This is a genomic window from Fodinibius sp. GM108, assembly GCF_058386985.1.
This window is the reverse complement of record NZ_JBYEIR010000002.1, coordinates 576,713-634,383: the sequence shown is the minus strand read 5'-3', so window position 1 is coordinate 634,383 and position 57,671 is coordinate 576,713. Positions and strand designations below refer to the sequence as shown.

General features: G+C 42.1%; 47 protein-coding genes (2 of these 47 running past the window's edge). 22 read left to right on the top strand and 25 right to left on the bottom strand.

The window, feature by feature from the left end; translation table 11 throughout:
• The 4 genes in view from ACT3ID_RS05995 to ACT3ID_RS05980 are tightly spaced (at most 46 nt apart) and all read right to left on the bottom strand, a layout consistent with a single transcriptional unit that may run on beyond the window.
• A protein-coding gene (locus tag ACT3ID_RS05995; protein WP_491541089.1) for an NAD-dependent epimerase/dehydratase family protein crosses the window boundary here: on the bottom strand, window positions 1–750 show its 5' portion. Its footprint begins 276 nt before the window's first position; 750 of the gene's 1,026 nt are visible here — the first part of the coding sequence; it begins with the start codon at window positions 748–750; its stop codon lies off the left edge, out of view.
• Between the two features lie 28 nt (window positions 751–778).
• The gene (locus ACT3ID_RS05990) at window positions 779–2,179 is read right to left on the bottom strand and encodes a nucleotide sugar dehydrogenase (RefSeq protein WP_491541088.1); all 1,401 of its coding nucleotides are present in this window, start codon (window positions 2,177–2,179) and stop codon (window positions 779–781) included.
• Entirely contained in the window at window positions 2,142–3,245 is a 1,104-nt protein-coding gene (gmd, locus tag ACT3ID_RS05985; protein WP_491541087.1) for a GDP-mannose 4,6-dehydratase, read from the bottom strand. The genes ACT3ID_RS05990 and gmd overlap by 38 nt, the downstream gene beginning before the upstream one ends.
• A gap of 46 nt (window positions 3,246–3,291) precedes the next feature.
• Window positions 3,292–4,230 (bottom strand): GDP-L-fucose synthase family protein, encoded by a 939-nt coding sequence (locus ACT3ID_RS05980; RefSeq protein ID WP_491541086.1) that lies wholly within the window; start codon window positions 4,228–4,230, stop codon window positions 3,292–3,294.
• A gap of 249 nt (window positions 4,231–4,479) precedes the next feature.
• Between ACT3ID_RS05980 and ACT3ID_RS05975 the strand changes: the two genes are divergently transcribed.
• The 6 genes from ACT3ID_RS05975 (at window position 4,480) to dnaB (ending at window position 12,529) form a co-directional block, all read left to right on the top strand.
• Window positions 4,480–6,114, top strand: a complete 1,635-nt coding sequence (locus ACT3ID_RS05975; RefSeq protein WP_491541085.1) for a helix-turn-helix transcriptional regulator — start codon at window positions 4,480–4,482, stop codon at window positions 6,112–6,114.
• A 130-nt stretch (window positions 6,115–6,244) separates the two neighbouring features.
• Entirely contained in the window at window positions 6,245–7,159 is a 915-nt protein-coding gene (locus tag ACT3ID_RS05970) for an alpha/beta fold hydrolase (RefSeq protein WP_491541084.1), read from the top strand.
• Entirely contained in the window at window positions 7,149–8,000 is an 852-nt protein-coding gene (locus ACT3ID_RS05965; RefSeq protein WP_491541083.1) for a class I SAM-dependent methyltransferase, read from the top strand. The genes ACT3ID_RS05970 and ACT3ID_RS05965 overlap by 11 nt, the downstream gene beginning before the upstream one ends.
• A gap of 644 nt (window positions 8,001–8,644) precedes the next feature.
• Window positions 8,645–9,979, top strand: coding sequence for a tRNA (N(6)-L-threonylcarbamoyladenosine(37)-C(2))-methylthiotransferase MtaB (mtaB, locus tag ACT3ID_RS05960; RefSeq protein ID WP_491541082.1), 1,335 nt, complete (start codon window positions 8,645–8,647; stop codon window positions 9,977–9,979).
• A 12-nt stretch (window positions 9,980–9,991) separates the two neighbouring features.
• The gene (locus tag ACT3ID_RS05955) at window positions 9,992–10,864 is read left to right on the top strand and encodes a uracil-DNA glycosylase (protein ID WP_491541081.1); all 873 of its coding nucleotides are present in this window, start codon (window positions 9,992–9,994) and stop codon (window positions 10,862–10,864) included.
• Window positions 10,865–11,008: 144 nt separating this feature from the next.
• Complete coding sequence (gene dnaB, locus ACT3ID_RS05950) at window positions 11,009–12,529, top strand: replicative DNA helicase (protein WP_491541080.1); 1,521 nt, start codon at window positions 11,009–11,011, stop codon at window positions 12,527–12,529.
• Between the two features lie 54 nt (window positions 12,530–12,583).
• On the opposite strand, the gene ACT3ID_RS05945 is transcribed toward dnaB, so the two are convergent.
• Together ACT3ID_RS05945 and ACT3ID_RS05940 are read right to left on the bottom strand one after the other, a co-directional pair.
• The gene (locus tag ACT3ID_RS05945; protein ID WP_491541079.1) at window positions 12,584–13,726 is read right to left on the bottom strand and encodes a glycosyltransferase family 2 protein; all 1,143 of its coding nucleotides are present in this window, start codon (window positions 13,724–13,726) and stop codon (window positions 12,584–12,586) included.
• Window positions 13,727–14,073: 347 nt separating this feature from the next.
• Window positions 14,074–15,288 (bottom strand): GNAT family N-acetyltransferase, encoded by a 1,215-nt coding sequence (locus ACT3ID_RS05940; RefSeq protein WP_491541078.1) that lies wholly within the window; start codon window positions 15,286–15,288, stop codon window positions 14,074–14,076.
• A gap of 695 nt (window positions 15,289–15,983) precedes the next feature.
• On the opposite strand from ACT3ID_RS05940, the gene ACT3ID_RS05935 reads away from it, so the two are divergent.
• The gene (locus ACT3ID_RS05935; RefSeq protein ID WP_491541077.1) at window positions 15,984–16,832 is read left to right on the top strand and encodes a sigma-54-dependent transcriptional regulator; all 849 of its coding nucleotides are present in this window, start codon (window positions 15,984–15,986) and stop codon (window positions 16,830–16,832) included.
• 146 nt (window positions 16,833–16,978) lie between these two features.
• On the opposite strand, the gene ACT3ID_RS05930 is transcribed toward ACT3ID_RS05935, so the two are convergent.
• The 16 genes from ACT3ID_RS05930 to ACT3ID_RS05855 form a co-directional block, all read right to left on the bottom strand.
• A complete protein-coding gene (locus ACT3ID_RS05930) occupies window positions 16,979–18,013 on the bottom strand; it encodes a sigma-54 interaction domain-containing protein (protein ID WP_491541076.1) in 1,035 nt (344 codons plus the stop codon).
• A 276-nt stretch (window positions 18,014–18,289) separates the two neighbouring features.
• On the bottom strand, window positions 18,290–18,928 hold the full coding sequence (locus tag ACT3ID_RS05925; protein ID WP_491541075.1) for a response regulator: 639 nt from the start codon (window positions 18,926–18,928) through the stop codon (window positions 18,290–18,292).
• Window positions 18,929–18,946: 18 nt separating this feature from the next.
• Window positions 18,947–20,788 carry a PAS domain-containing protein gene (locus ACT3ID_RS05920; protein ID WP_491541074.1) on the bottom strand — a complete coding sequence of 614 codons (1,842 nt, stop codon included), beginning with the start codon at window positions 20,786–20,788 and terminating at the stop codon, window positions 18,947–18,949.
• A 31-nt stretch (window positions 20,789–20,819) separates the two neighbouring features.
• Window positions 20,820–21,263: an anti-sigma regulatory factor gene (locus ACT3ID_RS05915; protein ID WP_491541073.1), complete on the bottom strand. Its 444-nt coding sequence runs from the start codon at window positions 21,261–21,263 to the stop codon at window positions 20,820–20,822.
• Between the two features lie 242 nt (window positions 21,264–21,505).
• Window positions 21,506–21,874 (bottom strand): STAS domain-containing protein, encoded by a 369-nt coding sequence (locus tag ACT3ID_RS05910; RefSeq protein WP_491541072.1) that lies wholly within the window; start codon window positions 21,872–21,874, stop codon window positions 21,506–21,508.
• A gap of 142 nt (window positions 21,875–22,016) precedes the next feature.
• Complete coding sequence (gene rnc, locus ACT3ID_RS05905; protein WP_491541071.1) at window positions 22,017–22,763, bottom strand: ribonuclease III; 747 nt, start codon at window positions 22,761–22,763, stop codon at window positions 22,017–22,019.
• Window positions 22,764–22,766: 3 nt separating this feature from the next.
• On the bottom strand, window positions 22,767–24,011 hold the full coding sequence (gene fabF, locus ACT3ID_RS05900) for a beta-ketoacyl-ACP synthase II (protein WP_491541070.1): 1,245 nt from the start codon (window positions 24,009–24,011) through the stop codon (window positions 22,767–22,769).
• A 27-nt stretch (window positions 24,012–24,038) separates the two neighbouring features.
• A complete protein-coding gene (locus ACT3ID_RS05895; RefSeq protein WP_491541069.1) occupies window positions 24,039–24,278 on the bottom strand; it encodes an acyl carrier protein in 240 nt (79 codons plus the stop codon).
• Window positions 24,279–24,417: 139 nt separating this feature from the next.
• Entirely contained in the window at window positions 24,418–25,167 is a 750-nt protein-coding gene (gene fabG / locus ACT3ID_RS05890) for a 3-oxoacyl-[acyl-carrier-protein] reductase (RefSeq protein ID WP_491541068.1), read from the bottom strand.
• Between the two features lie 184 nt (window positions 25,168–25,351).
• Window positions 25,352–26,239: an ACP S-malonyltransferase gene (fabD, locus tag ACT3ID_RS05885; protein WP_491541067.1), complete on the bottom strand. Its 888-nt coding sequence runs from the start codon at window positions 26,237–26,239 to the stop codon at window positions 25,352–25,354.
• Entirely contained in the window at window positions 26,239–27,234 is a 996-nt protein-coding gene (locus ACT3ID_RS05880; protein ID WP_491541066.1) for a beta-ketoacyl-ACP synthase III, read from the bottom strand. The genes fabD and ACT3ID_RS05880 overlap by 1 nt, the downstream gene beginning before the upstream one ends.
• Window positions 27,235–27,249: 15 nt before the next feature.
• The gene (gene plsX, locus ACT3ID_RS05875) at window positions 27,250–28,233 is read right to left on the bottom strand and encodes a phosphate acyltransferase PlsX (RefSeq protein ID WP_491541065.1); all 984 of its coding nucleotides are present in this window, start codon (window positions 28,231–28,233) and stop codon (window positions 27,250–27,252) included.
• Window positions 28,234–28,254: 21 nt separating this feature from the next.
• Complete coding sequence (gene rpmF, locus ACT3ID_RS05870) at window positions 28,255–28,434, bottom strand: 50S ribosomal protein L32 (protein ID WP_491541064.1); 180 nt, start codon at window positions 28,432–28,434, stop codon at window positions 28,255–28,257.
• Window positions 28,435–28,449: 15 nt separating this feature from the next.
• Window positions 28,450–28,965, bottom strand: a complete 516-nt coding sequence (locus ACT3ID_RS05865; RefSeq protein ID WP_491541063.1) for a YceD family protein — start codon at window positions 28,963–28,965, stop codon at window positions 28,450–28,452.
• A 45-nt stretch (window positions 28,966–29,010) separates the two neighbouring features.
• Window positions 29,011–29,679: a deoxynucleoside kinase gene (locus ACT3ID_RS05860; protein WP_491541062.1), complete on the bottom strand. Its 669-nt coding sequence runs from the start codon at window positions 29,677–29,679 to the stop codon at window positions 29,011–29,013.
• Window positions 29,676–30,974: a glucose-6-phosphate isomerase gene (locus ACT3ID_RS05855; RefSeq protein WP_491541061.1), complete on the bottom strand. Its 1,299-nt coding sequence runs from the start codon at window positions 30,972–30,974 to the stop codon at window positions 29,676–29,678. Before ACT3ID_RS05855 ends, ACT3ID_RS05860 begins: the two co-directional genes overlap by 4 nt.
• A gap of 504 nt (window positions 30,975–31,478) precedes the next feature.
• On the opposite strand from ACT3ID_RS05855, the gene ACT3ID_RS05850 reads away from it, so the two are divergent.
• Genes ACT3ID_RS05850 through ACT3ID_RS05840 form a run of 3 tightly spaced genes read left to right on the top strand, consistent with a single transcriptional unit; the run spans window position 31,479 to window position 35,616 of the window.
• Window positions 31,479–32,498, top strand: coding sequence for a polyprenyl synthetase family protein (locus ACT3ID_RS05850; RefSeq protein WP_491541060.1), 1,020 nt, complete (start codon window positions 31,479–31,481; stop codon window positions 32,496–32,498).
• 12 nt (window positions 32,499–32,510) lie between these two features.
• Window positions 32,511–33,302 (top strand): UDP-2,3-diacylglucosamine diphosphatase, encoded by a 792-nt coding sequence (locus ACT3ID_RS05845; protein ID WP_491541059.1) that lies wholly within the window; start codon window positions 32,511–32,513, stop codon window positions 33,300–33,302.
• Window positions 33,295–35,616, top strand: a complete 2,322-nt coding sequence (locus ACT3ID_RS05840) for a penicillin-binding protein 1A (RefSeq protein ID WP_491541058.1) — start codon at window positions 33,295–33,297, stop codon at window positions 35,614–35,616. Before ACT3ID_RS05845 ends, ACT3ID_RS05840 begins: the two co-directional genes overlap by 8 nt.
• A 267-nt stretch (window positions 35,617–35,883) precedes the next feature.
• Here ACT3ID_RS05840 and atpC read toward each other — a convergent pair whose 3' ends face one another.
• Both atpC and atpD read right to left on the bottom strand, forming a co-directional pair.
• Window positions 35,884–36,309 (bottom strand): ATP synthase F1 subunit epsilon, encoded by a 426-nt coding sequence (gene atpC, locus ACT3ID_RS05835; RefSeq protein ID WP_491541057.1) that lies wholly within the window; start codon window positions 36,307–36,309, stop codon window positions 35,884–35,886.
• A gap of 9 nt (window positions 36,310–36,318) precedes the next feature.
• On the bottom strand, window positions 36,319–37,821 hold the full coding sequence (gene atpD / locus ACT3ID_RS05830) for a F0F1 ATP synthase subunit beta (protein ID WP_491541107.1): 1,503 nt from the start codon (window positions 37,819–37,821) through the stop codon (window positions 36,319–36,321).
• Window positions 37,822–38,164: 343 nt separating this feature from the next.
• On the opposite strand from atpD, the gene ACT3ID_RS05825 reads away from it, so the two are divergent.
• From ACT3ID_RS05825 to ACT3ID_RS05770, 12 genes are all read left to right on the top strand, one after another.
• Window positions 38,165–39,019 (top strand): class I SAM-dependent methyltransferase, encoded by an 855-nt coding sequence (locus ACT3ID_RS05825; protein ID WP_491541056.1) that lies wholly within the window; start codon window positions 38,165–38,167, stop codon window positions 39,017–39,019.
• A gap of 43 nt (window positions 39,020–39,062) precedes the next feature.
• Complete coding sequence (locus tag ACT3ID_RS05820; RefSeq protein ID WP_491541055.1) at window positions 39,063–40,397, top strand: APC family permease; 1,335 nt, start codon at window positions 39,063–39,065, stop codon at window positions 40,395–40,397.
• A 219-nt stretch (window positions 40,398–40,616) separates the two neighbouring features.
• On the top strand, window positions 40,617–41,936 hold the full coding sequence (gene rsmB, locus ACT3ID_RS05815; protein WP_491541054.1) for a 16S rRNA (cytosine(967)-C(5))-methyltransferase RsmB: 1,320 nt from the start codon (window positions 40,617–40,619) through the stop codon (window positions 41,934–41,936).
• 230 nt (window positions 41,937–42,166) lie between these two features.
• Window positions 42,167–44,866, top strand: a complete 2,700-nt coding sequence (locus ACT3ID_RS05810) for a valine--tRNA ligase (protein WP_491541053.1) — start codon at window positions 42,167–42,169, stop codon at window positions 44,864–44,866.
• A 101-nt stretch (window positions 44,867–44,967) separates the two neighbouring features.
• Entirely contained in the window at window positions 44,968–47,229 is a 2,262-nt protein-coding gene (locus tag ACT3ID_RS05805) for an ATP-dependent helicase (protein WP_491541052.1), read from the top strand.
• Window positions 47,230–47,253: 24 nt separating this feature from the next.
• Window positions 47,254–48,810, top strand: coding sequence for a DUF5723 family protein (locus tag ACT3ID_RS05800; protein ID WP_491541051.1), 1,557 nt, complete (start codon window positions 47,254–47,256; stop codon window positions 48,808–48,810).
• 168 nt (window positions 48,811–48,978) lie between these two features.
• Complete coding sequence (gene lon / locus ACT3ID_RS05795) at window positions 48,979–51,513, top strand: endopeptidase La (protein WP_491541050.1); 2,535 nt, start codon at window positions 48,979–48,981, stop codon at window positions 51,511–51,513.
• Window positions 51,514–51,869: 356 nt separating this feature from the next.
• Window positions 51,870–52,433, top strand: coding sequence for a type 1 glutamine amidotransferase domain-containing protein (locus ACT3ID_RS05790; RefSeq protein ID WP_491541049.1), 564 nt, complete (start codon window positions 51,870–51,872; stop codon window positions 52,431–52,433).
• A gap of 96 nt (window positions 52,434–52,529) precedes the next feature.
• Window positions 52,530–53,462, top strand: coding sequence for a ribosome small subunit-dependent GTPase A (gene rsgA / locus ACT3ID_RS05785; protein WP_491541048.1), 933 nt, complete (start codon window positions 52,530–52,532; stop codon window positions 53,460–53,462).
• A 78-nt stretch (window positions 53,463–53,540) separates the two neighbouring features.
• On the top strand, window positions 53,541–54,641 hold the full coding sequence (locus tag ACT3ID_RS05780) for a DUF6588 family protein (protein WP_491541047.1): 1,101 nt from the start codon (window positions 53,541–53,543) through the stop codon (window positions 54,639–54,641).
• Window positions 54,642–54,719: 78 nt separating this feature from the next.
• Window positions 54,720–55,364 carry a trimeric intracellular cation channel family protein gene (locus ACT3ID_RS05775; protein WP_491541046.1) on the top strand — a complete coding sequence of 215 codons (645 nt, stop codon included), beginning with the start codon at window positions 54,720–54,722 and terminating at the stop codon, window positions 55,362–55,364.
• Between the two features lie 60 nt (window positions 55,365–55,424).
• Window positions 55,425–55,811 carry a DUF2914 domain-containing protein gene (locus tag ACT3ID_RS05770; RefSeq protein WP_491541045.1) on the top strand — a complete coding sequence of 129 codons (387 nt, stop codon included), beginning with the start codon at window positions 55,425–55,427 and terminating at the stop codon, window positions 55,809–55,811.
• 30 nt (window positions 55,812–55,841) lie between these two features.
• Here the strand turns inward: ACT3ID_RS05770 and polA are convergent, their stop codons facing one another.
• Window positions 55,842–57,671 carry the 3' portion of a DNA polymerase I gene (gene polA, locus ACT3ID_RS05765; RefSeq protein WP_491541044.1) on the bottom strand. Its footprint extends 951 nt past the window's final position, so the window shows 1,830 of its 2,781 coding nt (coding positions 952–2,781); its start codon lies beyond the right edge, outside the window; it ends in the stop codon at window positions 55,842–55,844.

The following is a 57,671-nucleotide window of genomic DNA, read 5'->3' as shown; positions in this document are numbered from 1 at the left end:
CTCGGCAATCTCTTTCACACGGAAATTTTCTTTGGTATCCCCAACATTAAATATCTCGTTATGAACAACATCTTTCGGAGCTTCAAGTGAACGCCAAACAGCTTTGCTGATATCACGAATGTGTACCAGCGGTCGCCACGGCATTCCGTCGCTGATCATTTCTATAACGCCTGTTGTCCAAGCCAGGCCCGACAGATTATTAAGAACTATATCAAAACGCATTCTGGGAGAAGCACCGTAAGCCGTAGCATTTCGCAGGAATGTCGGTGAAAAACTCTCATCCGCCAGTTTTGAAACATCCCGTTCAACTCTTGTTTTGCACTCTGCGTAGGCTGTTTGAGGATTAACCTCCGACTCTTCAGTCTTATAGCTATCATCTCCCTTGCCATATACACTGCACGACGAAGTGTAGACAAACCGTTCAATACCGGCCTCCTTGCAGAGTTTTGCCAGCCGAACACTTCCCTCGTGATTTATCTTATACGTAATTTCCGGATTTAATTGGCCAAGCGGATCATTCGACAGCTCCGCCAGATGTATAACCGCATCAAAGCCCTCTAGATCCTCGAGGCCGATATTTCGCAAATCTTTATGCATATACTGTGGATATATCATCTCCCCGTTGTTAAAAAGCCAACCTGATCGGTAAAAGCCCGTATCCAATCCTGTTACATCGTACCCTTTCTCAATCAGATACGGACCAAGAACTGATCCTATATATCCATCTGAACCCGTGATTAGTACCTTCATAGTTATTCTCTCCTTTTTGATTTTTTATTTACGCTTTCCAAATATGATTTTCATTTTTTGGTTCTATATGCTTCATGGCATTTCTCGTATCAATAATAATGTCGTTCCAGTCAGCTAATTCCTGATAGTCAATATCGGAGTGATTCGTAGAAATAACGACTGCATCAAAGGATGAAATAGTTTCTTCATCCCATGCCACTGTCTCCTTCCCGGCCCACTGAGCATGATCCCTCGTTTCCCATATTTTGGGGATGTAGTGATCGTAGTAATCTATATGAGCTCCATATTCGCTTAGCAAATCCATCAGCTTGAAAGTAGGTGACTCCCGTAAATCATCAACATTCGGCTTATAAGCCAATCCAATGATCAGGATTTTGCTGCCGTTTAAGGCAATCTTGTGAGCATTCAGTGCTTTTATTGTCTGCTCTACAACATAGCGTGGCATGCTGGTATTAATTTCTCCGGCCAGCTCTATAAATCTGGTGTGTTGCTCAACCTCACGAGCTTTCCATGTTAAATAGAACGGATCAATGGGAATGCAATGTCCCCCGAGCCCTGGCCCCGGTGTGAATTTCATAAAACCGAACGGCTTGGTAGCAGCTGCATCCAATACCTCATGCACGTCGATATCCATCTCCTGGAAAATAACTTTGAGCTCATTGACCAAAGCAATATTCACCGATCGAAAGATATTCTCGGTTAACTTTACAGCCTCGGCTGTTTTGTTGTCCGAAACCGGAACGGTCTTCACCACAATAGTATCATACAGAGCCGTAGCCACTTCCAGGGCATCGTCTCCATGCGCCCCAACAACCTTCGGAATTTTCGAAGTATTAAAATCGGCATTCCCGGGATCCTCGCGCTCCGGACTATAAGCAACAAAAAAGTCTTCACCCGATGTTAATCCCGACACATCTTCCAAAATCGGAATAACCAGCTCGTCGGTAGTGCCCGGATAAGAAGTAGACTCCAAAACCACCAGCTGCCCTTCTGTTAAATGGTCAGCAATATCTCTGGTGGTTTGCTCCACATACTGCATATCAGGCTCACGATGCTGATCCAGCGGTGTAGGCACACACATAATGATAGCATCCATCTTTTTCAGCTCTGCAAAATCGAGTGTGGCCTCACATCTCTCCGATGATGAAAGCTTCTCCATCATATCATAGCCAAGATGTTTTATATAAGGCTCCCCTTTTTTTATATCCTCAATTTTATCGGGATCAATGTCGAAACCTGTTATCGGAAATCCCTGCTCATGGAATGTCCACAACAAAGGTAGCCCCACGTATCCTAATCCAATGATGCCAACCCGGGCCTTGCGATTTTGGATGCGCTCAATTATATCTTCTTTTAACCCGGTTGCTTTCTTGGTATCCGGAATACCGACGCTACTGTATGTATTTTGAGATTTTTGAGTAGTCTTCATTATTGCTCATTGCTAAAGTTACTTTTTCCTGATCTTCTCGGACCATTTCTTCTATTAATTCGTCAAACGTATATTGTGGCTCCCATCCTAGCTGCTCGCGTGCTTTTGTGGCGTCTCCTACAAGCAGATCCACTTCGGTAGGCCTGAAATAACGAGGATCAATTTCAACTACCGTATCACCGGTCTCTGCATTGATCCCTTGTTCGTCCACGCCTTCACCAATCCACTCGATCTGGATACCTGCATGGCGAAAAGCTTTTTCGCAAAACTCTCGAACAGTATGCATCTTACCAGTTGCCAGCACATAATCTTCTGGCTTATCCTGCTGCAACATCATATGCATACCTTTGATATAGTCCTTGGCATGTCCCCAGTCTCTTTTCGCTTCCAGATTACCCAGATAGGTTTTTTCTTGTACACCGGCCGCAATCCTAACCGCAGCCCGTGTAATCTTTCGGGTGACAAAAGTTTCTCCCCGCACCGGCGATTCGTGATTAAATAAAATCCCGTTTACGGCAAACATATCGTAGGCTTCACGATAGTTAACGCAAATCCAATATGCATAGAGTTTGGCAGCTGCATAGGGAGAACGCGGATAAAAAGGCGTATCCTCATTCTGCGGCACTTCCTGCACCTTTCCATACAGCTCACTGGTGGAGGCCTGATAAAATTTTGTCTTCTCCGTTAGTCCCAGCAGGCGAATCGCTTCGAGCATACGAAGAACACCAAAAGCATCTGTATCAGCCGTATATTCGGGAGCTTCAAATGAAACCTGCACATGGCTCTGGGCTCCCAGGTTATAAATTTCATCAGGCTGGATATCCTGAATTATTCGAATCAAATTCGTAGAGTCGGTCAGATCTCCGTAGTGAAGATGGAAAGGCAGTCCCTCATTATGTGGATCGCGATATATGTGATCGATACGACCAGTATTAAAAGAGCTGGAACGTCTTTTTATGCCGTGCACTTCGTATCCTTTTTGGAGTAGATATTCTGCCAGATACGACCCGTCCTGACCTGTTACTCCTGTTATTAATGCTTTTTTTCTCTCTTTACTCTCTCTCAAATTAACCTCCTTCAGATTTAATTATATCAAATGCTAAACAAATGAATTACAATTTTACTTCTTTAAGCTCGTCTTCATTTTCGGTAAACCATCGATAGGTCTGCTGTAAACCCTCTTCCAATTCAATAGAATGATGCCAACCCTCTGAATGAATTTTTGAGACATCCAGCAATTTTCGCGGTGTGCCGTCAGGCTTAGAATCATCCCATATTATTTCTCCCTGATGTCCTACAACGTTCTGTATTAAATGTGCAAGTTTCTTGATGGACAGATCTTCGCCAACGCCTACATTATACATGCTCTCTGAAAGATCGTTCTCGACAGCAAATAGTATCATCTCAGCCAGATCCCGTACATGCAAAAATTCTCTTTTCGGTTTACCCGTGCCCCAAAGAGTAACCGGCTGATCGCCATTAATTTTTGCTTCATGAAACTTTCGGATCATAGCCGGTACCACATGAGAAGTCTCGAGATCAAAATTATCTCTCGGTCCATATAAGTTGGTAGGCATCAGTGAAACGTAGTTACGATCATATTGACGCCGTAATGCTTCACACATCTTTAATCCCGCAATTTTTGCTATGGCATACCACTGATTTGTCGGCTCCAGTGATCCCGTTAACAGATGCTCCTCTTTCATTGGCTGCGGAGCATGTTTCGGATAAATGCAGGAGCTTCCCAGGAAAATGAGCCTGTCTACCCTGTTTTCATGAGCGGCATTAATCACGTTATTCTGAATGGCAAGATTATCATGCAAAAACTGATACGGATACTGATCATTAGCCAATATTCCGCCCACCCGTGCCGCTGCAAGAATAATCCCATCTGGCTGTTCTCTGTTGATAAAATCATAAGTATCAATCTGATTTCGCAGATCCAATTCACTGCTTGCTCGGGTAACAATATTTGAATAGCCGTTTTCTCTGAAAACATCCAACACGGCAGAGCCGACCATTCCAGTATGACCTGCAATATATACCTTCATCTCTTCCATCTTTGTAGTGATACGGTTTTCCTATTCATGCGAGATATTTGTATCACAACAACTGTGCCAATTGGTAAACGAAGTAGTACTGCTGTTTTAATGTGGTATACTGAAGTAATCTTGAGTAATTATTTTATATCAACGCTGAACTTGTGCAATAAGGTTACAGCAGTAACAAAAATTGAAGACTTTTCTCTTGTGCTATTTATGGTTTACTGTTATTCTATAATAAGATAAAAAGGAGATGTTATGGCTTCTGAGAACAAACTTGACCAAGGACGCAAAGCATTTCGCCGGCAAGAGTGGAAAGAGGCTTATACCTTGCTGTCCTCAACAGACAAAAACAGTACACTTGACCCTCCTGATCTCGAGAAACTTTCCATAGCTGCTTTTCTCATTGGTAAAGAACCTGAATATTCAGATCTCTGGGCACGTACCCATCAAGGCTATCTTAAACAGAAAAAGAAGAGGAAAGCCGCAAATTGCGCGTTTTGGCTGGGGATCACGCTGATTACCCAAGGCAAAAAAGCAGAAGGAAGCGGCTGGATTGCCAGGGCAACTCGTTTAGTCGAAAAGTTTCAGAAAGAATGTGCTGAAAAAGGATTTTTACTGGTGCCTGAAGCATTACAGAATCTGCGTGCAGGAAAACCAGAGAAAGCTCATGATCTCTTTGTGGAAGCTCTCGAAATTGGTAATCGATGCAACAATTCGGATTTGATTGTTCTTGGTTTACTTGGTCGGGGACAAGCTTTAATCAATCAAAAAAAGATCAATGAGGGGACAACTTTTTTTGATGAAGTCATGGTTGCCGTAATTGCAGGTGATATTTCTCCCATTGTAGCGGGAATTGTCTACTGCGCAGTAATAGAAACCTGTCAAAAAATATACGATTTGCAGCGGGCACAAGAGTGGACAGAAGCGTTAAACCGCTGGTGCCGTAACCAGCCAGATCTAATTCCTTACCGTGGACAATGTTTGGTACGACGTGCCGAAATTATGCAGCTGCATGGTAACTGGTCGGAGGCTATGGATGAGCTGGAACAAATTTTCAACCTCAAGCAAACTTCGAATCCGCCCGTGCTTGGTGAAAGCTTTTACAGGAAAGGAGAGCTCTATCGATTGCAGGGGAAGTTTACTAAAGCCGAAGAAGCATATCAAAGCGCCAATAAGAACGGTCGAAATCCACAGCCCGGGCTGGCCCTCCTTCGAATGAGACAAGGACAGATCGATAAAGCAAAAGCAGCTATCGAAAATATAGAAAAGGAAAAACAGGATCTGTTGGCGCGCTCCAGGATTTTACCGGCTTATATAGAAATAATGCTTTCTGCAGATCATTTAAAGACAGCTCAAAATAGTGCCCGTGAATTGTCGGATATTGCTGCAAAAGTTAATGCTCCCATACTGGAGGCTATCGCCGAATATTCGCAAGGAACCGTACTACTGGCAAGCGAAAAACCCCGAGAAGCCATCACTAAACTTCGCACAGCCTGTAAGATTTTAACTAGTGTTGGAGCCTCTTATGAAACTGCACGTACTCACCTGTTGATAGGCCTTGCTTATCGCAAACTTGGCGACAATGACACTGCTAAAGTAGAATTGAAATCAGCTAAATCTACTTTTATGGATCTCAACGCTATTCCTGATATCAACCGGATTAATGAAATTTTTCCACCTATGAAAAGTGAGAATACCCATGGGTTAACGCCGCGGGAGATACAAGTCCTGCGTATTTTGGTGACCGGCAAGACCAATAAAGAAATTGCTGATGATCTGTTCATCAGTGAACGCACCGTAGATCGCCATGTAAGTAACATCATGGCCAAACTTGATGTCCCCTCCCGTACAGCTGCCACCACTTACGCGTACAAGCATAACCTCATTTAACTTCTGTGGGTAATATTACCCATTTCCTCCTCCCTTTTTAAATTGGGTAATTTCTCCGATTCGCCTCCCATCCGATTCAATTATGTTGAATACGGATTAACATTTGAGGAAATAAAAGAGGGAAGCAATTATGAAATCTCAAACAGTCAAAGATCAACAGAAAAATCGAGCGGGGGTAAGTGACATTCGTAAACAACTTTTGTCCACTATTCCTGCCACAGAACGACGAATAAACTTGGCCGGTTTGCCTACAGCGGTGCTTGAAGGAGGAAAAGGTCCGCCGGTAATATTACTACACGGACCAGGAGAATCTTCGATTTGGTGGATGCGGGTAATTCCGAAACTTGTATCTACGCACCGGGTTATCGTCCCCGACCTGCCGGGACATGGTGAATCCATAATTAGCAGCGATAAACTTGATGCAGATTTTGTATTCAGATGGCTCAGCGCATTAATTGAACAGACCTGTTCGTCTTCTCCCGCACTGGTGGGAAATATTCTCGGAGGATCTATCGGGGCTCGCTTTGCCATCTATCGAGGAGAACAGATTAGTCATTTGGTACTTGTAAATTCACTTGGGTTGGGGAAGTTCATACCTGCACCCAGTTTCGCATTTGGATTGTTCCGCTTTATGATTTGGCCTAACGAGAAAAACTTCAATCGTTTTTTTCCACATTGCATATACGATGTGGATGCTCTGCAAACTCAGATGGGCGAAAAATGGGATCCGTTCGTGGCGTACAACCTTGAATGTGCCCGTGATAAGGAACGAGGTGACGCAGTGCAGTTCCTGATGAAAACACTCGGTATTCCCAGAATTCCCTCAGAAGATCTCGAAAAAATCACTGTGCCAACAACCTTGATCTGGGGAAGACATGATAAAGCAAACAAACTGCAAATAGCAATTGATGCCAGCGAGCAGTTTGGATGGCCGCTGTACATCATTGAGGAAGCCCGGGATGATCCCAAACTGGAACAACCCGTGGAATTTATAAATGCCTTACACAAAACTTTAAATACACAAGGAGTTAATTATGCCGACTAAAACAGATAAATCTACCAATCAGAAGACGAAAATGTCGCAATCTCCTTATGGAGAAACATTTAGTACAAATACAGCTGAAAATTATGAGCAGTATTTTGTTCCTGCAATAGGCAAACCACTTGCGAAAGAGCTGGTTAAAATAGCAAGTCTCCGTCAGGACGAACGAGTGCTTGACGTCGCCTGCGGTACTGGTATCATAGCTCGGCTTGCTTCCAAGAAATTAGGAGATACCGGTACTGTTACCGGTTTGGACATTAGTCCCGGCATGTTGACTGTAGCTCGGTCTGTCACCCAGTCTGCACCATCGATCGAATGGCACCAAGCCAGTGCAGAAGATATGCCACTAATTGATAAGACTTTTAATGTTGTGTTCTGTCAAGTGAGTCTACAATTCATGGAAGACAAATCCGCTGCACTGCAGGAAATACATCGCGTGTTGACAGATGGTGGGCGCCTGATCCTTAATGTACCCGGTCCGGCCGGTCCTCTATTCAAGGTTTTTGCTAATGCGCTTGAAAAGCATATCAATAAAGAAACCGCCGGATTTGTGAACCAAGTTTTTTCACTGAATGACACTGCCGAAATTCACCAGCTTTTGAATACTGCCGGTTTTCAGGAAATTGATATTGAGACTGAAGATAAACTGTTACATCTGCCAGAACCAAAGGATTTTCTATGGCAGTACATTCACAGTACTCCCATGATTAAAGTTGTATCCAAAGTAAAAAAAGAAACGCTGGACTCGCTTGAAAATGAGATAGTGGAACGTTGGCAGCAATTCAGAACAAATAGCGGTATGGAGTACCGGCAACGTGTTGTGTCCGCAAAGGCTCGCAAATAATGAAGTGTTTCTGAGCTAAGCGTATACTGGTGATATGTGCCGTTGGGGCGTATTGCTATACGCCCCAACTAATCCTCTCTCCAAAAAACCGGAAGCAGAGCTTCTAATCCAAAGGACCACAGCAGGCTACGGTCCAAGATGTTTGTTGCTCGTCCAGGTGATTCGATGATGAATGAAAAGATTGTTTTTTTGCCCTTATTGATGCAAGTTTTTCTGGAGTCGGTTCCGTGTTTTTTTTATCGGAAGTGGAGGTAAAAGAATTGAAGTAATATTAAGTAAAATAGTATTGAGGGTATCATGCTGAACTTGTTTCAGTATCTTTAGCTTTCTATTCATCAAAGCTTTTACCCAGATCCTGAAACTAGTTCAGGGTGACATGGTCCCTTAACTGGTACAAGTTTGTAACTTCTACCAGTTGTGGTGATCTTCATATCCTACGCGGGTCTTATGACAGGAGATATATTCAACTACGCTCCGAAAGCTTTCGGAACTCCGCTCAGTATGACACTGCTTTTATCTCGTTACGCACCTCTGGTGCGTAACGGAAAACTCAATGAACTTATCTCATAGCCAAAGATCGATATTTTAGACCGCATTTGTTATTTTACCACCGCTCATTCGATAACCGATCTATTTTCTGATCCATGAAACAAGTTGCATTTAAAACCCTCGGCTGTAAGCTGAATTATTCTGAAACGATGGCTATACAGCGCGATTTTGAACAAGAGGGATATGACATTACCGATTTCGATGACAAAGCGGATATCTATGTTGTCAACACCTGCTCGGTGACCCAGAGTGCCAACAGCACGTGCCGAAAAGTAGTACGCCGTGCTCTTCGAAGAAATCCGGAGGCTTTTGTTGCAGTAATTGGCTGTTATGCGCAGCTCGAGCCGGAAGAGATAGCTGAAATTGACGGTGTTGATGCAGTATTGGGAGCTAAAAATAAATTCAAGCTGCTCGATCTTTTTGATGATTTTGAAAAACGATCGGAGCCGATCGTCTATAATTCTGATGTGAACGAAGCTGTTGATTTTCACAATGCTTTTTCGGCGGATGACCGCACGCGAGCTTTTCTGAAAGTACAGGACGGCTGTAGCTATAACTGCTCCTTTTGCACCATCCCACTGGCGCGTGGAGAAAGTCGGAGTCCAGAAATAGCTGCGGTAGTTGAAAATGCAAAACTGTTGGTTGAAGAAGGATTTAAAGAAATTGTAGTTACCGGGGTCAATGCTGGTGATTTTGGCCGGGGGACTGATGAAAATTTCTTTATGCTCTTGCAACAGCTTGATAAAGTTGATGGACTTGAACGTATCCGCTTTTCTTCGGTAGAGCCTAACCTGATGCACGATGAGATTATTCATTTTACCGCTGAGTCAAATACTATTCAGCCGCATTTCCACATGCCCCTGCAAAGTGGAAGCGATAAAATGCTGGGCCTCATGCGCCGGCGATATCAATCCGATCTGTATCGGCAGCGAGTGGAATTGATCAGAGATTTAATGCCTGACGCTGCCATTGGTGTAGATGTAATTACGGGACATCCCGGTGAAACAGATGAGCTATTCCAGGAATCCTATGACTTTTTAGACAGCCTGCCAATATCCTATCTTCACGTATTTACCTATTCAGAACGTCCCAATACGCATGCGCTGAATATCGAACCCAATGTACAGGACAGCGTTCGCAAAGAACGAACTCATACAATGAGGAGACTCTCAGAGAAAAAGCGATTCGAGTTTGAAACCTCTTTTAAAGGTGAAGTGAGACCAGTACTTTTTGAAGGTGCAAAAAGAAATGGAGCTATACTTGGCTGGACGGATAATTACATTCGCGTTGGCGTACCTTATAATCCACAGTATGAAAATAAAATATTGCCGGTCCGGCTTGGCACTCGCTCCAAAGATGGATATCTCATTGGTGAACTTACACCAGAAGCCAAAGAAGAACAGCAAGTCATCGCAGAACTGGTTGGATAAAAATTTGACGACATGGCAAACTCTTATGATAATCCGGATGAGCTGATCAATGATATCATCTCATTTCTTGAACGGGAACGGGAGATATTCGGGGACTTTTCTGTTCAGCTATCAGGAAACAATACAGAACCAGAAACAGAAAAGGATCAAGATTCAATTTCTGACTCATCCGCATCCAAAAAATCAACAACAACAGAGCCATCGCTTCAGCAACAAAACTCTCCTTCAGCCACTCCCAAAAAAGATGATACTTTCACTCCTCAGGAGGGATTATTTAATCAGGATGAAAGCAAAAAAATCTACTATCATATAGATAAATGTACTTCACTGGAAGAGTTGGAAGAACTGTGTCAACAAGCTGAAGTATTGCGAACAGATCTTGACGGGACACAACTAGTTTTCGGGGTCGGTAATCCGGATGCGGATTTAGTACTGGTTGGAGAAGCGCCGGGAGCCGAGGAAGATAAACAAGGCGAACCTTTTGTGGGAAAAGCCGGACAACTGCTCAACAAAATTTTAGCCGCAATAGATTTTGACAGAGAAGATGTATACATCGCCAATATCCTCAAACATCGCCCCCCCAACAACCGAAATCCAAAACCTGAAGAGCGTGAACGAAGTCTGCCTTTTTTACTTCGACAGATTGATTTAATCGATCCGAAACTAATTCTTGCGCTTGGTAAAGTTTCAGCTCAAACCCTCCTGGATAAAAAATCTTCGCTCTCTGGTATGAGGGGGCGATTCCACAAGTTCCGAGGCAAATATGAGCTATTAGCAACATACCACCCTGCTGCTCTTTTGCGGCATTCTAAATGGAAGCGTCCCACCTGGGAGGATGTACAAATGCTCAGAAAAAGATATGATGAACTTGGTGGACAGCCATAAATTTTCTTACCTAAAAACTGCGGTTTTTTCTTCATTTCGTCTATAGCATTTATTATACTTTACGAATACGAAAGATGGGATAATCTTAGCTTTCCTATCTCCCATCGAAAACATGCACTGATGAATTTTTTGAGACCATAACGAATGGCGTCACAGCAAGGATCAAATTATAAGAGTAATTCTGATTCAAAGATTTTAGAACAAGAAGGCCGCGTACCGCCCCAGGCTGTAGAAGTAGAAGAAGCTGTACTGGGATCAATGTTGATCGAGCATGAGGCGGCAACGGTTGCCCTCCAGATGCTTTCGGCAAGTGACTTTTACAAACCTGCCCATCAACACATCTTTGAAGTATTGCATGATCTATATGAGAGAGACAATCCACTTGATTTGCTCACTGTTGAGAATGAGCTTCGTGACAAAGGTTTGCTCGATACCTGTGGTGGAGCGGGATATCTTTCCGAGCTGACGCGATCGGTAAGTTCAGCCGCCAATGTGGATTACCATGCGCAGATTATTGCCGAAAAAGCAACCAAGCGAAATCTGATTCTCGGCTGTACCGATATCATCAAAGAAGCTTACGATAGTTCGTCTGATCCATATGATGTGCTGGATAAAGCCGAGCAGCGAATTTTTGATCTTGCCAACTCCAAGCAGCGTTCCCAGGCACAACCTATCGGCGATGTGCTAAAAGATACGCTTTCTTACCTCGAAGATATCCGTGGTAAGTCATCGGGCATTACTGGCGTACCTACCGGTACGGATGTTGATAAAATGACGGCCGGCTGGCAAGACGGTGATCTCGTTATTATTGCAGCACGACCGTCGATGGGTAAAACGGCTTATGTTTTGACAACAGCCCGTAATGCCGCGCTTCATCAAAATGAAAAATTGCGTACTAAAGTTGCCATCTTTAGTCTGGAGATGTCGAATCAATCACTGGTACAGCGGCTGCTTACTATGGAGGGACGTATTAATGCACAGACTGCACGTTCGGGTCGTCTTGAGGATGAAGATTTTAAACGTCTCATCGATGCGGCAGGACGTTTGTTTACGGCAAATATTTTTGTGGATGATACACCCGGTCTGAGCATCATGGAGCTTCGCACGAAAGCACGCCGACTAAAAAGTGAACACGATATCGGGCTTATCGTAGTGGATTATCTTCAGTTGATGACAGCCAGCGGAAATTTTGGGACGCGTGAACAAGAAATAGCTACTATTTCTCGAGGACTTAAAGCCCTGGCAAAAGAACTGGATGTACCTGTTATTGCCCTTTCACAGCTGAGTCGTGCCGTTGAACAACGCGGCGGCGATAAACGGCCACAGCTAAGTGACCTTCGGGAATCGGGATCTATCGAGCAGGATGCTGACGTTGTCTGCTTTCTCTACAGACCAGAATATTATGGCATAAAAACTACGCCTGAGGGGCAATCGACAACCGGCCTTGCAGAAATTATTATTGGCAAGCAACGAAATGGACCTACCGGCAGCGTACCTTTGTATTTTGTGAAAGATTATGCCCGTTTTGAAAATCTAACAACAGCTGATTCTCCCGATCCTTACGATGATGGAGCCAGTGATGCGGATAGTTCAGGATCGGACAGTCCACCGCCGATGGGACACAATCCCGGATCAGATAACGGAGGTGAAGACGCTCCATTCTAGTATTTTTACTACTTTGCCCCATCTTAAATACTAGCAGTTTGGTTGTCCCACAAATCAGATTAAAATTCCTTCTTCATTTCTTTCAACATCAACATTTGTTTTTCCAGGCAGCTCGTGCCCCTTGCTTTGCGATACAACGATAATCCCTATCAGAAGGTATAACAATCCTATGCCGGCAATTCCCAACCAAATCCATAAAAAAGTTGGTGATAACAGGTTGTAGATAACCATCAGTGCATTCATACCACACATTCCTAATACAAAAGAAAAACTTTTGGTAAATGATGGTGTCATTAAATCAACAAAGCTGTCGAAAAAGATTATGGATTGTTTGGAGAAGGTGGAAACAAATAATTTGTAAGCATACTTTTTAATAGCTGAGAACCGCCCTTCTTTCCACCGGCGGCGCTGCCAATCTGTATATTTAATACCGTTTGGCGTCTGTATCCAAATATACGCTTCAGGTGAATAATCTATCTTAATATCTTTCAACTGTAGTATTAACTCATATTCAAGTGAGTCAGTCCACGATCGATCCCATAAATTATATTTTTCAAGCACATCCATCGACAAACATAACCCGTTTCCCCAAAGCCCTACTCCAAGTCCCAGCATTTTCCTGCCCATTGGCTTTACATTGTTACTTAGAAAAAACTCCATCCTGGTTAACTTTTTGCGCCAATTATTTGACTGAGATAAAATCAATCCACTACTCTGGATTATCTTACTACCTTGCGCCAAATAATAGTTCATTACCTCCAGATAATTACCAGAAACCAAACTATCTGAATTGAAAAGAATTACAGCATCATAGTTCTTATTCCATTCTTTTATTTGGTTAAAAGCCCATTCCAAAACAGTATTTTCATTATACTTTGAATGATTAGAACGCTCCAGGACAATTGCCCCCAGATTTCTGGCTATCTTTGCCGGATATGATGAATTATCATCCACTATTAATATCAAATCGTACATGTTTTTGGGATATACTAACCCGGACATACTATAAAGAGATTTAACTACCATATTCTCTTTGTCATAGGCAGGCATAACAATAGCAAATTTTCTTTTGCTATCAGCCTTAAAGTTCTGGATATGTTTTCCAAATAAAGCAAATAAACCCAGCATCATTTGATATCCAAACAGAATACCAAAGATTCCGGCCAGCATATACTGAATAATTTCTACAAAAATCATTAGCGTGATTTATTGAACTTTTCTGGAGCTTTAACAGTAGAAAACCTTGTAGTCACCCTTTTAGTGCTGTAACTCAGCTCTGAATAATCTTTATTTTATTTTTCCGGTTTATCAATACTTGATAAGCAACAAGTGCGCCAAAGTTCGATATGCGATCGAATTCTATTTAGGACGGATTTGACAGACTTAAAAGACATATTGATTTTGTTACATTTATTCTCATAGTCTGTTGTTGCGTGTAAAAAAGTATCCGATTCTGATATGACAAAGTTGTCCAATTTATATCGCACTCTGACAATAAACACCAAATTTGCCAACGCTTTTTCTCTCCCGACGAATTCAAATTTCTACTTTGAAAATTTATACAGATATGCCGCAGCTCTGTTCAAAAAAAGCAGTAAACTTATTTGTTCCTCTTTGAGAGGAATGGTCAGGTTCCAGGTTCTATAACTCTCAGTACTGTAATTGTATTTGGCATTCCCCTGAGATGTTAACTGTGCTATCCCGGAAATGTCACTACTGATTCCATCTTCAATAAGATTAATTAACAACTGGAATTCAGAGCGAGATTTGACAGATCGATCTGCATTTTCTGACACACTAAAGCAATCATACCAATAATCTTTGTATTTCAATGCCAAACGCCAGGCAGATTTTCCTTTTGTATTAATTGTTTTCTTAAACCATAAACGATCACTCTTGTATGCTGACTTAAGAACTTTCTTTAGAAATTTCACAAAGCGTCTGTCATTAAAAAGAAGTTCATCCTGATCTATCTGACTATAATTATGCTTAAGCAGGGTATCAATAGAGTGTTCAATAGTCTCCCAACTTATGGTCATATCTTTTATAGCTCTCTCTGTGGATGAACTATCTTTTGAACTGAAATCATCCGGAACGGGTATATTAACAGCTTCTCTGTGTATTTTTGGTTTTGTTAAATCAAGATACTGATAACTGTTCACCGGATCGAGTGTTACACCTTGTACTTTATTTTCGATCTTTGGATATAGATAATTCAAAATAAAGCTATCACTTGCCGTATTATTAATATTAATAATATCTCCTTCTATTTTATCCGACGATAGAATATCTACCAGCAGTTCTGAAACAATATCGGCGTAAGATTCATCAACAATAAAATCCAGGCAATTGCTTATACCAAGGTCATGCTTGTATCCTATCTGTTCATTTGTACTTCCGCCGCTTCCAATTAACTGCAGACGAGTTTCTAACAACACGTTTCCATAGTAAGAGAATCCTTTATAGAAAGGAGCTAGACCAATCAGTTTAGTGCCATCCCAGATACTGAGGATATAAAGTGAGCGCTGTTGATTTCTGCCAAAATATTGCCACCAGTTGTAGGCCCAATCAAATGACATGCATATTTTGCAACTGGACCTTTTCTCCAGATCTCTCCAGTAACTTGCCAGATCTTCAAAAAGTTTTTCGGTGGTAAATACTTCCACCAGAAGTTCATCTTTATCTGAAAGTTGCTTCCAGTTTAGTGTTGCTCTCTGATCTCCATTCGTTGACTCTCCCCGAAATTTAATTGTTTCCATAACGCCTTATTTGATGTTAATATTTAGCCTATTGCTCTTGATATGAATATTTTTTTACCCTCTCCCCTTCTCTAATTGGCTTTACTTCATGCAATTAGCGATGATCTTATATTTCATTTATAGCTAATTGCGCTATCCATCGCTGTAATATGACAGACTACGTATCTTTAATTTATTTTCTTTAACCAACCGATATAATATTAATACAATAGCTATGCCAAACCCTACTCTTTGCCAATACTAACTTATAAGAGTGAACTACTCTGCTTTACTAAATAAAGAAGACCAACATTTTTTGGATATTGGGAAACGTGCAGAAAAAAGCTGAAACAATTTTACACATAAAAAAATATTGGCTATGTGAAATATGTTCACACTGTTCTGAATGTTCTCTGTAACTGCTTACATCGCATATCTATTCCTTTCGATAATATTATAATAGCCAAAGCTTTAGCCTATAAAAAAAGTTGATTCAAAGGTTGGCACATTTGTTGTAACTCCTACATCAAAAGAAAGTTTAAAATTATAACCGTAATTTGAACTAGAATGAGTTTTAAAAAGCCCGCATTTTTTGCTGATAGATATTTTCCTACTGTTTTAGAATTGAATCGTACTCATTCTTGTCTCAAAATGTTGTTTATCATCTATCGCTATCTATTTAACCATGCTTACAATTTTAGAGCTGAAAAGTTTAATTGACATCAAAAATCGGAATAATGGTTACTTCTAAATCGCAGATCACAAATTTCCCTCTTACAAACCTAGAGCATTCTTCACAAAGTATTCTGATGCAGGATATCTTTTACAAGATTCTTAGTTTAGCAAAAATGGATTCAAATGTAATATTGGTTGGAGAGATAGGTTCAGGGAAAAAGCATTTATCTCAAACTATTCATGCTAACAGTGATCGTGCAGAGGGACCTTTTTATTCGTTTTATTGTGTAGACATCAATGAAAAAGATTATAAAGATGCTTTTTGGGGGCATCTTCAAATTGAGGATAACCACATATCACTAAAATACGAGGCTCTGGAAAAAGCATGTGGAGGAACCCTCTATCTTGATCAGTTTTCAGAACTGTCAGTTGATCAGATGTTAAATCTCATTGATTCGTATATGAAAGGTTGTAAGCAGTTATACCGATATAATACTAACATTAAACCACGACTTATCATCTCTATTAACCAGGAATCATACAGTGAAATTTTGCATGAACCAATTTGGGAAAAACTACTCTCCTACTTGAATCCTATTGTTATAATGCTTCCACCACTCAGAGAAAGAAAAGAAGATATACCAATTTTAATTAATCATTTTCTAAAGGAGATAAAAAAGGATCACGCAGAATATGTAAATTTAAAAATATCGGCCCAGGCCCTTACAAAATGTATTAACTATCATTGGCCTGGTAATATCCGCCAATTGAAAAATGCCATATTACAGGGCGCTATTCTCTCTTACGGAGAAACCATAGAAGCTCATCATCTTCCTTTTTCAATGAGTTGGAAACTGCCGTACGAAATGGATGGAAAAACATCAATGTAGTATCCTCTACTTGCCGTATCAAAAATGATATACTTTCCCTTTCCAGGTATTAATTAATGCCGTACCTCTCCTGCTCTGATATATAACTTAGCCGCCGTCTTTGACAGTTGAGTTAACCCGAACATAATCAACCCTTACAGGATAAATCAGGATTTACTTTTCTCTTTCTCATATTTGTCAAGTTTGTTATGCAATGTTTTACGGCTAAAGCCCAATATCTTAGCTGCTTCAGTTTTATTATTATCTACTGAATTAAGCGTTTTATGGATTACCCGGTGTTCGATCTCCTCCAAACTTGTACCAATAGGTATTTGGATGATATTATCATTTTGAGTTGTTCGGCTGTCAACAGGAAAGACATTTTCGCTACCTTTAATACGTGATGGTACCGAGTCAGGATCAATTGTCCCACCTTCAGACAATACAACACATCGTTCAACAACATTCTTCAGCTCTCGCACATTGCCAGGCCAGTCATACCCCATAAACAGCTCGATACAGTCATCGGTAAATTCAATATTTTCAATATCATATCGTTCCATGAAATAATCTTTGTAATATGACACCAACAGAGGTATATCTTCTTTACGATGACGAAGGGGCGGAACATATAATTCAATAACATTAAGCCGATAAAACAAATCTTCTCTGAAACTACCAGCCTTTACCTGGTCAATTAAGATTTTATTTGTAGCCGAAACGAGTGATATATCCACTTCGATCTCTTCTTTACCTCCTACCCGCCGGAAGGATCCCAGTTCGACAGCTCTCAATAATTTTACCTGCATTGGCTCAGGCATTTCTCCGACCTCATCCAAAAATAATGTTCCTTTATGAGCCATTTCAAAAGCTCCTTCCTTTCTACTATGTGCTCCGGTAAACGATCCTTTTTCATGTCCAAACAATTCGCTTTCTACCAATTCTGAAGGAATAGCACCACAATTGATGTTTACCATCGAATTATTGCTACGGGAACTGTGATAATGCAGAAGCTTAGCGAGCACTTCTTTTCCTGTACCATTTTCACCCATTATCAGTACAGTAGCCTTGGTTTTTGCTACCACCTTTATTTTTGATAGCAGCTCCTCCATTATTGCATTTTGGGTAATGAAGACGGGCTTGTTACTCTCTTCCGATTTATTAGTTTTGTTAATCGAATTATCACTCTTGTTTTTATTCATTAGCTACTCCTCCCTCTGTTTTTATTTCTAAAATTGTTATTGCTGATATGCTCTCATATCAGCGATCTCTATTAAAAGCTCTATAACTATTTAAAAAAAAATTATGAGCTTTGATACTCTCTCCATATTTACGGAAATAACCAAAAGCGTTTAAAAAACTAGCATATATTTTTGTAAACCAAAGTTAATTTTTCTTAATCGATTATAACTTAATTTTTGTTTTAAAAAATTAGCTTTAGAATCTCCTGATGCCGCTTTTTTATCATGGTTAGGTCCTTAATCAATTAAGTTATTTTCAAGAGCATAACGAGTAAATTCAACATTTGATTTGAGCCCCATTTTTTCCTTTATCCGAGATCGGTAAGTATGTACAGTTTGAACATTCAGGGAAAGCTCCTCGGCAATTTCATTAACTTCTTTACCCGAAGCTATCATGCACATTACTTGAAACTCCCGATCCGAAAGAGATTCATGTAGAGGTTTATCACCACTCATATCTACCCGGCTGGCCAACTGCTCGGCCACATCCTGGCTGATATATTTTTTTTGTTGAATCACAATTCTTCGGATAGCTGTGATTAGCTTATCAGAAATACTTCTCTTATTTAAGTACCCATGTGCCCCTGCTTTCAATGAACGAACGGCAAAACGATCTTCCGGATGAATGCTAAGCATAAGCACTGGCAGATCCGGGTAAAAATCTTTCACCTCTTTTAATACATCTAAGCCACTTTTACCTGGCATAGCAATGTCAAGAATGAGAAGATCCGGATCAGCATCCTCCAGCTTCTCCATTAGTTCATTCCCTTCAGAAGCTTCTCCAATAACTTCGAGATCTATTGTACCTTGATCAGCAATTTTCTTCAACCCTTCCCGAACCAACGGGTGGTCATCAGCTATAAAAATTTTAATCATTTATTTCCACCTTAGTATTTATTCACGATTATCGATTAATGGGATTTTAACTGTTATTTGAGTTCCTTGCTCCTTTTCTGAATCAATATATATATCTCCTCCTAAAAATCGTGCTCGTTCCCTCATTCCGATCAACCCGAAAGAAGACCGGGCATTTATCTCTTTTTGCGTAATGCCAATTCCATCATCTTTTATGATCAATAACAGGTTGCCGCTATCTTTTTTGAAATCTACTTTTACTTTTGTAGCCTCAGCATGACGCACAATATTATTCATTGCCTCCTGAAATATTCGGAACAAAGTTGTTTTCTGTTCGTCACTTATATCAGTTGTATTATCCAAAGACGAATCAAACTCCACAAATAAACCAACTCGGTCTGCTAATTCTTTAGCTTGCCATTCAATAGCTTCGGTTATTTCCAAGTCATCTAAAACTTCGGGGCGTAATTTCGTAGTGATAGTATGTACAGACTCGATAATAGTATTAACACGATTCATCATCTGATGCATCTCCTTGTCGACGAAATCATTCAACTCTTCAGATACTCTTCTTTTAACAGCTTCATTGCACAACGACATATCTATCTTTAACACAGTCAACATCTGCCCCAGTTCATCATGAATTTCACGTGCTATTCTCGTACGTTCTTCTTCACGTGTCCTCTCAATTCGTTCCGATAACTCACGAAGTTTCTCACTGTATACTTCTAATTGTTTTTCTCTTTCCTTTTGTTCGGTAATATCCTGAATTGTACCGATCATCTTTAGAGACTCATCATTTCCTGATATTGTGCGTCCCCTACATGAAACGTGTCGCTGCTCCCCATCTCCTCTAATAATTCTATGTTCCAATGCAAAAGATTCCTTGTTTTCATAAGCTTGTTTTATTTCTTCTTCTACCCGATTTTTATCCTCGGGATGGATATGAGAAGCATAGGTGTCGTAATCCAGATCAAAGTTTTCTTTTTCTAATTCAAAAATTCGGTATACCTCATCAGACCAAATAAGTTGTGAGCCATTAACATCCCACTCCCAACTTCCCACCTTGGCAATTTCTTGCGCTTCTGTTAACTTTATTCGCTGCTCGTTAAGTTTTCGAACACGTTGATGTCTGCTGGTTACATCCCGTGAATTAACAATTACAGAAGAACCCTCGGGAGTATCAGGAACATGCTTGGCAAGACTTTCCAGGTAAATCCAGTTTCCATCTTTATGTTGAAATCGAAATTCAACCGATACTAACTTTCCCGACTCATCTATAGCATCATAAAAGGCCTTCTTCACCTCTGTTAAATCTTTAGGATGAACAAATTCAAAAATATTATTACCCACTAATTCCCTTTGGTTATAACCTAAAATGCGATATACCGAAGGTGTATCGTAGCATACATTTCCTTCCTCATCAAGAACAGTAATAATATCGTGAGAATTTTCTATAAGTGATTGGAAATATTCTTTACTTTCTTCTAACTCCTCTTGTACCTGCTTTCGCTGATCGATTTCCCTTTTTAGTCTGTTATTTTTCTCATTCAGCTGATTAACCAATCTACGAAAACCCCTGACCTTCACATCATATGCTATCATCCACTCTATCAGATAAGTCGAAGCAAGTTCGATAATAGATTCCAGGTTGAGATCAGCACTTTCTCTAATTGCAATAGCCAATGCTTCATGATGAAGACTAATCAGGTCAAGCCCATTTATCCCCTCTTTTAACGCCGACTGACTTTGTTCAAAAGCCTCAGAGAGCCATACCTCATTTTGAGTGCTTAAATATTGTTTAAGCCCCTCCACGTAAGTAGATTTAACTTCATCAATTTCCACTTCCATTCCCTCTTTACTTTCTCTTATTGAGTACAAAAACTTATCTTCAATCAGGAATAAGCCTCAATTACTCCTCCTCTTCTATATACTTGCACATTTCTACAGTCGTTCCTTTTCCAACAGTCGACTGGATCTCAAATTCATCCATTATTTCTCTTGTACCAGACAATCCGATACCCAGTCCTTCCTTGCTTGAAAAACCTTCTTTCAAAGCTTCCTGAACATTATCAATCCCCGGTCCGGAATCTTCTACAATTATAACTATACATACTTTATCATTTTCTCTCTTTTCGACCTTTACCCGACCACTACCAGCATATTGCAGGACATTTCTACAAATTTCTGAAATAGCTGTTGCAATTATTGTCTGATCAATCGGTTTGTAGCCCGAATTCTTAGCCAGTTCTCGTCCAAATTTTCGAATCTTAATCAGATCATTTTCTGATTCCAGAGAAAAGTTTTTTTCTGATAATATTCTGCTACTTTTTTCACTGCTATTTTGAATATCCATAAATGATATGCCGCAACTGGCATTTTTCTACTCTCTCTATTCATATTTCTCTCGGCTGCAGCCGTGAAAAACTCTCTTTAGCAAATCTATCAGTGTTGTAAAAGATTAACTACTTACAATCACCATTAATTTATTACTGTTTGAATTCGAACACAACCTATTTTTTCCAAAAAACCGAATATTGCAAAAAATTAATGGAGTAGGTCAGACAATCGTTGGAAAATGATCGAATAGTTGATTTTTTATCGGGAAATAGCTTCTGTAATGTTCTTACTTTTTTCAATTAGTTCATTGTTTAAATGTAATCCTTGTTTCTCCATGACTTCAGTAATATGATCCTTTACACCAACTAAAATCAAAGGCCGTTCCATACAAGCGGTTGAATATGCAAGATCTTGAAGTATCTTAGTTGTAAAAGAATCTATTACCATCAATTCACTCAAATTGAGAATTACACCTGTAGCAGAATTCTCTGAAACTTTTTGGAGTACAAGGTTTTGTAATTCGGTAAACTCGGAATCTGTAAGCGCTTCTTTTAACTTTAGTATTAGGTAACCTTCTTTTTTTGAGATATCAATTTTTGATAGTAGGCGGGTATGTAGGATCTGCATTTGTCTATAAATAAATAGAACTTATTGTGAAAATACCTTATAGATTATAATAAACGTATTTCCCCTTTTTTATAATTAATTCTATGCATTAATTGTAAGAATTTTTATTACAAGAAAAGCTTCGTTGTCAGCTGACCCAAAACTAACTTTCTAAAATCTCCAAAGCTTTTTTGGCAGCTCTTTGTTCAGCTTCTTTCTTACTCTTCCCTTTTCCTTTAGCCATCGGTTTGCCATCCACGTATACCTCCACTCCAAATGTTTTGTCATGGCCAGGCCCCTCTTCTGATATAACTGTATAGGTAGGTATTTGCATACGATTGGCTTGTGCAAATTCCAATAACAAGCTTTTATAGTTATCCAGCATACCGATAATTTTATCGAAATCAACATGCTCTTCAATAACCCGGCGAACAAACTTTGAAGTCGATTTATATCCGATATCTACATATAAAGCACCTACAAGAGCCTCAAACACATCCGACAAAACGCTCTTGGAATGTTCGATTCCTTGTCCTTTTACACGTTCGCCCAACAGCATCAGGTCATACAGCTCTAATTTACGAGCATACATAGCCAGAGTATCTCCCTTAACGAGTTTTGCGCGTAATTTTGTCAGAAATCCTTCATTCTTATTTGGGAAAAGATCAAAGATAATTTCAGTTACGATGAGATCCAGAACAGCATCTCCCAAAAATTCAAGACGCTCATACGAATCAGTGCTGGTGAAGTTATCATCCACCAGTGTAGAACGATGTCGCAATGCTCTGATATAAATAAAGGGATTATCAATAGAAGTATCGATAATCCCTTCTAATTCTTTTATACGCTCTTCTTGCTCAGGTGGTAACTCTCTGTCAGATTTAAAATATGACCTGAGTTGATCAAACATTAATTACTCTTCGAACTTTTTAAAGACAAGCGTAGTATTGTGTCCACCAAATCCGAAAGCGTTATTCAGAGCATATCTTACATCACGGACTTCAGCCTCGTTGAATGTATAATTTAGATCACACTCCGGATCCGGAGTTTCAAAATTAATGGTGGGTGGAATCATACCGTGATAGGTAGTCAATACAGTAGCAAGAGCTTCCATCGCCCCTGCAGCTCCAAGTGAATGGCCGGTCATTGACTTTGTGGAGTTATGATTAATTTCATAAGCATGATCTCCAAACACTTTTTTGATAGAGTTTGTCTCAGCGATATCACCGAGTGGTGTAGAAGTGCCATGCATATTAATGTGATCCACATCTTCTGTTGTTATACCGGCAGAATCCAACGCCCGATTCAATGCAAGAATAACACCTTCACCGTCGGGATCCGGTGCGGTAATATGATGAGCATCCGCAGAAAAACCATATCCCACAATTTCGCCGTATATTTGTGCACCACGTTCTTTAGCATGCTCAAGTTCTTCGAGAAATAATATTGCCGATCCTTCACCAAGTACAAAGCCATCTCTGTCTTTGTCGAATGGTCTTGATGCAGTCTGGGGATCATCATTGCGCGTAGACATAGCCTTCATAGAAGTAAAGCCCGCTACTCCGATACGTGAGATCGGAGCCTCTGAACCGCCGGATACGGCCATATCGCACTGCCCCTGCTGAATCGAATCATAGGCCAAAGCAATGTTATGCGAACCGGTTGCACAGGCTGAAACCGCGCAAAAGTTTGGGCCTTTAAATCCATACTTAATCGAAATTTGCCCCGCTACCATATCCGGAATCAGCTTAGGTATAAAAAATGGAGATACACCTCTGGGGCCGTGTTCATGAAATGAAATGGATTGATCATAAAAAGTGATCATACCTCCGATGCCCGTTCCTACAATTACGGCTACATCATCTCGATTGATGTTATCCAGATTAAGCCCCGTATCTTCGATGGCTTCGTCAGCAGCTATAAGAGCATACTGACACACCTTGTCCAGACGGCGAGCCTCTTTGCGATCGAAATAATCAAGCTCGTCATACTCAGGGATTTGGGCCGCAAATTTTGTAGGAAAGTCTTCGGTATCGAAATGTTCTATCGGTTCAGCACCACTCTTTCCTGATACTAATCCATTCCAGAAATCAGGTGCCGTCTTACCTACAGGGGTAAGGGCACCGATTCCGGTAATGACTACTCTACGATTTGACATGCTAAAGGGTTTAGCGTATAAATTGGATTAACTTACTTTCTCTTGTAGATATTCTACAGCGTTACCGACAGTTGCAATGTTTTCTGCATCTTCATCAGGAATGCTGATATCAAATTCTTTTTCAAATTCCATAATGAGCTCAACAGTGTCAAGAGAATCAGCACCCAAATCATTCGTGAAATTTGCATCATGGGTTACTTCTGATTCATCAACACCTAACTTGTCAACGATAATTGTTTTTACTTTTGATTCAACGTCTTGTGCCATAACTATTTATTTAGCTTGTTTTTTGTTAATTAAAATTTAATTTAGAGCTAACTGCCATAAAGTATGGGCTGAAAATACAATTTAAATTAGTAAAAATACACATCCCATTATTGCTTAAACAGATGTGCCATATTAAACCTCACATGCCCATACCACCATCAACACGAATTGTTTCACCGGTAATGTAAGAACTGAGATCAGAAGCTAAAAACAATACCGTATTTGCCACTTCTTCTGCATCACCAGCCCGGTTTAAAGGAGTTTCTTCTTTTATAGCTTCTAAAACTTTTTCATCAAGTTCATCGGTCATTTCTGTGGTTATATACCCCGGTGCTACTACGTTGGCGCGGATATTACGGGAAGCCAATTCTTTTGCATATGATTTCGTAAATCCTACGATACCCGCTTTTGATGCTGCGTAATTACTTTGTCCTGCATTTCCACCGAGCCCTACAACAGAACTGATGTTAATAATTGATCCGCCCCGATTCCGCATCATCGGCTTTGTTACAGCTTTACTGTAATTGAAGATGCTTTTTAAATTTGTCTCTATAACCTGATCCCAATCATCTTCGCTCATGCGCAGGATCAAATTATCACGGGTGATGCCGGCGTTATTGACTACGATATCCAGCTTTTCCCAATCGTTAGTGAGATCATTTATAACTTTTTCTGCTGCATCATAGCTGGCGGCATCAGCTTGAATCGCTTTCGCTTTACGTCCTTTGGCTTCGATTTCTTCTTTAACCTCATTGGCCGCATCTTCAGAACTTCTGAAAGTGATAGCAACATCGGCTCCGTAACCAGCTAAAGTTAATGCAATAGATCGACCGATTCCACGGCTGCCGCCAGTGACCAATGCTGTTTTCCCTTCAAGTGATAAACTCATAATTAATCCACTAATTTTAAAATGTATTTTCACACCCCCCCGTCTTTCGGGTAATCCACTCGAAAGTCCCCTTCAAGCCTGTCCTGACTACTGTCGGTGATGGGACTATTCTTGCCGGAGTGAAATTATATTTGCCAAAACTTTAAACCAAAAATCATCCTGTTGTTAAGCTATAAAGAAACATTTATTGATAGCCATCGATTTTTACATCATCAAGAGTACGCTTGACCAACCCCTGTAAAACATTGCCCGGGCCCACTTCCACAAATGAGTCGGCCCCATTTTCACTCATATTCTGCAATGTTTGTGTCCATCGCACAGGGTTAAGCAACTGGTTTAACAGATTCGATCGGATTTCTTCAGGATCTGTTGTCGGTTCAGCAGTGTAATTACTATAAATGGGACAATTCGGGGTGGAAATTTTCAGCGATTCCAGTCCTTCCTTCAAACCATCATAAGCAGATTGCATTAGTGAAGAATGAAAAGCACCACTGACAGGAAGCATTTTTGCCAAACGACACCCTTCTTCTTTTAATAATTCCACGGCTTTCTCTACGGCTTCTTCATCACCGGAAATAACTATTTGTCCGGGACAGTTATAATTTGCCGCAATCACTTCCTTGCCGACTTCATCAGTTGCTTGCTTGCAAATACGTTCTACAACTTCATCATCCATTCCGATAACTGCAGCCATTGTGCCGGGATTATCTTCTCCGGCCTGTTGCATAAGCTCACCGCGGCGGCGCACAATTCGCAAAGCATCCTCAAAACCGACTGCACCACATGCTACCAAGGCAGAAAATTCCCCCAGGCTGTGCCCGGCAACCATATCAGGATTGGCATTCAGCGTATTAAACAACGCCACTGAATGCAGAAAAATGGCAGGCTGTGTATATTCGGTTTGTTTTAACTGCTCTTCGGGACCTTCAAACATAATCTGCTTAAGATCAAAGCCAAGCACTTTATTGGCCCGATCTACATACGAGGCAAACTCATCATTTTCCTCATAATGAGATTGTCCCATTCCAACAGATTGTGAACCTTGTCCCGGAAACAAATAAGCTGTACTCATTAACTATTCCCCCATTTTAGATATATCGATCCCCATGTATAACCGCCGCCAAAAGCAGCAAGAATCAAATTATCACCATGTTCAAGTTTGTCCTGCCAATCGTAAAGACAAAGCGGTATTGTTGCGGCCGTGGTATTACCGTATTTATCAATATTTACCATCACCTTTTCATTGTCTAACCCCATTCTATTAGCTGTAGCATCTATGATACGCAAATTGGCCTGATGCGGTACCAGCCAGGCTACATCATCGGCTGTCAAATCATTTTTCTCCATGATCTCTTCTGAAACATCGGCCATACCCACTGTTGCCTTTTTAAAAACTGTTCGTCCATCTTGCTTGGCATAGTGCAGGCGATTTGCCACCGTTGCTTTTGAGGCCGGATTCAAACTTCCCCCGGCAGGCTGATATAACGCCAAATCGGTATCCCCTTCAGTATGATGGATATAATCAATAATTCCGGTTTCGTCCTTTGAGGGTTCAAGTAATACTGCTCCGGCACCATCTCCAAATAAAATGCAGGTTGAACGATCGGTATAATCGACAATGGAACTCATCTTATCTGATCCGATAACTAAAACTTTCTCGGCACGTCCGGATTCAATAAAATTTGCCCCCGTAGTAAGAGCGTATAGAAAACCAGAACATGCTGCTGAAAGATCAAAAGCATAAGCATTGCTGGCACCGATCTCCTCTTGAACCAGACATGCTGTAGCAGGAAACAGATAATCAGGCGTAACCGTAGCAACGATAATAGTATCAACTTCATCCGCCGAAATACCACGCTGTTCCAATATTTCTTTAGCGGCTTCAGCTCCCATAAAGGCTGTAGCCTTATCTTCGTCTTTCAGAATGCGTCGTTCTTTAATCCCCGTTCGGGTGCGAATCCATTCATCATTTGTCTCCACCATCTCTTCAAGATCGTGGTTTGTCAATATATTTTCAGGCAGGTAATGACCTACCGCTGTTACTGCTGCACGTTTTGTTTCCGCCATGTAAGGGAGAGTAATTTATTTAAGAGAAGCTACGATTTTTTTATTAATATCGTGATCTATACACTTTGCGGCATTTAAAACCATATTTTTTATAGCTAATGGTGAACTACTACCATGCCCGACCATACTTAGACCATCTACACCTAAAAAAGGAACACCACCAACCCGTTCAGGATCAAATTCTGCAAGAGACGTTTTTAAAACTTTTCCGACCAGTCTGGCTTCATCAGAACTGAGCTGCATCTTTTGCATTCCCTTTTTAATAAACACTTCAAGAGCATCAGGGATTGATTCTCCGAATTTGAGCAAGATATTACCAACCAGACCATTACAGAGGAAAACGTCGGCTTTTCCAGAAAAAATATCCCGACCTTCTACATTGCCGATAAAATTTGATAGCCCTTGTAATTTTTCAAAGGCGTTCTTTAAATTTTTAGTCCCTTTTTCTGGTTCTTCACCAACATTCAACAGCCCTACTTGTGGATCTTCAATATCCATAATTTCGCGGGCATAAATACGTCCCATTTCTGCAAATTCAAGATACATTTCGGGGCGAACTTCCAGATTGGCCCCTGCATCCAGCACAAGACGTGCTCCTTTCACTGTGGGATATATAGCCGCTATTGTAGGGCGGCTAACCCCTTCAAGCTTGCCCAATAGAAAGGTTGATGCAGCCAGTAACGCACCGGTATTGCCTGCACTCACAAATGCATCGCATTTACCGGCTTTCTGCATCCCCAGCCCCTTTACAATAGAAGAGTTTTGTTTGGTCTTTACTGCTTGAGCAGGAGACTCATCCATCCCAATAATTTCCGGGGCATGTTCTACCAGCAGACGTTTTTGATCGTAATCATAATCAGAAAGCTTTTCATTTATCATATCTTCAGGGCCGACGAGTATAACGGTAAGACCAGATAATTCATCGACAGCCTCGACAGCACCCTCTACAGGACTGTCGGGATAATGATCGCCCCCTGCGGCATCTACAGCAATGATCATGAAGAAGAGATTAGGATAAAATTACTTGTTCACATCTAAGATTTGCCGACCGCGGTAGAAACCACATTCTTTGCAAATATGATGATAACGATGAAAAGCTCCACAGTTATCACACTCCGCTAATTGTGGTTCCCCGATTTTGTGGTGTGAACGCCTTTTTTGTGTTCGCGATTTAGAATGTCTGCGTTTAGGATGTGCCATTATGTAATAGTGTTTCTAATTATTCTTCAGTTCCTTTAATTTTTCCCACCTCGAATCTGCGATCTCGGTGTCTTCATCTTCTTTAACATTACCAAACGACTTCGTTTCGAAATCTTTTGGGTTTCCTTCTTCATCCAAAAACTTCGGATGTAACTTCTTAATTGGAATATTCAGGAAAATAGTATCGCGGACCTCGTCTTCGACATTTAACGTATTTGTTGAAAAATCAAAGCGTCGTACGGCCCCGTTTTCATCTTCTTTTTCTTCCTGAACATCTACCTTAAATACAACCTCGTAATCTGAATCAACCGGTTGTATGTAAGACTCCAACGAACGATCGCATGTCAATTCCACATCCGAATCTACGTGGAAATTAACCCGAATAAAATGGAGGGCCCGATAAAACTGCAGATGGACTTCTCCGCCTCTAAACTCGTGGGGAGATAGATCCAGATCCTCCTCGGTTAAACCAACAACTTGCTGGCTTTCTCCCTCGGGTATTTCAACAATGTTAAATTCAAGTTTTGACATAATCTAATAGTGCGCAAAAATATGAATATTTGAATTTACCTGCAATCAATTAAACAACCCAAAAAGTCGTTGTTCAACCAGTTCAATAATTCGCCCCAAATCTTCGTCATTATTGACAAAGTCGAGATCATCAGTATCAATTATCAGCTTTTCATGTGGATAACGCTGTATCCAGTCCTCGTACAAACGATTCAATCGTTCTAAATATTCTATTCGAATGGTGTTTTCGTAGTCGCGTCCCCGCTGCTGAATTTGCTGAACAAGTGTCGGAACCTGCGCACGAATATAGATAAGCAAGCTCGGTTCTTGCAGATAATTTGTCATCTCTGTAAACAACGCCTGGTAATTTTCAAAGTCTCGATCGCTCATCAAACCCATTTCATGCAGGTTCTTGGCAAAGATTTCGACATCTTCATAGATCGTACGATCCTGAACGAATTTCCCCTCCTTTTCAAGCATCTGTTTTTGATGACGAAAGCGGCTGGATAAGAAATATATTTGCAGATTAAAGCTCCACCGACGCATATCTTCATAAAAATCCGACAGATAAGGATTATCATCGACCGATTCATAAAATGGCTCCCACCCAAAATGCTTAGCCAACAACCCGGTCAATGATGATTTGCCGGCCCCGATATTACCCGCAACAGCAATAAACTTTAAATCGTCTGATTCTGTATCGTCTGGTAAATGACTATTAATGTCTTCACTCATTCGCCCTTTGTTTTTTCTAATAATTGATACATTTCTCTTTTATAATCTTCGACGCCCGGCTGGTTAAACGGATTGACCCCCAAACAATAACAATAAATAGCCGTCACCAACTCATAAAAATAAATAAACTCACCTATATGTTGTGCATTCAGTTTTTCCATTGTAACCACAATACAGGGTATACCACCATCAACATGTGCCTGGAGCGTTCCCTGAAAAGCATCTGTGTTGATACCATGAAAGGACCGTCCGGCCAAATAGTTAAGTCCGTCATGATCGCCGGCAGTTTTACCAACGTTAAAATCTTTTGGTGCAGTTTCGATCCGAATAAATGTTTCTATCATCGTACGAGGACCATCCTGCAAAAACTGGCCAATGCTGTGTAAATCGGTCGAATACCCCGCTAAAGCCGGAAACATGCCCTTGCCGTCTTTACCCTCACTCTCACCAAATAGCTGCTGCAGCCAGCCGCCCAGCGCTTTCAGTTGCGGCTCGAATGATGTAATTACATCTACAGTCTTATCCTGTTGAAAGAGTGCATATTTTAATGCGGCATAATTCAGTGCGGCTTCCGGATCATTTTCCAGCTCTTCAAATTTAGAAACGGCCTCATAAAAAAGAGTACGAATATCAATGCCAGCCACAGCAACAGGAAACAGACCAACCGGTGTTAATACAGAAAATCGACCACCTACATCATCGGGAATTACAAATTTCTTGTATCCGTGTTCATCAATCAGCTTATTGAGTGCTCCTCCCTTGTCACTGGTGGTACAGATAATACGATCATTCACATCTTCCGGAAAATGGTCGGTCATCCACTTGCGAATGACCCGGAAAGACAAAGCGGTCTCGAGTGTTGTGCCCGATTTTGAGATCACATTTACAAACACACTTTTGGGCTCACCTTCGGCATTAGGCTCCTCTAAATATGAAAGGAGCTCTTTCACATATTTACCACTCATGTGGTGACCAGCATACAAAATTTCGGGTCCGTCGCCCCCAAAAAATGAAGATAATGCTTCAATGACAGCCCGTGCTCCTAAATAAGATCCCCCGATTCCACAGACGATGAAAACATCAGCCTGTTCGCGGATCGTATTTGCCAACCGGTCAATCTGCTCCAGCTCGGCATCATTAGGATCTGCAAGCAGTGTCCGCCAACCAAGCCATTCGGCTCCCTCTCCACTTTTACTTTTTATAAGCTGCAGAGATTTTTCCGCTTCCTGAAAAGCCTGCTCAAATTCATTATCTGTCAAAAACGATTTAGCCCTGCTTAAGTCTGCCTTAATCATTTTCCCTCAATAATTGTATGGATTTACATTACAACCCCATGAAAATTCAGCAATAATTAAAGCTGAATATTACCTAAAATCCAAATTCGTGAGATCTTTTAGAACTCTTTGTTGTTATATTTGCGAAAATGTTAAGAAAGGTTATTCTAAAACGAGATTCCAGTTAATTTTTGACAGATGCTAAGAGGTTGTTTTTCAGAATAAAACTCCCGCAGATCGATGGTCAGCTGACAACTGATAGTTGATAGCTTCGATCCTCGCAGAACGACTACAAACTTTTTTGATTTCAATAATCATTAACTACTGAAGTTCTTTAAAAAATCCTGCAGATAAGATATCCCTGATAATTAAATACTAATTTTATATCCATTAAAAAAAGGATGTGGAGAAGGTCATCACAGACAAGTATATTAAAGGCTTCTTCACGATGTTTATTTAAAAAAGCATTCTGGAGATTTGATTCGTATTCATCTCCAATCCGGAAGAAACCTTTTTACCAGGTAGATGATTGATACTCAATTAGAACAAGCTACAAATTTTAAAAGGAAGGACAAGAAAACGCTGGGTGAAATTACCAGCCCTGTTTCGGACAACCTTCGCGAATTCCGCTCTTTCTATAAAGAATCACTGCGGACAGATGTTTTTGTACTGGATAAAATAGTTCAATACCTGCTCCGACAAAAAGGAAAAGAAATTCGCCCTACCCTGGTATTTATGTCGGCCCGCCTTTTCGGGGATATCACCGAACGCAGCTATGTTGCTGCAACGATGATTGAACTGCTTCATACTGCTACCCTTATTCATGATGATGTAGTTGATGAGGCGGAAGTAAGACGTGGTTTTTTGAGTATTAATAAAGTGTGGAAAAATAAAGCCGGTGTTTTATTGGGAGATTTTTTGCTTTCAAAAGGACTACTTACCGCGTTGGATTATGAAGAATTTAAGTTATTGAAAGTACTTTCTGACGCTGTCAAAAAAATGAGCGAGGGTGAGCTTCGCCAGTTTAAGGCAGCAAGCCTCTTTAATATGGATGAAGAATATTACTTCAAAGTAATATCAGAAAAAACAGCCAGCCTGATAGCAGCCTGTTGCGAATGTGGTGCTATTTCAACATCCGATAACCCGGATATCCATCAAAAAATGTATGACATTGGGTTGAACACCGGTATTGCTTTTCAAATTCGCGATGATCTGTTTGATTATGGAGTAGATGACATCGGAAAGCCCAAACGAAATGATATCCAGGAACGAAAAGTAACGCTTCCTTTTATTAAGGCACTCGATAAGGCTTCACTGATGGAAACAATCCGCTATCGTCATCTTATGCGCAAACGTAAAAAAAGCAAATCTGATGTCGAGAAGATCGTGCAGTTTGTCCATGACAAAGGTGGTATAAAGTATGCCGAATCTATTATGAATGATTATGCCGGCCGGGCACTGGAAAAACTATCAACTCTTCCGGCTTCAAAAGAACGAGAGTCATTCGAAGACCTCATCAAATTTATTATTGAGCGAAAAAAGTAGTCGTACTTTTTGATGAATGCCCCTGTATTAAAACCTCCCATTTTATTCATCTCTGATGTCCATCTGGGAGCTTTTTCAGATGAAGAAAACAGGCACATAGAATCAGATCTTATCCAGCTGATTAACTATTGCCAAAAAAACAAAATCTACATTGCCATACTTGGTGACCTCTTTGATTACTGGATGGAGTATCCCGATTATGTTCCCAAACTGGGAAAGGAACTTTTGGACAGGTTTGAGGAATTTAACAAAAAAATGGGGCCGACACTTTACATCACGGGTAACCACGATAACTGGACAAGACAACATCTATGGGAACGAGGCTTTTACCTGGAACATGAATATTATTCCTTCTCACTGAATAGCTTTAATATAATGACCTTACATGGAGACGGTCTTGCAAATTCAGAATTTAATCTGAATAGACCACTTCTTCATCGTATATTACGTTCCGAGCGGTTTATAAAAATTTTTCAAACAATCTTACCCCCCGAGACAGGAATTGGGGCTATGAAATATTTTTCCCGTGTAACACGCCTGCTGGATTGGAATAGAAATAAAGAAGAAAAACTGAACAGCTGGGCAAAAAAAGTAATGGCCGAATCTGATATTGATATTATTCTCTGCGGACACGATCATATTCCGCGTAAGAAACAGTTATCTTTCGGAACTTTTATAAATTTAGGTAGTTTTTATAAATACCGAACGATGGCTTTTTATAATAATAATGCTATTTCTCTCGTTTCGTGGAGTGCGGGGAGCCATTCTATAACCCAATTTGAGGCAAACAATCTAAATGAGTAATTCAGATTTTGACAATGATATGGATCGTTATTTTAACGATCCGGAATATCGGCGCAAAAAAGCCAATGAACAGAATGGTAAATCTGATGGGAATAAGGGCTCGTTTTTCTCTGGATGGAGCCATCAGAAGAAAAAGATATTCCAATGGGCAGGCATAATAGCCGGTATCTTAATTCTCTTTGTAACCGGCTTTACTGTTTACCTTTTTCAGGGACTCCCCTCCATTCAAGAGCTTGAGAACCCTGATACAGCTATCGCTTCAGAAGTCAAAAGTCGCGATGGTGTTGTTCTGGAGCGTTATTATACGGAAAACCGCACCTATGTACCTATCGAAGAAATTTCTCCACATGTGGTTAACGCACTGATCGCAACCGAAGATCATCGTTTTTACAACCATTGGGGCATCGATATGGTGCGCACACTGGCTGTACCCTGGCATCTACTGAATGGACGTATACAAGGCGGATCAACGATAACACAGCAGCTTGCACGTAATCTCTATAAAAAGATTGGACGTGAATTTTCGATTATCCGCAAGATGCGAGAAATGATTACTGCCATTGAAATCGAGCAGAACTATACCAAGCGCGAAATTATTGAGATGTACCTAAATACCGTAGAGTTTCCCAACAGCGCTTTTGGTATCGAGTCTGCTGCACAAACTCACTTCGGGAAAAGTGCTAATGATTTGAATATTTCTGAGGCAGCAACACTCGTAGGAGCACTAAAAGGGGTATATTTGTATAATCCCCGGATAAATAAAGAAAGGGCTCAACAGCGTCGAAATGTTGTTATGATGCTATTGAGCCAGCATGGATTCATTAATGAAACGGTCTATCAAAATTTGAGGAATGAACCGATTGTCTTGGATTATCATCCGCCATCAAAGTCGGGACAGGAAAATCGGTATTTCGGCGAATATATTCGGAGGGAAGTACAAGAGTGGACCTCTGAAAATGGCTATGACCTGGATACGGACGGACTGACAATCTACACGACTATCGATTCACGACTGCAACGATATGCTGAGCAGGCTCTGAGAACGAAGCTCGATTCATTACAGACCATCTACGAAGACGAATGGACTTCCCCTGGTGGCGAATATATGGATGAATTTTGGGAAAAGTATCCCGGCTTTCTTAAAGAATTTATCCGCCAGACAGATCGATACAAGAATGCTTTTTCAAGATTCAACACCGATCAGGAGTCGGTTGTCTTTGACACACTTATGGCCGACAGTGCCTTTGTGGATTCGGTAAAACGGGCCGAAACAAGGCTGGAAGCCGGATTCGTCGGAATTAATCCCAGCAATGGAAATATTTTGACCTGGGTGGGCGGATCTGATTATGGAGATGTACAATTTGACCACGTCTATCAATCAAAACGACAAGCCGGGTCAACTTTCAAACCATTTGTATATACAGTAGCAATTGATAACGGCTACAAACCATACCATAAATTCTCCAAATACCCGAGTGTATTCTACAATCGTTCCGGCGAAGCCTGGAAGCCTAAAGATCCGCAGATTCCATCTGGACCAAAGATGATACCTCTGCGACAGGCTTTGGCCCGCAGCTTGAATAATGTAACCGTACGACTACTTCCGGAACTGGCAGGTGCACCGAATACCACGCGCCTCGAAGATCTGGAACCGGCTGCGCGGAAAATTAAACAGATGGCATCGAATTTGGGTATCGATATGTCTAATACTCCTCCCTATCCATCTATTGCTTTGGGCACAGCCGAAGTATCACTGCTGGAGCTAGTAAGTGCTTACACCACATTTGCCAATAAGGGTGTGCATATAGATCCCATTGCAATTACACATATTGAGGATAAGGAAGGAAATATCATAAAAGAATATCATCCCGAATATCAACAGGAGGTTATCAGTCCTGAGACTGCTTATATGATGGTAGATATGATGCGTGGAGTAATCCGCGGTGGGGAAGGCTATCACGGTACCGGTGTTCGACTTCGCAATGTATATAATGTCCGTCAGGATGTTGCCGGCAAAACCGGGACAACCCAAAACAGTGCCGACAACTGGTTTGTAGCAATGATGCCTCACATCACGATGGGTGCCTGGGTGGGGGGCGAAAATCGTATGATTCGTTTTCCTCAAGATACTTATATCGGACAGGGAGCTCGGTCGGCACTGCCTATTGTGGGCGACTTTATCAACCGGGCTACCGACGATCCTGAAGCGCCCTGGAGCTATGAACCCTTCGAATCGCCTCCAGGCTTTATAATGCCTGAAGATCCCGATAGTGTAGATCAAGGTGAAACCGGCACCGGACGTATCGGGTGGTAAGGAACACCGATTACGCTGATTTACCTGATTAATATCTACTTTCATCAACAATACCTTCTTAGGCCTGTCAGCTAATTCACTTACAATACCTTTCTGCAAAACATTCAAAGTAACGTCGACGCATAGTAAAATCTTTCCAAAGGTATCATGAACTAAATTTCAATTCTTTTACTATATAACTTTTGAAAGGCTATAAAAATAATAAAGGCGATCTCCCCGAATGAGAGATCGCCTTTAAGAAATTATCAAAATGTATTATGTATAAAGCTATTCTGTTTGAGTAGTTGTTGATATATCAGCCGATAGCTTGATACGGTTTTCTGCACGGTCCAGCGCCTTTTCTGCCCGCTTTTTGTCGATGTCAGAATCTTGCGATTCCAGACGTTTACGGGCTCGTTCTTTAGCTCGTTTGGCGCGCTCAACATCAATTTCCTCAATCGGCTCAGCGGCTTCGGCAAGCAGTGTGAGTTTATTATCCACTACCTCAACAAAACCACCGGTAACAGCAAACTGCTTTTCTTCACCGCTAGCTTTGCGGATAAGAATATCTCCTACCACTAAAGATGAAATAATGTTTGCGTGAAGAGCTTTGACTTCGAAACTACCCATTTCACCGGGTACACGTACTCCGGTTACCTCACCATCAAAAAGTGAACCTTCCGGAGTTAGAATTTGAGCTTGAAAACTATTCATTGGCTACCTCTATTCTGCTGCTTCGGCTTCTTCCTCTGCTAATAACTTTTCGCCTTTCTCTTCGGCTTCCTCAATAGTTCCGACCATATAAAAGGCTTTTTCCGGAAGATGATCGAGTTCACCATCCAGAATTTTCTTAAAGCCTTTTACGGTATCTTCAATATTAACAAACACACCGGGCTGACCAGTAAACTGTTCAGCAACAAAGAAAGGCTGACTCAGGAATCGCTGGATACGACGGGCACGAGCCACAACTGTTTTATCTTCATCAGAAAGCTCATCCATACCCAGAATCGCAATAATATCTTGCAGATCTTTGTACTGCTGCAGAATTTCAATAACGCGCTGGGCAGTTTCATAGTGCTCTTCTCCAACAATGTGCGGATCCAGAATTCGTGATGTAGAATCCAGTGGGTCCACAGCAGGATAAATACCAATCTGAGTAAGAGCACGGCTCAATACCGTTGTAGCATCGAGGTGGGCAAATGTTGTTGCCGGAGCAGGATCGGTCAAGTCATCCGCAGGTACATAAACAGCCTGTACAGATGTAATAGAACCATTTTTAGTAGAAGTAATACGCTCCTGCAGGTCACCCATTTCAGTAGCCAATGTCGGCTGATAACCTACGGCCGATGGCATACGTCCGAGCAGAGCCGATACCTCAGATCCCGCCTGAGTAAATCGGAAAATATTATCAATAAAGAGCAGGATGTCGCGGGAAACTTCTTCACGGAAGTATTCAGCCAGCGTCAATCCGGAAAGAGCAACACGAACACGCGCTCCTGGCGGCTCATTCATCTGACCAAAAGTAAAGGCGGCTTTAGACTCTTTCAGTGCCTCTTTATCTACTTTGCTCAGATCCCACTTTCCATTTTCGAAAGCTTCTTTAAATTCTTCGCCATAATCGATAATGCCGGCTTCAAGCATTTCCCGAATCAGATCATTACCCTCACGAGTACGCTCACCAACACCGGCAAAAACTGATAAACCACCGTGACCTTTGGCAATATTGTTAATCAACTCCTGAATAAGAACCGTTTTTCCTACCCCGGCACCACCGAACAAACCTGTTTTACCTCCTTTGGCGTACGGACAAAGCAGATCAATAACCTTAATACCGGTTTCGAGCATTTCCGTAGTTGTTGCCAAATCTTCAAAATCCGGCGCCGGACGGTGAATCGGATAACTGCGATCTCCTTTGGGAGGTTCAATACCATCAATGGGTTCTCCAACAACGTTAAATACACGTCCGCGAATATCCTCACCAACAGGCATAGAGATCGGAGCGCCGGTATTAACGACTTCCATCTCACGAACTAACCCGTCAGTGGAATCCATCGCTATGGTACGTACACGATTTTCGCCAAGATGCTGGGCAACTTCGAGGTAGAGTTTAGACTTGTCTTCGCGTTCTATATAAAGTGCATTTAGTACGGGGGGGATGTCGCCCTCATCGAAGTCCACATCCACAACCGGACCAATCACTTGTGCAACGGTTCCTTTATTCATTATTGATGATCAGTTGTAATGAGTTAAATTTTGATAATTTCCTTTTAGGAAGAAACGATATGTTTCATCACATAAGAAGCGGCGAAAGTTAGGACTTTTTACGAGCAAATGAAAGTAAAAGTAATACCTTTATTCCTAATCATTGAGTTAATTTGTACAGCCTTTTTTCTGATAAGATGTGAAAACCTTTAAAAGTTGTAATACAGCACCATCAGTGGAACATCTAAGCTCACATGTTGGTTGATTTAGAACGTTAGGTAATAATTCTTATTTAGAGATTACTATTCATATTTAAAAATGTACGTTCTATAGTCATAACTATTTATTAAAAAAGCAGGTGCGACTTATGCTTAAACAGACATTTGTATCAGCAAAAAAATATGCTATCCTGGCCGTTCAATCTATCGTCTTTATCGGCTTAACGTTTGCATATTTGCCCGACACCACAGCTCAGGATCTTGACGTACCCTATGTCCCAACTCCTAAGAAGGTGGTTGAGCGTATGCTTGATGTCGTCGATGTACAGCCAAGCGATTATGTTATCGATTTAGGTTCAGGTGATGGACGTATCGTTATAGCGGCAGCAAAACGTGGAGCCAGCGGACACGGCATCGATTTGGATCCCCAGCGTATCTCCGAAGCCAAAGAGAATGCAGTCAGTGCTGGTGTTACCGATCAGATTATGTTTATGGAGCAGGATATTTTTGAAACGGACTTTAGCGAAGCATCCGTCATCACAATGTATCTGTTGCCTTCAATCAATAAAAAACTGCGTCCGGATCTCCTAGAGAAACTTCAGCCCGGTACTGAGATAGTCTCGCATAGCTTCGATATGGGAGAATGGAAACCGGACAAAGAGATATCGGTTGAAATGAATGGAGGTGGTAATCATGACATTTTTTACTGGGTGATTCCGGCCAAAGCCGAAGGCACCTGGAACTGGTCATACAACGGCGGGCAGTATTCGATGGATATAGATCAAAATTTTCAGGAGATATCTGTTAATATTACGAATGCTAATGGCTCTACATTCGATGTAAAAAAAGCAGAGTTACAGGGAAAGCGCATCTCCATACGAGCCACGCAGGACGGACAAAATTATATTTTTAGCGGGCGAATTGAAGGAGATCAAATTCATGGTTTGATGCAAAATCATAACGGTCAAGATAAAACGTTTTCTAAGTGGTCTGCCACCAAATAAAAAATCATGAAATTTCTTTTGCAGAAAATATTAGCAGTACCACATGAACAAAACTGAGTCTGGCCGTCCGCAAAAGGTATTCACCAATTTAAGCGCCATCGCTGTTGTTGTGGGTATAGTGGTAGGTATCGGTATTTTCCGACTCCCGACAATGGTCGCACAAAATGCTGCTTCCGAATTGCACTATCTCTCCTTTTGGGTAGCGGGGGGGCTCATCTCTATTATCGGAGCACTCTGTTATGCCGAGCTGGCTACCAATAAACCCGATGCCGGTGGCGAATATTACTTTCTTACCGAAGCCTATGGTCCTCCGGTCGGTTTCCTTTTTTCCTGGGGACGCATGACTGTTATACAAACAGGATCTATCGCTCTGGCAGCATTTATCTTGGGTGATTACGCTTCCGTTATTTATGACCTTGGCCCATACAGTTCTTCCATTTATGCCGGTATTACTGTTGTTACTCTTACCGGACTGAATATAGCGGGCACCCAGCCCTCCAAAAATGTCCAAAGTATGATGACCGCACTTATCGTGGGAATTCTTCTGCTATGCGGTATTGCCGGTATATTAAATGGTACAGATGTATCCGTGGACTCAACAAAGAGTGCTACTGTAAACAGTTCGGCAGGAGCAGCCATGATTTTTGTGCTTCTTACCTATGGGGGATGGAATGAAGGCGTATATCTTTCTGCAGAAATTAAAAATGTCCGGAAAAATATGACGCATGTTCTGCTTATCGCCATTGCCATCATTACATTATTATATGTGCTTATCAATGGCGCTTATATACATATGCTGGGGCTCGAGCAGCTTCGTTCATCTGACACAATAGGCGTTGCCCTCACCAATCAAATTATCGGCACACAAGGCTCGTTTGGAATGGCTGTCATCGTGATTATTTCAGCGCTTTCAACAGCCAATGCTACAATTATCACCGGTGCCAGAACCAACTATGCACTCGGACGCGACTTTTCACTACTACGTATTATCGGTCGATGGAATAAATCAACCAACTCCCCGATTAATGCACTGCTGGTACAGGGAGGGATTGCTTTTCTTCTTGTTATCCTGGGAGCCTTCACAAAGGAAGCAGTCACTACAATGGTAGATTACACGGCCCCTGTATTTTGGTTTTTCATCCTTTTGACGACCTGCTCTCTTTTCATCTTTCGATACAAATCCGATTCCAAAGAAAACGCGTTCAAAGTACCTTTATACCCGTTTACCCCCATAGTGTTTGTTCTTGTTTGTCTGTACCTGCTGTACTCCAGTGTTACATTCACGGGCTGGGGAGCCACAATAGGCATTCTGATCTTGCTGGTTGGTCTTCCCGTTTATTTTGCAGCTCGATCTAAAGGAATTAGAAATGAGCTGTGAAAAGAATATTAAAGCTAATAGATCTAATTCAACCTCCGGAAGTATTCCCTATTCTCTATTAGCAACTCCCCTGCTAATACCGTATTTTTTGCACCCGTCGAAATTATAAAATTTCGATAGTGAGGCAACATTTTGTGCTAACGTTCATTTAAATGATGATAGAACATTTAGGCGCAATAAACACATTCATTAAAAACTTAACCTTAAACAGAGGCTGCATTGGAAACTGAAACATCTGCTCGTTCTGTCAGCGTGGAAATACTAATAGACTTCGATGAAAAAGGGATCCTTGACTATTCCCGCGCGGATAAGCTTGAATCTCGTGATCGTGCTGAAGTACGAGAGTATGTGCAAAATATTTTGAGACGACGCTCCTATCTCGATTTTTTAATCGATCAGTTTTCTAATGTGAAAATTGACGAGATGAAATCCAGCCTTAAAAATATTCTCCGGCTGGGCATCTATGATATGATCTTTATGGACAGTACGCCGGATTATGCTGCCATTAATGAATCAGTAGAGATTGCAAAATACAGTCTTGGTTCACGTACCGGCGATCTTACCAATGCAATTTTACGCAACCTCCAACGGGATATTGACAACCTGCCAAAACCTGACTTTGAGGATCGTACAAAGCTTGTTGCCACTACCTTTTCGCATCCCGAGTGGCTGGTAGAACGATGGACTAAGCGCTTCGGTGAACGTGAGGCTTTTAAGCTGATGCAGGCAAATAATAAACGTCCCGTCTATTATGTACGAGCAAATAACCTGCGCACAAAAACCGAAAATTTTAAGCTACGGATGACAAAGCACGGCATCGATTTTAAAGAAAGTGATTGGCTGCCGGGTTACTTTCAGGTAGATAGTGTAGCTCCTTTCATCTCTAAAGGATGGCTCGATAAAGGGTTCTGTCAGATCCAGGATATCGCCGCAGGATTTGCTCCATATCTTTTGGATCCGAAACCGGGTGAGAGTATTTATGATCTTTGCGCTGCCCCCGGTACGAAAAGCATTTTAATGTCTGACCTTATGAATGGCGAAGGGGATATATTAGCTGTGGACGTCTCTTCAGAGCGGCTGGATAAACTGGCCGAAAGCGCCCTCTCCTATCACGCCGAGAACATCAGGGTTCGTCGTGCGGATGTAACAGAGTTAGAGCTTGATGAGGCTGATGGCGTCCTGCTCGATGCACCTTGTACTGGTACCGGCGTGCTTAGCAAAAGAGCTGATCTGCGCTGGAAACGTGATCAGGAATCATTAAATAATGCTGTTGAACGACAGGCAAAACTTCTCGACTCTGCAGCCAAAATGGTTAAAGTAGGCGGGCGACTTGTTTACAGTACATGCTCCCTCGAAGAGGAAGAAAATATGGAACAGGTAATGAGCTTTCTGGACCGCCACGAAAACTTTGAAATGCAGAGTGTAGAAGGCTATGTACCTGATGAAGTTATGGTTCATGGCGGACTCGCTTATCAAACGTTCCCCCACAAACATAACTGCGACGGGCATTTTGGCGTATTGCTGAAACGCACCAGTTAAAATTTATACTTTCTGTAGACTCGCTGACGAGATAGGATTGAAATATTGGCACGAGCGGGCGTTCGCCCCATCTATCTCTATATAATATAAAAGCTACTATCTCGTCGGATGAATGAGATTGTCATCCGACGAGTAAAAGTAAAAGGGCACTCTACATCTTCTTTCCTTTTTCGTATCTTCCCGCTCTGAAGCATTTCAAACAGAAACTCTAAAAACGAGCTTCAATAATTTTGGATAATTCGACGGTTTCACAAGACATTCCCAAACGTTTTGATCCTGGAAGTATCGAAGACAAATGGTACAGCTTCTGGGAAGAAAATGGCTTCTTTCATTCCGAACCCGACGATCGCGAATCGTATACGGTCGTAATCCCGCCGCCTAACGTTACGGGTGTACTTCATATGGGACACATGCTTAACAATACGATTCAGGATGTGCTGGTTCGTCGTGCGCGCATGCAGGGCAAAAATGCGTGCTGGGTGCCGGGAACCGATCATGCTTCCATTGCCACTGAAGCTAAAGTTGTGCAAAAGCTGCGTGAAGATGGCATTACAAAAGCCGACCTGACTCGTGAAGAATTTCTTGACCATGCCTGGGAGTGGACCGACGAGCATGGTGGAATTATCTTACAGCAGCTCCGAAAGCTTGGCGCTTCCTGCGACTGGCAACGAACACGCTTTACGCTCGAAGATGATCTCTACGAGGCCGTCGTTGACTGTTTTATCGAGCTCTATGAACGCGGCTATATTTATCGCGGAAAGCGCATGATTAATTGGGATCCGGAAGCACAAACAGCACTTTCTGATGAGGAGGTTATCCACCGCGAAGTGCAATCGAAGCTCTACCACGTCCGCTACAAAATAAAGGACAGCAATGAGTGGGTTACCATTGCTACCACACGTCCGGAAACAATTCTAGCAGACACCGCCGTATGTGTTCATCCCGATGATGAGCGCTACCAGGATCTGATCGGAAAAACGGCGATAATTCCGATTGTGGAACGCGAAGTTCAGATTATCGCCGATGAATACGTTGATCCGGAATACGGGACCGGCTGCCTGAAAATAACGCCTGCCCATGATGAAAATGACTATGAAATCGGGCAAAAGCATAATCTTGAAATTGTGGATATGCTTAATCCGGATGGTACGCTCAGCGAAGATGCTCAACACTATGTGGACAAAGACCGATTTGAGGCTCGTGATCTTATTGTTGAAGATCTGAAAGCCGCCGATCAGCTTGTCAAAATTGAAGAGATGACCAACCAGGTTGGATTTTCGGAACGTACGGATGTGGTAATCGAACCGCGCCTGTCGCTGCAGTGGTTTTGCAAGATGGATGAGCTTTCAAAACCGGCCCACGAAAATGTGATGAATGATAACATCCAGTTCCATCCATCAAAATTTAAAAACGAGTACAACCATTGGATGGAGAATATCCGCGACTGGTGTATTTCCCGTCAACTCTGGTGGGGACAGCGGATTCCGGCCTGGTATTACGGCGACGGCAAGGATGATTATGTCATTGCTAAAACAGAAGACGAGGCTATTAAAAAAGCACGAGAAAAATCAGGTGACGATTCTCTTACTGCCGAGGATATTAAACAGGATGAAGATGTACTCGATACGTGGTTCTCATCTTGGCTCTGGCCTATTACAGTCTTTGACCCTGATTTTATCCGCACCGGCGAAGCCAATGAAGATCTTGAATATTATTATCCTACACAGGATCTGGTAACCGCCCCGGAAATTATGTTTTTCTGGGTGGCACGTATGATTATTTCGGGATATGAATTTTGCGGCGAAAAACCATTCAGCAATGTCTATTATACCGGAATTGTCCGCGACAGTGAGCGGCGAAAGATGTCAAAATCGCTCGGCAATTCGCCCGATCCCATCAGACTGATGGAAGAGTATGGCACTGACGGTGTTCGTGTAGGTATGCTCTTTTCATCTCCAGCCGGTAACGACCTGTTGTTTGAAGAAAAGCTTTGCGAGCAGGGACGAAATTTTGCCAATAAGATCTGGAATGCTTTCCGTTTTCTCTCAATGAACAGAGAAGAAGGTGTGGAATATTCCGATACACTGGAAATTGATGAGAATAATCTTATTGACCGATGGATGCTTTCGCGGTTGCATGAAACCATTGATGCCATCAACAAGGATTTTGAATCGTTCCGTATAAATGAAGCTCTGCACAAAATTTATTCGCTGATCTGGGATGATTTTTGCGACTGGTATATCGAGCTGATCAAAGCCGAAAAAGCCGGTGAAAATATTCCCGATGACCGGCTCGCACGTGGATTCAATTTCTTTGAGCAGCTGATGAAACTGCTGCATCCTTTTATGCCATTTATCACTGAAGAAATCTGGCAGCATATCCGCCCGCGTGATACCGAAGAAGCTATCATTGTTGCCGATTGGCCGGAATATGATAAAACAGCGGTATCGAAAGATGACCTAGAACTATTCGATGCTATACAGCGTATGATTTCATCCGTTCGGAATATTCGCGCTGAATTCAACTTGAATCCCAGCGATCAAATAGACTTACTAATTAACGCTAAGGATGAATCCACAGCTGAAGCACTACAGGAAAATGAATGGATCTTCCGCAAGCTTCAGACAATCAATAGCTTCGAGGTATCAACTGATTTATTAAAACCAGATACGTCAGCTTCGGCTGTTATTGAAGGTACGGAGTTGTTTGTTCCGCTGGAAGGGCTTATTGACCTGGATAAAGAGCGCGAACGCATCCAAAAAGAAATTGACCGGCTAGAAGGATTCTTACAATCCATAGAGGGGAAATTGAATAACGATGGATTCGTTAATAATGCGCCGGAGAATGTGGTCCAGCGCGAACGTGACAAAAAAGAAGACACCGAAACAAACTTAGAAAAATTAAAAGAAATTTTAGCTGAATTAAATTAACCGCAGAGTACGCTGAGGTTTCGCAGAGATTTTATTTGTTTTCTCTGCGTTACTCTGCGTTACCCTTTGCGTCCTCAGCGGTAAAGATTTTAAGTCTATTTATGCCGAAAGAACCGGATTTTATACACGATTTAAATGATCAACAAAAACGCGCTGTGCGTCATGGCGAAGGTCCCCTGCTGATTGTGGCCGGAGCCGGAAGTGGTAAAACGCGTGTGCTTACCTATCGTATAGCATACCTTATTCAGCAGCAAAAAGCCCATCCCAATGAAATTCTGGCGCTGACTTTTACGAATAAGGCTGCTAATGAAATGCAGGAACGAATCCAGGAGCTGATTGGTCAGGATGCCAACCGTTTGTGGATGGGAACATTCCATTCGGTGTTCTCAAAAATTTTGCGCTTTGAAGCTGAAAAGATCGGCTTCACTTCTGATTATTCGATTTACGATACCGATGATTCCAAAAATGCTATAAAGCGGATTCTTCGCGAAAACAATTACGATCCAAAGGAGATTAAACCGCGGATTCTGCAGCGCCGTATAAGCGACGCCAAGAATGAGCTCATCTATCCCGATGAGTACAACGAAAAGTTCGTACACAGCACGCTCGACGACATTACGGCCAAAATCTATCGTATTTATGTGGAGCGCCTTAAGCACAATAACGCCATGGATTTCGATGATCTGCTGATTAAGCCGATAGAATTGTTCCGCGATCACGAAGAGGTGCTCGAAAAGTACCAGGATCGTTTCAAATATATCATGATTGATGAGTATCAGGATACGAATCACGCGCAGTACAAGGTGACAAACTTGCTGGCCAGTAAATACGAGAATTTGTGTGTAGTTGGCGATGATGCACAAAGCATTTACTCGTTTCGGGGAGCGGACATCCGCAATATCCTCGATTTTAAGAATGACTATGAAGATGCCGTCGAAATCCCGCTGGAGCAGAATTACCGCTCAACCAAAGCCATTCTGAAGGCTGCCGACTCGATCATTAAAAAGAACAGCGGCCAGCTCGATAAAACGCTCTGGACGGACAATGATATGGGCGATACCATCACGGTGCTCGAGAATCACGACGAGCGTGACGAGGCTAATCGGGTAGCCAATTACATCAAAGATTTAAAGATGCGGAAGGGGTATAATTACGGCGACTTTGCGATTCTGTATCGCACGAATTATCAGAGTCGTGTTTTTGAGGAAACCTTTCGGCGCAAAAGCATCCCCTATCAGTTGGTGGGTGGGTTATCATTCTATCAGCGAAAAGAGATCAAGGATGTGCTGGCCTATCTGACGCTGCTGATCAATCCCGATGATGATACAAATCTGCTGCGGATTATCAACGAGCCATCGCGGGGTATTGGCAATAAATCGATTCATGATCTGACATCTCACGCGCGTCAAACGGGGCAATCGCTGTGGCAGATTCTTACAAATGTTGAAGGGGTCGACCTCTATACACCGGCCAAAAACAGCGTTAAAGATTTTGTTGCGATGATTAAGGAACTTAAACAAGATCTACAGACAGACAAATCACTCGTTGAAATTACTAAAAAACTGCTGGAGAAATCCGGGTATATGAAATCGCTCGTTGAGGAAAATTCTCCGAAAGCTATGACGCGCCGTGAAAATATCCTGGAACTGGAAAATGCGATATCCTATTTCGAAAAGAATAATAGTAATCCGTCGCTCAGTTCTTTCCTGCAGGAAATTTCACTGATCACCGATACCGACAAATATGACGAAGATAAACCTGCCGTTACCATGATGACGGTGCATGCAGCAAAAGGACTCGAATTCCCGGTTATCTTTATTGTGGGATTGGAGGAGGAACTTTTCCCCGTCGGAAGCCGTGAAAATGAGCAGGTGAACATTGAAGAAGAGCGGCGTCTGTTTTATGTGGCTATAACTCGTGCGCAGAAGGAGCTGTTTTTCAGTCACTGCCGCAGTCGTTATAAATATGGCGAAGAGCAGCGCAAAGTGCGGTCTCGGTTTTTGGATGAGGTAAGTTCGGATGTTGTCCGAACCGAAACCGGATCTTCGATAGAACAGGATAAAAGCCGCTTTTCTGACAATAATAAAAGTTCAGGCAACGGTGACGGCAGCACCCAGGTAGAATATGACTGGAAAAAGCCGCTCTATCAGAAAAATAATTCCGGGTCTACGCAGATTCATTATGATAATCCGGATGAAGATCCGTTCCAGGTGGGTGCGAAGGTTGTACATAACGTTTTTGGACCGGGTAAAATCATTAGCCGTACCGGTAAAGGAGAGAAAACAAAAGTTGTGGTATATTTTAAAGAACGAGGACGTAAAACACTGATGCTGCGCGCTGCCAAAATGGAGGTCATAGGATAGCGGGCTTATATTAGGTTTCGGTAAATGACAAAATTCAAAAGTATATTTAGATATCTCTGTCAGCTTGCAGGATGTCTGCTCATATTGGGCGGCATCCCGGGCCTGTCTTCGACGGCCCGTGCACAACCCGTACTGGGAGCACAGAATATGGCTATGGGCGGCGGGGGCACGACCTATTTATCGGGTTTCGAAACCACATTTTGGAATCCCGCTAACTTGGCCATTAATGACCGGCATGGGCAAGTTAATATAGGATTGGGACACACTGGAATTTTGTTCGAACCTGTTCTATCAGCCGAGAATCCTTATGATCAGTTTTTTAAGTTTACTGATGGGTTAATGCCCTATAAATCATATACCACGCCTATTTCACCCGCTCAAAGAGAACGTATCCTTGAAAAGAATTACCCGCAAAACACACCACTCTCTTGGCACCAAAGTCGTGCAGATGTAATTTTGGGTGGAGTTTCGTGGCAGCGCGGAGAGACGGCCTATTCCGTGACTGCTCGCTACAGGTCCGCATCACGATTTGAGATTGGACGCGGTTGGTATTCTGATGAATTTGTTCCTGATGGCGATCGGCAAATACGTGATTTTACGTTGAATCAACAACGGAATCAACTGTTTGAGTTTTCAGTAGGATACGGGCGACAGTTCACTTTTATAGATGGATTACTGCCCCGGCTTAGCGAACTCTATATTGGCATTGCTCCCAAAATAGTACTTGCCGGTCCCCACTTTAATGCCAGCTACGACGCACAATATATTCGTTCTGAAGAAGGTGACGCCAGTATCTATGCCTCTGACTTTTCCTATCAAACAACAGGTAAATATTCCGGGATGACATCTCGTTACTTGGTGGATCCCAACCCCTGGTCGGCCATAGAGCGGAACCTAAGCAAAACCTTCGATCCGTTGGATAATACCGGGTATGGATTAGGATTCGACTTTGGACTCACTTATCTGATTCCGCTCGACCTTTCCATCATCGAAGATGATCCCGATAAATCCGTAGTTTCTCATTCGATCCGGTTTTCGCTTTCTGCCAATGATATCGGAATGATACGCTATCATAAAGATCCGCTCCAACTTTCATCTCCGACAGATACAGTTTCAATCGAACAGGAATTGCCTAAAGAATCGATGTTTATTGGCTCGGGCGGACAGTATCTAATGTATTTTGACGAGCTACAAACTATTTCCAATCCCATTCAAACATCACAAAATAATAATTCTGATCAATTTTCTGCCCTCTTGCCTGCTTCTGTAAATGCAGGTATGCTGATTGATCTGTCCCGCATAAAAGTCTCGGGAGATCTCAATCTTGGGCTCGATAATACTGCTTTCACCACAACAAAATTATCAATACATCTGGGACTTGAAGGACGTCCCTTGAAACCAATCCCCATACGATTTGGGGCACGCATAGCATCAGAACGACCAACCTATATTGGCCTCGGAACCGGGATCGAAACGCGGTACTGGGATTTTAATATCGGCACTCAATTGATTGTGCGTTCACGCACATTTACCTCGGAATTTGCGGGAGGAGCATTCGCGGGGATTCAGCTTCATTTGTAATTTTTGGACACTTTTCTGTCAACCTGTCAATGTAAAACCCGTATATATCCGCAATTTGTTATTTTGCCAGTAAATATGACTAATTGGAAGTTTGCATAAAATTGGCTTCCTATTTGCATCTATAAAGAACAACATTTAAAGAAAATTTGATCTAAAGCATTTTTATACATGAATAACATCTTTAACAGTTTGGCCGATTTGGAGGATATTCAGGATCAATTCGATGATTTTGAACAGGCAATTCCCCTGATGTCGGAGGAGGAAGAAAAAGAATTAACAGAGTCTGAAGTACCAGACGAACTTCCTATCCTGCCGCTTAAAAATACCGTATTGTTTCCCGGTGTTGTGGTTCCAATTACGGTAGGACGCGATCGATCGCTTAATTTAGTAAAAGAAGCGTACGAGTCAGACAAAACGATCGGTGTGGTCAGTCAAAAAGATGAACAGGATGAAGATCCCGACGAAGAGGATCTGTTCGAAGTAGGCACAGTAGCGCAGATCCTTAAGCTCATTAAGATGCCGGATGGCAGCAAAAGTATCGTTATTCAAGGCAAAACGACCTTCAAGGTTGAGGAATACCTGCAAAAAGATCCTTATTTCAAGGCAAAAGTTGAGCCTTTCAGACAAGAAATGGATATCGAAGGCGTTGAATTGGACGCTTCTATACGATCCGTTAAAGAGACAGCCAGCAAAATTGTCAATCTGTCTCCGAATATTCCGTCAGAAGCTTCGGTAGCCATTAACAACATTAGCAGTCCTAATTTTCTGCTGAACTTCATCTCTTCAAACCTGAATGTGTCTACCGAAGACAAGCAGAAAGTGCTGGAGATCCGCAAGTTTTCGGAGCGGCTCGAACGTGTAATGGAATTTCTGAACAAAGAGCTGCAGGTTCTGAACCTAAGTGAAGAGATAAGAACGAAGGTTAAATCGGATATCGATGAGCAGCAGCGCGATTTTTATCTGCGTCAACAGATGAAGGCCATCCAGGAAGCTCTCGGCGAAGATGGTGAACAGGAAGAGATTAGCAATCTTCGTCAGCGTGCAAAAGAAAAGAACATGCCCAAAGAGGCCCAGGAAACGGTAGATAAAGAGTTGACGCGGTTAGAACGAACGCCCAACTCTTCTCCTAACTACGGTGTCATCCACAATTATATCGAGTGGATCCTTGACCTGCCGTGGGATAAATATTCGGATGATAATCTGGATCTGGAAAATGCCCAAAAGGTATTGGACGAAGATCACTACGGGCTGGAAAAGGTAAAGAAGCGTATTATTGAATATTTGGCTGTACTTAAGCTGAAAAGCGATATGAAGGCGCCAATTCTGTGCTTCTACGGACCTCCGGGCGTTGGTAAGACCTCGCTTGGGAAATCCATCGCGCGCGCGTTAAATCGTAAATTTGAGCGTTTTAGTCTGGGTGGAATCCATGACGAAGCTGAAATCCGGGGACACCGCCGCACTTACATTGGCGCACTGCCGGGACGTATTCTTCGAGCTATGAAGAAAGCCGGTACGAACAATCCGGTAATGATGCTTGATGAGATCGATAAAGTGGGATCAGATTATCGTGGCGACCCCACCTCTGCCCTGCTCGAAGTACTTGATCCGGAGCAAAACGACAGTTTCTCGGATAACTACCTGGAGCTGGAATACGATCTTTCAAAAGTTCTGTTCATCGCCACGGCTAACTCGCTGGATACTATTCCGGCGCCGCTGCGTGATCGTATGGAGATCATCAACATCAGTGGATATACGCTGCAGGAAAAAACTCAGATTGCCAAAGAGCATCTGTTGCCTAAACAGGTCGAAGAAAATGGGCTGAAGGAAGATCAAATTAATATTACAGATGAGGCGATTGAGAATATCATTGAGAAATATACGCGTGAGTCCGGTGTTCGCTCGCTGGAGCGTGAAATCGGATCGGTCTGCCGCGGTGTGGCTGCCAAAATTGCCAAAGGTGACGAAGGTCCACACACGGTAGAAGCTGAAGATCTGCAAGAATATCTTGGTAAGCGTAAGTATTTTGCTGAGGTAGCCGAACGCACGAAAGTGCCCGGCGTGGCTACGGGACTGGCATGGACACCTTACGGCGGCGATATACTCTTTATCGAAGCCAGTGTCTCAAAAGGTACAGGCAAGCTGCATATCACCGGGCAACTGGGTGATGTGATGAAAGAGTCTGCTATGCTGGCAATGTCGTATCTGAAAGCTCATTCGGATGAGCTCAACATTCCGGAAGAAGCATTCAAATACTGGGATCTGCATATTCACGTGCCCAAAGGAGCCGTGCCCAAGGACGGACCCTCGGCCGGTATTTCAATATTCTCGGCCGTAGCCTCAATCTTTACACAGCGTAAAGTAAAAGGCACACTTGCGATGACCGGCGAAATCACGCTGCGCGGACAAGTATTGCCTGTAGGCGGTATCAAAGAGAAAGTTCTGGCAGCTAAACGTGCTGGTATCGAAAAGGTTCTACTTCCACAGAAAAACGAAAAGGATGTCGCCGAAATCGAAGAGGATGTTCTCGGTGATCTGAAGGTGGAATATCTCGAGCGCATGGATCCGCTGTTGGATATCGTGCTTGAAGAAGAGCCGGTTCGTAACCCCGCTGACCGATTCAAAGTCAGCGAAAATTATAAGCAAAAACATGAAGAGAATTCCCGAACGAAAGACTCAACCGAAGAGACTATTGTGATGGAATAATTTTTCTAATGTTTAATTAGATTATTAAAAGAGCCCGCTTCGAAAGAGTCGGGCTCTTTTTTTATTTGCAAAACCACTTGAAAGCTTCGGACAATATCCAATTGCTCTTTAGAATCTTTTATATCTAATCCTGCAAAAGACTATATAATTGCATGGTGAAGACTGAATAGAGACAAATTCCGGTAGCTTTCGATAAACAAGCGTTAACGCCTGGATTATCAATTGCGGATGTTCCAAGATGCCGGAGGACTAGATAATATCACTTATAAAGTCTCGGATATGGGGAACAATTCTTACTGGTCTGATATTTCACTTAGTAGATCAGAAAAACTTTCATCCCAAAAACCCTATCCATTATGGCTGAAGAATTATCAGGCAAGAGGATCGCAATACTAACAGAGGAAGGATTTGAAGAAGTTGAACTTTCAGAACCGCGAAAAGCACTTAAAGAAGCCGGAGCAGAAGCTGATATCGTTTCTCCGAACGAGGACGAAATACGTGCATGGGATCACGATCACTGGAGTGATCTCTACAATGTAGATGTTCATTTAGATAATGCAATTGTGGGAGAATATGACGGCCTCTTTCTTCCCGGCGGTGTACTTAATCCCGATAAACTGCGGACCAATAAAAAAGCAGTGGATTTTGTGAATAGCTTTTTCAATGCCGGAAAGCCAATTGCTGCCATTTGCCATGGTCCGCAAACGATGATTGAAACGGGAAAACTCAGCGGCCGTACAATGACATCCTATCATTCAATCAAGACAGATCTGATCAATGCAGGTGTAAACTGGGTTGATGAGGAGGTAGTGGTTGACGAAGGCCTAGTAACCAGCCGGAATCCGGATGATATTCCCGCATTTATTGATAAGATGATTGAGGAATTTCGTGAAGGTATCCATCAAGAAATGGCAAAATAGCTCACTGATAAATAAAACAATCAGGTCACCTCGATTTATCGGGGTGACTTTTTTATTTTAGGGTCATTAATCATCCATAAATAAGGAAAATAAAATTTGGCAAAAAAAGGTCGCGTCGTAGAATCAACAGGACATTGGTATCAGGTTTCCTATGATAAAAATGGTGGTTTGCAAACTATCGATTGCCGACTGCCTGGCCGTTTTCGGCTGAAAGATCACGACCTTACCAATCCAATTGCCGTCGGTGATTATGTGCAATTCGAAATCAATGACGACGGGACCGGAAGTATTGAGGAGATCGAGGATCGACAAAATTATATTATTCGCCAGTCGACACATCACCATCAAGACAGTCAGATTTTGGCAGCAAACATCGATTGTGCCTATGTTGTTCAATCGATCAAAAAACCGAGGTTCAAACAGGGATTTCTTGACCGTTTTTTGGTTACGTGCGAGGCTTATCAGATACCAGCCAGCATCATCATCAATAAAATGGATCTGGCTAATAGTAAAGACAAAGATTATGTGGCTTATCTGACCGATCTGTACACCGAACTCGGCTATCCGGTATTGAAGACAAGTATTAAGGATGAGGAATCAATTGATCTTCTGAAAAAGGATCTGAAAGATAAGACCTCTGTGTTTATCGGACCTTCCGGAACTGGTAAAACAAGCCTGCTCAATCATGTTGATCCTCATATCGACCGGGAGATCGGCGACATTTCTACATATAATGAAAAAGGTAAGCACACCACCACATTTGCAAAACTTCTGCCTCTTGAAATTGGCGGTTATCTGGTTGACACACCCGGCATTCGCGAATTTGGGCTGGTAAATATTGAACCCTGGGAGCTCTCACTTTTCTTTCCTGAGATGCTGGAGCCCCGCAAGCATTGTAAATTCAATAACTGCACTCATAGTCACGAACCCGGCTGTGGAGTTATGCAGGCGTTTGAAGAGGGAAAAATCGACCCCGACCGTTACGATTCCTATCTAAAGATCCTTGATTCGTTAGAAGAAGATTCATAATTAGAGTCTTGCCTTTAAATTCAGTAGTATTACAAACGATAATTCGGATGGCTAATATCAAAATAAATTACTAACAAAATGAATCTACGATACCGCCTACTAATCAGTATTTTATTAATCGGATTTTTGGGATTCGATACCACAACCTCATTTGCACAAATCGGTGATGTGGGAAGCATTCTGCAATCCGGACGTGAAGACGCAAATACATTAGCGGAGGCCTACCTTGAACCATTTGGATCGGGTTTTGGTGCTTCGTTAAATACCGGGTGGACAAATACTGCTAAACCACACAGCAAGCTCGGTTTCGACCTTACTGTCAGCAGCGGACTGGCTATTGTGCCCAATAGTGCCAAATCATTTGATGTAACCCAGCTTGGTCTGCAACAGTTGCAACTAGAGGGAACCGATCCTAACTCTCCCACTATTAATGGTGCGGATGAAACAGGAGCGCTTCTTGCCTACTATGAAGAAATCAATGGAAATAATGAAAAAATTCTGGAGTTCAACATGCCTGAAGGTTCGGGCTTTGGCTACGTTCCAGCTCCGATGGTTAAAGGTGCCGTAGGCGTTGTCAAAGATACCGAAATCATGGTTCGATATATGCCTGAATATGAAGTCGGTGATTTTGGCTCATTTAATATGTTTGGTGTCGGGGCAAAGCACGGAATTAACCAGTGGCTACCCGGTGGTAATCTTATGCCGATTGATCTCTCTGTTATGTTCGGGTACACCGGAATGGAAGTTAGCTCCGATTTTGATGTCACACCCGATCAGGTGATAGAAAGACCTCAACAAACCGAAAATCCATACAGTGATTCTCAGTGGGAGGGTCAGGGAATCACTATGAATACAGATGCCTGGACTATAAATGCGCTGGTTGGTAAAACACTCCCCGTTATTTCGGTTTATGGAGGTGTGGGATATGAAGCCTCAACATTTAATATAGCCACACCAGGCTCATATCCGACGGTTGTACCTAAAGAGAACCCAGATCCACAAGAACCGTTTACTGTTGAAGCGGTTGATGAACCAATTGATCTTTCCATCGATGGTGACAATGGTTTTCGTGCGCTGGCCGGTTTCCGCCTGCGTTTTGCCGTCTTTCATATATCAGGATCATATACCCTTTCGAATTACTCCAGTTTTAACCTGGGCGCAGGAATCAGCTTTAGGTAACACAAATTATTATCTATTTCAGAGGGAGTCCTTGGGGCTCCCTTTATTTTTTGGGATAAATAACATGGCATCGAATTAATGGATGAATTAATTTCTGACATTCAGATTTCTTTCGACCTGTTATATCTGCTCGATCTTTTTGGTGTAGGCGTTTTTGCGATTTCGGGAGCTTTGGCGGCCGGGCGAAAAAGTCTTGATTTGTTGGGAGTAGTCATCATTGCAGTAGTAACAGCTGTTGGCGGCGGCACCACCAGAGATCTGCTGCTCGACCGTCACCCTATTTTTTGGATAGCCGATCCTATCTATCTTTTGGTGATAATAATTGCCGCTCTTTTTACAATCTGGTATACCCAGTATAGCAATCCGCCGGAGAAAGCACTTTTATTGGCTGATGCGTTAGGGCTGGCTGTTTTTACCATATTAGGTGCCCAAATCACGCAAGAAGTTGTTTCAAACAGCGTTATCATTGTGATTATGGCTGCCATTACCGGTACGGTAGGTGGTTTGATCCGCGATGTTTTAAGCAATGAAATCCCCCTTATTATGCGCCGCGATATCTATGCCACCGCTGCCCTGGCCGGGGCCACTGTGTATCTTCTTTTACAAATTACTCCATTATTGCCAACAGTAAACATAATTCTGGGAATGCTGGTTGTTATCGGACTTCGACTGGCGGCTATTCAATGGGAATTACACCTGCCCCGATTTAAGCTCGACAAATAGCTGTTCAATTTTGATGAAAAATTCCCCATATTAATAAAAAGACCAGTAAAGGTATATGTTATGGTTAGATATATATGGTGGATTTTATTTTTTGTAGTCATTTCAGCCAGTACAGCCAACTCACAACAGATAAAAGTTAATCAAATCGATCTGGCGACATCCATAGAAGATCGACAACCTGTGGGTACTGATACATCTTTTACAGCCGATATAGGGAATATATTTTGTTTCACTCAGGTTCAAAGCGAATCCGATAGTTCTCAGATTACGCATGTCTGGTACTATAAAGATAAAGAGAAGGCACGCATCAAGCTTAATGTACAAGCGGAAAACTGGCGGACCTGGAGCTCTAAAAATATTTTGGACAGCTGGACTGGCCCTTGGCGTGTCATTGTGGAGGACAACAATGGGAATGTGCTGGCAACTAAAACATTTACGATAGAATAAGATTGATTGATTGGTTGATTGATTGATTGATTAATGAGCTTCTAACCAGTCGTTAGCTAATCCCATATCGACTTTTAATGGACAAGCAAGCTCATATGCTGTTTCCATCAACATTTTTATTTTCTGGGGTGTCTCCTCTGCTTCATCCTCCGGCACCTCAAAAATAAGTTCATCGTGCACTTGCAGCAACATGCGCGCTTGCGAATCCCCTTCTTCAAGAAATTCGTGGATATCAAGCATCGCCTGTTTAATAATATCAGCTGCCGTCCCCTGGATAGGCATATTAATAGCCGTCCGTTCCGCAAAAGAACGCCGATTCCAATTACTGGCATTAATCTGAGGAATATAACGCCGTCGACCCATCAGCGTCTTAACATAACCATGTTCCCGGGCAAACTGCTTTGTCTCATTAATATAGCGTAAAATTCCGGGAAAGCGCTCAAAATACTGATCGATCATCTCTTTCCCTTCACTATTGCTGATCCCCAACCGATTTGCCAATCCGTAAGCACTAACTCCGTAGGGAATTCCAAAATTCACCTCTTTCGCTTTGCGCCGGTGATCTGCAGTAACATCCTCTATCGAATCGAGTTCAAATATTTCTTTAGCAGTTCGGGAATGGATATCCTCGTCATTGCGAAATGCCTCAATCATATTTTTATCCTCGGCCATAGAAGCAATCACGCGAAGTTCAACCTGGGAATAGTCGGCCGAAAGTAGTTTGTAGCCTTCATCGGCAACAAAAGCTTTGCGAATTTCGCGTCCCCGTTCAGTCCGGATGGGAATATTCTGCAGATTCGGATTGGACGACGAAAGACGCCCCGTAGCCGCAATACTTTGATTGAAGTCGGTGTGGATGCGACCCGTTTCTTCGTTAATCAACTTTGGAAGTGCGTCTACATATGTTGATTTCAGCTTGCTCAGCGCACGATATTCCAAAATCAGCTCTGGCATTTCGTAATCGACGGCCAGTTTTCTAAGTACCGACTCAGCCGTAGAATATTGACCTGTCTTGGTCTTTTTACCAGCCGGCAAGTCCATCTTATCAAACAGTACTTCGCCCAGCTGCTTCGGAGAATTGATATTAAATTCTGTTCCAGCTTTCTCAAAGATTTTCTTTTCAAGACTGATCAAATCATTGCGAAGGGTCATCGAAATTTCTTCCAATATTCCCTCATCCACCAAAATGCCGTTCATCTCCATCTCGGCCAGTACTTTCATCAGCGGGAATTCGAGCGTCTCTGCGATATTGGCCAGTTCATCCTTCTCGAGCACTTCACTCAATACTTCATACAGCCGAAGTGTGATATCAGCATCTTCACAGGCATATATCTTAACTTTTGAGGGATCAATTTCATCCATCGACTTTTGTTTCCGTCCATCCCCAATCAATTTAGTGATAGAAATTGGATCATAGTTAAGATATTCCCGGGCAAGTTCATCCATTCCGAGCTTTTGGCTGGGATCAATAAGATAACCGGCAATCATAGTGTCAAATGCCTTTCCTTCAATTTGTAATCCCGCCCTTTTCAGTACCATGTAATCGAACTTAAAATTATGAGCAATTTTAAGTGATTGAGGATCTGCAAAAAGCGACTGTAGTAACGCTAAAGCTTTTTTCTTTGGAAGGCCACCTTCAACATCAATCGGTATGTAGTAACCAACGCCCGCTGTTGTTGCCAGCGATATACCAACCAATCCATTGTTCATAGAGTTGATTCCGTCGGTCTCGGTATCAAAACAGAGTTTTTTTGTGCCTTCTAGCTTTTCTACCAGCGATTTGAGATGTTCTATAGTATCAACTAGCTCATAGGTGCATTTTTTCTCCTCGTATTCATCAAATTCGGATTCCTCTGTTTT

Coding starts and splice junctions, on each gene's coding strand:
- ACT3ID_RS05970 (WP_491541084.1), top strand. CDS start 6,245: ATGAAATCTCAAACAGTCAAAGATCAACAGAAAAATCGAGCGGGGGTA.
- ACT3ID_RS05940 (WP_491541078.1), bottom strand. CDS start 15,288: ATGGAAACAATTAAATTTCGGGGAGAGTCAACGAATGGAGATCAGAGA.
- mtaB (WP_491541082.1), top strand. CDS start 8,645: ATGAAACAAGTTGCATTTAAAACCCTCGGCTGTAAGCTGAATTATTCT.
- ACT3ID_RS05850 (WP_491541060.1), top strand. CDS start 31,479: ATGATTGATACTCAATTAGAACAAGCTACAAATTTTAAAAGGAAGGAC.
- ACT3ID_RS05790 (WP_491541049.1), top strand. CDS start 51,870: ATGGCTGAAGAATTATCAGGCAAGAGGATCGCAATACTAACAGAGGAA.
- ACT3ID_RS05980 (WP_491541086.1), bottom strand. CDS start 4,230: ATGAAGGTATATATTGCAGGTCATACTGGAATGGTCGGCTCTGCCGTG.
- ACT3ID_RS05840 (WP_491541058.1), top strand. CDS start 33,295: ATGAGTAATTCAGATTTTGACAATGATATGGATCGTTATTTTAACGAT.
- lon (WP_491541050.1), top strand. CDS start 48,979: ATGAATAACATCTTTAACAGTTTGGCCGATTTGGAGGATATTCAGGAT.
- ACT3ID_RS05865 (WP_491541063.1), bottom strand. CDS start 28,965: ATGTCAAAACTTGAATTTAACATTGTTGAAATACCCGAGGGAGAAAGC.
- rnc (WP_491541071.1), bottom strand. CDS start 22,763: ATGTTTGATCAACTCAGGTCATATTTTAAATCTGACAGAGAGTTACCA.
- ACT3ID_RS05965 (WP_491541083.1), top strand. CDS start 7,149: ATGCCGACTAAAACAGATAAATCTACCAATCAGAAGACGAAAATGTCG.
- ACT3ID_RS05845 (WP_491541059.1), top strand. CDS start 32,511: ATGAATGCCCCTGTATTAAAACCTCCCATTTTATTCATCTCTGATGTC.
- ACT3ID_RS05955 (WP_491541081.1), top strand. CDS start 9,992: ATGGCAAACTCTTATGATAATCCGGATGAGCTGATCAATGATATCATC.
- fabD (WP_491541067.1), bottom strand. CDS start 26,239: ATGAGTACAGCTTATTTGTTTCCGGGACAAGGTTCACAATCTGTTGGA.
- ACT3ID_RS05910 (WP_491541072.1), bottom strand. CDS start 21,874: ATGCAGATCCTACATACCCGCCTACTATCAAAAATTGATATCTCAAAA.
- ACT3ID_RS05925 (WP_491541075.1), bottom strand. CDS start 18,928: ATGATTAAAATTTTTATAGCTGATGACCACCCGTTGGTTCGGGAAGGG.
- fabF (WP_491541070.1), bottom strand. CDS start 24,011: ATGTCAAATCGTAGAGTAGTCATTACCGGAATCGGTGCCCTTACCCCT.
- ACT3ID_RS05975 (WP_491541085.1), top strand. CDS start 4,480: ATGGCTTCTGAGAACAAACTTGACCAAGGACGCAAAGCATTTCGCCGG.
- ACT3ID_RS05780 (WP_491541047.1), top strand. CDS start 53,541: ATGAATCTACGATACCGCCTACTAATCAGTATTTTATTAATCGGATTT.
- fabG (WP_491541068.1), bottom strand. CDS start 25,167: ATGAGTTTATCACTTGAAGGGAAAACAGCATTGGTCACTGGCGGCAGC.
- ACT3ID_RS05775 (WP_491541046.1), top strand. CDS start 54,720: ATGGATGAATTAATTTCTGACATTCAGATTTCTTTCGACCTGTTATAT.
- ACT3ID_RS05945 (WP_491541079.1), bottom strand. CDS start 13,726: ATGATTTTTGTAGAAATTATTCAGTATATGCTGGCCGGAATCTTTGGT.
- ACT3ID_RS05820 (WP_491541055.1), top strand. CDS start 39,063: ATGAACAAAACTGAGTCTGGCCGTCCGCAAAAGGTATTCACCAATTTA.
- ACT3ID_RS05880 (WP_491541066.1), bottom strand. CDS start 27,234: ATGGCGGAAACAAAACGTGCAGCAGTAACAGCGGTAGGTCATTACCTG.
- ACT3ID_RS05825 (WP_491541056.1), top strand. CDS start 38,165: ATGCTTAAACAGACATTTGTATCAGCAAAAAAATATGCTATCCTGGCC.
- ACT3ID_RS05915 (WP_491541073.1), bottom strand. CDS start 21,263: ATGGATATTCAAAATAGCAGTGAAAAAAGTAGCAGAATATTATCAGAA.
- ACT3ID_RS05805 (WP_491541052.1), top strand. CDS start 44,968: ATGCCGAAAGAACCGGATTTTATACACGATTTAAATGATCAACAAAAA.
- ACT3ID_RS05860 (WP_491541062.1), bottom strand. CDS start 29,679: ATGAGTGAAGACATTAATAGTCATTTACCAGACGATACAGAATCAGAC.
- ACT3ID_RS05930 (WP_491541076.1), bottom strand. CDS start 18,013: ATGAATAAAAACAAGAGTGATAATTCGATTAACAAAACTAATAAATCG.
- atpC (WP_491541057.1), bottom strand. CDS start 36,309: ATGAATAGTTTTCAAGCTCAAATTCTAACTCCGGAAGGTTCACTTTTT.
- rpmF (WP_491541064.1), bottom strand. CDS start 28,434: ATGGCACATCCTAAACGCAGACATTCTAAATCGCGAACACAAAAAAGG.
- ACT3ID_RS05855 (WP_491541061.1), bottom strand. CDS start 30,974: ATGATTAAGGCAGACTTAAGCAGGGCTAAATCGTTTTTGACAGATAAT.
- ACT3ID_RS05770 (WP_491541045.1), top strand. CDS start 55,425: ATGGTTAGATATATATGGTGGATTTTATTTTTTGTAGTCATTTCAGCC.
- ACT3ID_RS05895 (WP_491541069.1), bottom strand. CDS start 24,278: ATGGCACAAGACGTTGAATCAAAAGTAAAAACAATTATCGTTGACAAG.
- ACT3ID_RS05990 (WP_491541088.1), bottom strand. CDS start 2,179: ATGAAGACTACTCAAAAATCTCAAAATACATACAGTAGCGTCGGTATT.
- plsX (WP_491541065.1), bottom strand. CDS start 28,233: ATGATCATTGCTGTAGATGCCGCAGGGGGCGATCATTATCCCGACAGT.
- ACT3ID_RS05800 (WP_491541051.1), top strand. CDS start 47,254: ATGACAAAATTCAAAAGTATATTTAGATATCTCTGTCAGCTTGCAGGA.
- dnaB (WP_491541080.1), top strand. CDS start 11,009: ATGGCGTCACAGCAAGGATCAAATTATAAGAGTAATTCTGATTCAAAG.